We start from the raw sequence: 57671 nt of genomic DNA, 5'->3' as shown, positions 1-57671 counted from the left end.
GGTTCCCCCTGCACTTTACGTACAACATGAGGTACGTAGTAATAGCCACGATTGGCAATGGTAGCACCAAGATTGGCTATCTGAAGCGGGGTGGCATTCACCTCACCCTGTCCGATGGCGATAGAGATGACGGTCAAGCCATTCCAAGAACCCTTATAAGCTTTATCATAGAACTGGGCGTTGGGAATCAGTCCTCGTTTCTCACCAGGCAGGTCGATACCCAGACGATAGCCAAAGCCCATCGACACCATATAGTCACGCCATGTGTTCATGGCGTTCTGTACAGAGCCGTACTTAGATATGTTCGTATTAATCATGTGGTATAGTCCCCAGCAGAAGTAACCATTGCACGAGGTGCTCAAGGCGGGCACCAATGCCAGCGGAGCTGCATGGCTATGACAACCTACGTGCAAGCCTTTAAAGTTGAAGCCATGACCACAGGGATACATTGTCGACGCAGTGATGATACCTTCAGTCATAAAGGTCAGTCCCTGCGTGGTCTTGAAGGTAGAACCCGGGGGATACTGTCCCATGATACTACGATTGAGCAGAGGTTTCCACACATCCTGAGTAAGCAAGCGATGGTTCTTAGAACGCAGGCGTCCTACCATCATACGCGGATCATAGGAGGGCGACGACACCATACAGAGCACTTCGCCCGTAGAGGGATCGATAGCCACGATACTACCTATCTTGCCCTCCATGAGACGCTCGCCCAGCTTCTGCAACTCAAGGTCGATACCTAACGTGAGGTTCTTACCGGGATGAGCACGCTGATCGAATTCGCCATTCATATAACGGCCTTGGATACGACCATGGGCATCGCGTAGGAGTATCTGCACGCCTTTCTCGCCACGAAGCTGTTTCTCATAATAGCGCTCTATTCCTAACTTACCGATATAGTCACCAGGCTGATAGTATTCATCCTCCTCGATATCGGCGGGCGACACTTCTGCCACATCGCCCAGCACATGAGCGGCTACAGGATACTGGTACTGGCGCACACTGCGTTTCTGCACATAAAAGCCGGGGAAACGGTACATTTTCTCCTGAAAGACGCTGAAGTCCTTATCACTCAGCTGACTCATGAAGAGCTGCTGCGTAAAACGCGAGTAGCCAGGATTCTTATTACGGTCCTTCATGGTAGTCATTCGGCGGTCGAACTCTTCTTTCGTAATGCCCAGCGACTGGCAGAAGTCAAGGGTATCAAGACGCCCCTTGGCCTCGTTCATCACCACCATGATATCATAAGAAGGCTGATTGTAGACCATCAGTTTGCCGTTTCTGTCAAGGATGGCTCCACGCGAGGGATACTCTATCTTTTTCAGAAAGGCGTTAGAGTCGGCACTCTTCTTATAGTCATCGCTCGTTATCTGGAGCATGAACAGACGTATGATATAGATGACCACTATCAGGATAGCCACCCCACCAATCACATAGCGCCGGTACTCAAGATCGTAGTCTTTCACTTCGAACGAACAGTTTCAATAGCCATCAACAGAATCCAAGTCAGGACGATACTGGCCAGAATACGCTCCATCCATACGAGCCAGTCGAAAAAGGAGAAGGCCTCGAGTGTGAAGAACACCAGACAGTATATAGCCGTAATCACGCCACTCAGAAATGAGAACTTGCCATAAGAGAGTGTCTTGGCGGAAGTCTTCAGGTCGTCAGCGGAATCACGCGGCATCAGACGTTCCAGGATGTAGGGCTGGAGAAGTGCCACCAACGTCATACTACCTGCGGCCAGTCCAGGCGTGCTGGAGAATACATCAACAATCAAGCCCAGAACGAAACTCGACACCAGCATAATCCACTTGGGAAAACCACGGCGGAATGTGATGACGTAATAAACATAAAGCAGAGGCGTGGCTACGTCAAACAGGTGTACATGGTTCAGGATGAGCACCTGAGCCAGGAACAAAGCCCCGAACATGACCAAACGGTTGAGTAATTCTATTGCCATCTGCTGATTCTGTTTTTATCGCTGTTTCATATTAATCGAGTCGCGGGCTGCCTGCATCAAAGCGGCACGCTCGGCAATGCTCTTGTCACTAATCACACACACATCACGCACACAACTGAAGTCGGTACTCAGGCGTACTTTCAGCTTGTACGACAAGCCGTCGCTCGAGTTATAGGCTTGCTCTATCTGCCCTACCAGGACACCTGAAGGGAATATGGATGAGAAGCCACTGGTTTCTATCCACTCGCCCAACTTGAACTTGGCATGACGAGGCACATCCTCTACATAAGCCACTGAAGGGTCGCCACCATACCAATGCAGATAGCCGAAATAACCTCGGCCACGGATGGCACAGCTGATACGTGAAGAAGAGGCGTTAAGCGCAGGAATCACCACAGAGTAATGATCGGAGACGAGGTAGACCACGCCAACGATGCCACTACCACAGGCCACACCCATATCAACCTCTACCCCGTCGGCACTTCCCTTATCGATGGTCATCAGGTTCTCAGCCTTATGAACGGTATTATCAACAACCTTGGCAGGAATGAGCTGATACTGACTGAGGAACTGGAGTTCCTGACGCTCCATCACCGTGGTGTCTTTTGTGAGGTCGGTATACAGGCGGCGCAACTGGCTCACCTGGCGTTCCAGATAGAAATTGCGCGTGGCAAGCTCTTCGTTTACTCTTGAAAGCGAGAAATGATGAAGCACTCCACTCTCCCACTGGTTCACCTTGCCTACCACTACATTGGCCGACGAAAGCCACACACTGCCCTGATAGCTGTTGTACTGAAACAACAGAACACCACTGGCCACTTCCAACAAAATGAAAACGAACCAGTGATGATAGTTTCTCAGGAAATCCAGCAGGTTGCGCATTTCCTCTTTCTATTATCTCATCAAGAACGAGAAGCGGTCTACATTCTTCAGAGCGATACCCGCACCCTTAGCAACACTGTGGAGGGGATCCTCAGGCACATGGAACTCAATGTGCATCTTGTCGGTAAGACGCTTGTCGAGGCCACGCAGCAGAGCGCCGCCACCAGTCAGGTAGATACCATTCTGAACGATATCGGCATACAGCTCAGGAGGAGTGCTCTCAAGGGCCGACAATACAGCAGTCTCGATGCGCGAGATGGTCTTGTCGAGACAGTGTGCAATCTCCTGATAGCATACAGGCACCTCCATAGGCAGGGCCGTGATGCGGTTAGGTCCGTGTACGACGAAGTCCTCAGGTGCATCCTCGCCGAGGTCGGTAAGTGCCGAACCTACGGCAATCTTGATACGCTCGGCCATACGCTCGCTGACCTTGACGTTATGCTGGCGATACATATACTCCTGGATATCAGCAGTCAGATCGTCGCCAGCAGTACGGATAGAGTTATTCGAAACGATACCTCCCAGAGAAATCACGGCAATCTCGGTAGAACCGCCACCGATATCCACAATCATGTTTCCTTCAGGAGCCTCGACGTCGATACCAATACCAATAGCTGCGGCCATCGGCTCGAAAATCAGATATACGTCACGACCATCGGCATGCTCTGCAGAGTCACGAACGGCACGCAGTTCCACCTCAGTAGATCCTGAGGGCACACCAATCACCATGCGCAGCGAGGGCGAGAACAGGCGACTGCCTGTATGCACCATCTTAATGAGTCCGCGCATCATCTGCTCACAGGCAGAGAAGTCGGCAATCACGCCATCGCGCAACGGACGGATGGTACGGATGTTCTCGTGTGTCTTCTCATACATCATCTTCGCCTCGTTACCGACAGCAATCATCTTGTCGGTTCGGCGATCCAGTGCAACGACAGAGGGCTCATCTACCACAATCTTATCATCACTGATAATGATTGTATTGGCAGTACCCAAGTCCATTGCAATCTCTTGCACAAAACTAAAAAATCCCATTATATTCTTTCTTTATTATTTCACAAACCAGCTGTGGATAGCAGTATCGTAGTGAGAGCTTACGCCGAAGGCACGGGCAGCGAACATACGGCGGTCTTCAATATCAGTCTGAGCGCCCTTCTTGTTCAGGATGTCGAGCAGCACGCCATATTCAGCCTTGCTAGGCACGATGACTACATCCTTGAAGTTCTTGGCACCGGCACGAATCAGAGAGATACCGCCGATATCGATCTTCTCGATGATGTCAGCCTCAGAAGCGCCGCTGGCCACCGTCTGCTCGAAAGGATAGAGGTCAACGATCACCAGGTCAATCTCAGGAATCTCATACTGCTTCATCTGAGCGATATCGCCCTCGTTCTCACGACGAGCCAGGATACCGCCGAACACCTTTGGATGGAGCGTCTTCACGCGTCCGCCGAGGATTGAGGGATATGTGGTCACGTCCTCTACCTTCTGGCACTCATAGCCCAGTGATTCGATAAACTGCTGGGTACCGCCAGTAGAGAGGAATTTCACACCTTCATCATTCAACTTCTTGAGGAGTTCGTCGAGCCCGTCTTTGTGGAATACAGACACCAAAGCGGTCTTAATTTTCTTAGTTTCAGCCATTTCTATTATTTATAACGTTATAAAATTCTAATTCGGGCACAAAGGTACAAAAAGAAAACGGATTAATCTCTTTTTTCCCAAAGAAAATGCGATTAATCCGTGTTAAAAGTAAGAAATGTCAATCCCTAGTCCAGATGGAACACCTCTTGTATGGGTACTGTGACGGGCGAATTATCGGGATTCACCTCCATGATGTCGGCCATCATGTCCCACCATTTCTGGGTGATGGGGTCCACGTTCTCCGTGTCCTGCGAGTTTCCCTCGCCTTCGCACTCCTGATAGCCGAACAGGATGTTCGTATCCTTATCCCAATAAATGCTGTAGTTACTTACGCCTCCGTCCTTGATCATCTTCACCAACTCGGGCCATATAGCGGCATGGCGCTTCTCGTACTCTTTCTCACAACCTGGTTTCAGGTACATCTTAAATGCAAATCTTTTCATAAGTTTTCTATTATTGATAATATCTTTCCTAATTTCCGTCTGGTTTCGTCAGGCTGCTGCCTGTAGACATGTGCCACACAAAGGCGTCAGCATCGTCGGGCTGCTGAGGATCGAAGTCCTGCCAGTCGCTACGCAGGCACGCCGCCAAGGGGCAACCTATCTGTTTCAGCCCCATCACCACCATCTTGGCCACCTCCCAGGCACCGAAGGGGTTGAAGTGGGTATTATCGGCCAAAGGCTGGTTCTGGTCTGGGAACGTGTTGGCAGGATAGTGTACCAGCGAGCGTTTCGAGCCCTCCTCGCCCAGCGCCTCATAGAAGGCCGTCGACATACGGGTCAGGTCTATCACAGGCACAGCCTCGCGCCCAGCCACCGTCTTCATGGCCTCCGGATAGTCGCCGTGGGTATTCTGTATCGTCTTGTGGTCAGGATTGAAGAATCTTCGCGCCGTTGGCGTACAGAAGATGATATGTCCGCCAGCAGCCCTCACGCGATCGGCGAATATCTTCAGGTTACGGGAATAGGAATACCAGGCGCCGTCGCCGGGCTTCTTCTCCTTCTCGTCGTTATGGCCGAACTCCACGATAACGTAGTCGCCCTGCTTCAGCTGCGACAGAATCTTATCGAGGCGCAACTGAGCCAGGAAGGTGGTACACGACAGTCCGCTCTCGGCATAGTTGGCCACGGCCACCTCGGGGGTAAACCAGCGGGTAATCATCTGTCCCCACGAAGCCCAAGGCTCGTTCACCTGATCCACCACCGTCGAGTTGCCACAGAGAAACACCGTGGTCACATCGTTGGCAGGCTCTATCCTGATGCGCTGCACAGCAGGAGCAGGACCGCAGAACGACAGGCTGAGCGAGTCGTCCCAATTCTTATATGTCAGTTCGCGAGGCTTCAGCTTCACCACCCTGTCGCCCTCGATGAGCGGCTGGTGCTTGTTCACCACGAAGGTCACCTCCTGAAAACTGCCTTTCCTCGTTGTAACCACATCCGTATAGTGGCGTCGCGACTCAGCACGCACCACCGTCTGGGCAGCCCTTTTCTTCGAACCCAGCGTCACGGTGACGCGATAGTTACCGTCTGGCACAGCCACAGCATAGCTGAAGGGGGCGCTGCCCGCCCTGTTGAGCACCGTGTCAACCACCGTCTGTGCCTGAACACATGTGGCAGCCAACAGCGCCACACTCACTAACATCTTCCTCATTTGTTTTTTGATCTGTTTGTTTCGATTTGCTTGCAAAGGTAGTGCAAATCAACGAGAATACCAAATAATTAGGATACTTTTAGAAATGTCGGCTTCTGCTTTGGTAAAACAATAAGACAAACAACCTCGTGAGAATCGTGTCTTTACGAGCAAGCCGCCCTTCGACCGCAAATACGCGAGTTTTGAGCCGTTTCCGTAAGTCATTGAGAACATGAACGTTACAAACAAGCCTTATTTCCAGCCCTCGTTCAGACGTCATCTTTCGGAACAAAACAACTTGTTTTGTTCCCGAAGAGACTATCTTCATCCCCCGTGGAGACTACTTGAGCGCGCATAAAACAACTTGTTTTACACAAAAAAGGGTAGACTTTTCGCCGAATAAACCCTAAGTTTGCTACCGACAAACCCCAAGTTTCATTACGACAAACCCATCGTTAGTCGTAATGAAACCCCAAAAGCGCCTCCCGCCGCCCTAGATTGAGCCAGCCAAGAAGCGCTTTTTTATGTATGTTTTATTGACAATCCACAAAAAGAAAACGAACAGCCACACAGTCTTACCATGCAAAGCCTGCTCTAACATAGCGGGTGTACGTTTTATTGTAATTGTAGAAATATCCACCATGGAAGAGATAATACCAAGCGATACCACTATTGGTAGTGAGTTCTGAACTCGACCAATAATCATCCTGGTGCAATTCTGAATTGAGACAAGCCTTATTGATGGCTGCGTATAACTCATCTTTATTGCCATAGGGGTAAGTGTTACCAGATCCAACACCCACAGGACTTGTAGCACTAGGACCACCTAAACCTTGGAAGATGTATCGCCAGTCTGTTACACTAGGAATACGCCACCCCTTTAAAGCAGCACTAGTTCGTGTCTTTGAGTTTGTACCTGTACCATTTGCCACACGGTCATAATAAGTACTGCCTACGGCATTTGTTTTATATTGCGTACTACCCACCGTAACGATATTGCTAGCAGCAAAGGTATTAACCGCCGTATTTGCATCAGCCCAAGAGCGTCTATCTGCATATGCATCATGCAGGGCGAGAGCGAAGAACTTACTAAAGTAGTTACTTACAGCGCCGGTATAACATATAAAGCCCACAGCACCACCAGCACGGTCATTGGCCAGACCTGAAGTACTGTATGCCTTACCATTCTTCGTTATGTACCATTTCAGATGCGAACTGGTGACATTATCGAAAGCCACACCAGGATCAGTACGCGCCTCTCCCACACCTTCGTTACGGAACAGGCGGATAGAGAATCCCCACTTCATATTGTTAGTGCTGATACCCACATAGCCACCGTTGAAGAAAAAAAGCCGAGCATCCTCATCTGATGCCTTCGTAGCCAACCAATAATAGCCGCTAATACCATTCTCTACGCGATCGGCAACGCCAGTTCCTCCATTGTCTGAATTAAACCTATAACCAATACTATAGAACTGGCGTTGCATGCCCCCTTCGTCTTCATTAACTGACGTCCAGAAAGAAGCATCGTTCATATAGGCTGCAAGTTTAGTACCCAGTGTTGCATCGCTCTTGTCCAAATAATCGATTAGTTTGGCTGTAATCGTCAGTATTCTATTACTCCACTGATATTTCCATACACTACAATAAGGCGTACCAAGGAAACGAATAGCATAGCGGACATTAATAGTGGTATAAGTGCTCCAATACGACCAATCTTCTATGCCAGCCTTTGTCACATCGTTATAGCCAAAGATACATGTCGGAGCTGAATCAACGAGACCACCAGAAGGCAAAAAGTCGGTAGTATTGAATATATTCACACTAGAGGGTATCACACTGTACAACTCTTTCTCCACTGGTAAATGATACTTAAAACCAGTTGTACCGTCGGTAATATCGCCAGCCCAATAGGTATTATAAGAGGTGCCTGTTTTCGAGAAGTAGCCCATAGCGTCGTACCAGTTATAGCACTGAGCAGAGCCTGCTGCGGTTGGATCGCTTTCTAAAGTGACGACCTTTGTAGTACGATTATAGCTCTTCACATTGTTCTCGGCCACATACCAAAGCGGATTCAGGCGCTTGTCTTTGTTATCACACTTTACGTTGTATATATACTTGGCGTTCTCGGCAAACGTGGTCACCGTGTTGGGAACGGTGACCGTGACATTGCCCATGGTGATTGTAAGCACGCCCGACGGCGCCGCCTGTGGAGGGATGACTGCCTCGAAGACACCATTGCCAGTATGGCGGGCGGTGATGGTGGTGGCCGTGCCGCTGGCTGAGCCAAGGGCACCAGTAGAGGGATTGATCGTGATGGAGGGCTTCACGTTCCTTACCTTCACCGTGACATTGGTCACGTTGCTGCTGGTAAGGCCGATGCCCGCCGTGAGGTTCACCTCGATCTTCGACAGCTTATGCGTGAAGTTCAGGGGCGCGCTGCCTACGGTCTCATAGCTGCCTGAGCCCTCAGCATAGTGAAGGTCGGACTTCTCGTAGTTGCCCGTGGCGCTCTGGTCGGCCAGAACGGTATGCGTCAGCGTGCCGATGGCTGTGCCCTCAATAGGAGCAGTAGAGAAATTGCCATGAACGGCACGGAAGGTGAGGCCATCGCCGTCGCTGGGGTAATACTTCGTTGAGCCCGTCAGACCGCCGCTGCCGTCAGAGGTCAGCGTCCACGCTTTCAGAAAGGCGTATGTGCCAGCGCTGCCCTTATCGGCCCATACATATACTTTCTCGCCGTTGGCAATGGCCGTCTCGTAAAGGCCTCGGGTGGCGCGGCGGCTCGTCAGCTCCTTCCACGCCTCGCGGCTCCAGGCCGTAGCATTGCCTGGCGACAGCGTCTCTGCGGCTACAGAGGCCGTCAGCTGTATGGACATGGGGGACACTGCCCGCCTTTCCTCGTAGGAAGTGCAAGCGCCAAACAACAGCAATGCCACTATAATCGTTATATTAGTTTTCATGTTCATAACTGATAGATTTACCTTACTTGGGGGCAAATATACGAAGAAATATGTGAATCAAAAAAAAAAAAACGCAAAAGAAAGTTAAAGAGCGGCAGCTTTATATTGATTAAGGTCAATTAAGGGGCATAAAAAAATCCCTCACCGAAGGGAGTGAGGGACTATTTGTTTTATAGAAAATCTATTATTCTGCGAGGATGATGCCGCCCATGGGCTGAATAGTTACCTTGGCCTCGCCGTTGGCATTAACCTTCAGGGTCTTGAGCTCTGAAGCAGGAAGAATCTCGCCCTTCTTCTGCGGCTTGTCAGTATAGTAGCGGACGGTCTTGCCTGCCAGCATGGGGAGCTGTAGGGTAAGCGTCTTCTTCTCCTGAGTACCATTCAGGCCTGCCACATACCAGCGGTCGCCTGTACGACGGGCCATCACAACATACTTAGTAGGATAACCGTCGATGAACTGGCTCTCCTCCCAGGTGGTAGGAATCTCACGCAAGAAGTCAAGTTCGAACTGAGGCAGCTCCTCAAGGTTGTTAGGATAGATAGCCACGCAGTTCACGCTGGTCTGGATGACGATGGCCGATGCCATCTCGAACACATCGCTGGTATAGCGCTGGTGGCGGCTCTTGTTGTCGCGGCTCAGGTGGTGGTTCATCATCACACCGCCCCAGTCGGCAGCAGCCACGGCATTACGGCTGAAGGGGTACATGGTGAGTTCGAAGCCCTCTTTCTTGGCGTGATACTCTGTGAAGAACACGTTCTCTGAAGCCAGGAAGGCCTCGCTGGCCACGAAGTTAGGATACATACGCTCCCAACCGCGAGGCAGGGTACATCCGTGGAAGATGACCTGCAGCTGATGACGGTTGGCGTCAGCCAGAATATCCTCGTAGAGCTGCATCATGGGCTGCTTGTCGCTACCGAAGAAGTCGACCTTGATACCAGCCACGCCAATCTTCTCCATCCACGACATCTCGCGTTCACGAGCAATGGCGCTGTTCATACCATCGTGAGGTCCCTGAGGCGCATCGTTCCATGTGCCGTTGGAGTTGTACCACAGCAACAGACGGACGCCCTTGCTCTGAGCATACTTTGAAAGCTCCTCTACACGGTCGCGACCAATCTGCGTGTCCCAAAGGGCATCGACCAGACAGTACTCATAGCCCATCTGGGCAGCCACGTCGATCATCTTCACCTGATCCTCATAGATGGTAGAGTTATCCTGCCAGATGAGCCAGCCCCATGTGTAACGGCCAGGGCGGTAGTCGGTCTTGGCTTCATAGAGAGGCTCTACGACATCATAAGAGATGGTGGTCTCGACGATAGGCTCGAGCGTAGAAGCCACGGTGAGGGTGCGCCAAGGGGTAGAGCCAGGCAGAGAGATGGCAGCACCATCGCCACCCATGCCCTTCATCTCCTTCGGATTGGGGAAGGCGATCGTGTAACCCCTACCCTGCTCATAGTCGCTCAGGTGGCAACCTACGTATTTTCCGTTAGTACCCGTCTCGCTGACCTGTACCCAGCCGTCGTTGCCAATATGGAACAGACAGGGGAAGGTATATCCTTCGCCAAAGGCAGAAGGAGTGTTGAGGGCTGCGTCGGGAGTATATTCCTCTTCGTATGAAGGCTTGGTCTGGGCAAAGCCGACCATGGGTTTGCTCTGGGGACAGATAAAGCTGGTGGCTGTCTCAGGGAAATTGAAGCCTGTGGTCTCGCCCTGGACCACAGCCGTGCGTACATCCCTGCGCTTAGCCTGCTTCAGCGTATAACGGAAGGCGATATCATTGTTTGAAACGAGGAAAGTAACCTCGAGTGGCAGACCGTCGGCATTCTCGAGCTGAACGTCGAGCTGGTTGGCCACAAAGTGCGATGTTGCTGTTTTGGTACGTGTCATGGTGTAGGTCTTGTCTACACTGCCCTGCTTGCTGTCTTTCAGTTTCAGGCCCTGCGAGAAATCACCGATATCGGCTTTCAGTCCAAGGGCAGAAGGCGTCAGCATGGCCTTACCGTCATAACTGACCGTATAGAAGGCCTGTCCGTCCTTACAGTCGATGCTGACCTGCAGTTTCCCGTCGGGAGATGACACACTTGTCGTCTGCGCCATAGCGGTGAGGGCAGACACGAATAATAATCCTAGTGATAATAACTTTTTATTCATAATTTAGCATTAAATAATAAATCCTGATAGCTGTTTTCGATTTTCGCCTGCAAATTTATATAAAATTCCTCAGATTCTCTAACGTTTCTTCATTTTTATACCTTACTTTTTCCTATTGTACTTGCAAATATCGATATTTTCCACTATATTTGCAGCAATTTAGCAATACCAGACAAAGACAATGAAAGAAATGTATTTGGCGGACAAGAACCGCTACGACAACGGAATGGAGTATAAGCGCTGCGGGCGCTCAGGTGTTTTACTGCCTAAGGTGAGCCTCGGCTTCTGGCATAACTTCGGAAGCGTAGACCCCTACGAACGCAGCCGTGAGATAACCCACTATGCCTTCGACCATGGCATCACGCACTTCGACCTGGCCAACAACTACGGCCCAGTATACGGCTCGGCAGAGGAGACCATGGGACGACTGATGGACGAGGACTTCCGCCCCTATCGCGACGAGCTCTTCATCTCGTCGAAGGCAGGCTACGACATGTGGCCCGGTCCTTATGGCAACTGGGGCAGCAGAAAGTATCTCATGGCGTCGCTCGACCAGAGTCTGAAGCGCATGAAGATAGACTATGTAGACCTGTTCTACAGCCATCGCTACGACCCAGAGACCCCATTGGAAGAGACGCTGCAGGCGCTCGTCGATATCGTGCGCCAGGGCAAGGCGCTCTATATCGGCATCTCACGCTGGCCACTGGAGGCCACACGCTTTGCTGCCAAATATCTTCGTGAGCGCGACGTTCCCCTGCTGATTTATCAGGGCCGTCTTAATCTGCTCGATCGTGAGCCTCAGGAAGAGGGCATCCTTGACCTCTGCGCTGAAGAGGGCATTGGCTTCATCTCGTTCTCGCCCCTGGCACAAGGACTGCTGACAGACCGCTACCTAAATGGTATTCCCAAGGATAGCCGCATGTCGAAAGGACAGTTCCTGACAGAAGACATGCTGACACCAGAGCTGCTGGAAAAGCTGCGCCAGTATAACGATGTGGCAGAGAGTCGCGGCGAGACGCTGGCAGAGATGGCCCTGGCCTGGATTCTGAACCAGAAAGCCGTCACCTCTGTGCTCGTGGGTGCCAGCAGCACCGCCCAGCTCGAAAAGAACCTGCGCTGCGTCAGTGCCGCTCCCTTCGACGAAGAGCTGTAAGAAAGAATAAAAAGGTCATAAAACGAAAAGCCCTGCTATCTCATCACGAGACGCAGGGCTTTGCTAATTAATTCCAATTATGTATGAATCTAAATCAATAGCCGGGATTCTGCCATGCCTTCTTGGCGGCATCGCTCAGGTTGGTACCATCCTCGTTCTGGAGGGTATCGATGAACTTCTGAGGAACAGGACGATACATGTGACGATCCTGAACATTGGGAGCAGCCTCGGGGTTGAAGGCCTTGGCACGCTTAACCAGCAAGCCTGTACGAGCCAGCTCATCCCAACGGTTCCACTCACCCAGGAGCTCACGAGTGCGCTCGTTGAACACGAAGTTCAGCATGCGGTCGTAGTCGCTGGTAGCACCAATCTCCTTCAGGATAGCCTCATCCTCAGCAGGAAGCTGCGTGTAGCTCTTGATCTGGAGGTCAGAAGCCTCAGTGGTCTCAGCAATACCTGTAGAGAGGTAATAAGAGTTCTTATGAGTCATTGAAGCATAGTAAGCCTCAGTGTTGGTAAGAACCTTACCTGTGAAGTCCTTGTTCTTCTTCACAGCCTGAGCAGCAGCGGTAGAGTTGTCCTTGTCGCCACCGTCAGACTTCAGGAATGCCATTGAGCCATCAGTGTAGTAAGAGCGATCCTCGCCATTCTTCCACTGACCACGGGCACGGAGGATATTGATGGTGTTGATGGCACCAGCATAGTCGCCCTGACGAACCTGGCACTCAGCCTTTACGAGATAAGTCTCACCCGAACGAGCCATGATAACGTCGCGGTGTGCGTCGCCCTTCTCACCAGTACGTGAGCCGTCAGCAGTCTTGTTGATACCGCAGAACACGTTAGAGGTAGCAGTGTTGCCGCTTACGCCATAGTTAAAGAGCACATACTTGCCGCCCATGAAGGTGGGGAATGCATTGGGCACCCACTTGCCAGTCAGAGGATTCACGAAGCTGTGTGGCACGCCACCACGTCCGAATGTGCCGTAAGGCTCACCGTCGAAGCGGTGATCGTCCTTCTTGTTGAGGATGAAGATGATACCCTCGTCACCGATACCAGGCATCTGTTCAGCCTTGATACCATTCTCAGCAACAACGGCCTCAGTGGTCTTGTTAGCATGGTTCAGACCATAAACGGTCTTGAAGGTCTTCCACATACGAGCATCGTTCACGTTGTCGAATACAGAATAAGCATACTCTGTAGGACGGCAGCGCTGGAAGTCCATACCACCGATATACTGACCACGCTGTACCCAACCTCCTGAGAAGTTAGAGAACTGAGGATCGAAGTAGTTATAGGTACGGTTTCCGAAACGTCCCTGAGTAGAGCTGTCCTCGTTGTGCTCAGCAGCCATCAGGATCTCAGAGAGTCCCTCGTTCTTACAGTCTACACCAGTCCACTTAGCATACAGATCCCAGTAGTCGGGAGCCAGAGGACATGCAGCGATCACCTCGTCGCAAAGAGCGATGGCACGAGTCAGGTCGGCATTCTTATCATACTTGCCAGCCCAAGAAGCGCAGCGCTCCGACTGACGATACAAGAGTGCCTTAGCCAGGAAGTGTGCAGCAGTATACTTAGTCCAAGTACCGTTTCCACGCCACTTATCCTTAGGCAGCATCTGATAAGCATTCTCGAGGTCTGAGATAATCTGCGCGAGCGTCTCGTCTTCAGTAGCACGATCATAGAATTTTCTTACGACGCCGTTGGCAGGCTCAGTCTGAAGCACAACGCCACCATACTGACAGAACAGACGGTAGTAGTTGTAGCCACGCAGGAAGTAAGCCTCACCAAGAGCCTTGTTGCGGCTATCCTCGTTCTGCACGTTCACAGCCTTGTCGATAACGAGGTTGGCGGTAGAGATACCATAGTACATCTCATCCCAAAGGGCCGACACGGCAGGACAGTTCTTATTGGCAGCACCCAGAGCAGGTGTACAGTCGAGTGCGTTCAGACGGTTATCGTAAGTATTCCAAGGCTCAGCGGTAAGGTCGGCACCATTGGTGAACTCATCACAACCATAAAGGGTGATACCGTAAGCCCACTCATAACCGAAGTGCCAGCGGATGTTTCCGTAGAGACCAGCAGCCATCTTCAAGGCGCCTGTCTCGTCTTCAAGCAGTGCATCAGTAACCTTATGACCCGCATCTTCCTTCAGGAAGTCGTCGCCACAGGAGGTTGTACCCATCAGGGCCAGCATCGAGAGAGCACCGCAAACTAATGTTTTATTGATATATCTCATAATATATTTTCTTTTTTCATTATTCATTATTCACTATTCACTCCTAGAATTCTACCTGCAGACCTACAGTGAAGCCACGGTTGAAGAAGGTGGCACCAGTGTCGAGGTCCATGAAGTCGACTGAAGAGTAGAGCATACCGAGGTTCTTACCCTGAACGTAGAGCTTAGCACCGTTGATACCGACGGTCTGGCACAGGCTCTTGTCGAAGTTGTAGCCCAGAGAGAGGTTGCGGATCTTGATGAACGAAGCATCCTTGAAACCAAGCAGACCAGAATAGGGGTCACCACCAGCCTGGCTGTAGACAGGCTTCTGCCAGTCTGCGCCAGTGTTGTCTGGACGCCAGTAGCTGATTTCGCGCTGCTGGTACATACCGAGCTGACCCTCACCACCAGTGCTGATGGTATAGCCGAAGCGACCCTGCAGCTCGAGAGCGAGCTCAAGACCCTTCCAAGAGATGCTGTTGGTCCATCCTGCGGTGAAACGAGGATTCTTGTTACCGATAATCACACGGTCGTCAGCGTCGATCTTATAGTCGCCGTTCTGATCGACGGGCTTCACCATACCTGCAGAGAACTTAGCGCCGTTCTCGTTGAACTTAGCCATCTCAGCAGCGTCGCTCTCCTGCCAGAGGCCGTCAGCCTCGTAGCCGTAGTGAACAGCGATCGACTCACCGATGAACCATGCGTTGTTGATATCGTCTTCCTTACCGTTAGCCAGTTCAACGATCTCATCCTTCTGCCAAGCGAAGTTCAGGTTTGAGTTCCATACGAAGTCCTTTGTCATTACGGGGATAGCGTTGATCGTCACCTCGACACCCTTGTTCTTGGTCTGTCCGATGTTGGCCATCATTGAAGGATAACCAGAGAGTGAAGGCACGCTCATTGAGAGCAGCAGATCCTTGGTCTTAGAAGTATAGAGGTCGATGGTACCACCGATGCGGCCCTTCAGGAAGCTGAAGTCAACACCGAAGTTCCACTGAGTGGTCTTCTCCCAACCCAGCTTCTTGTTAGGCATAGCGTTAGAGCCGTTGGTATAGTAAGGCTCATTGGTTACGAAGATCTGAGAGTTACCAGTGCTGAACGGCATCCAGAACGAGCTGATCACACCGAGTGTTCCGTAAGGAGCAACAGCAGAGTTACCAGTCACACCGACACCAAGACGGAGCTTCAACTGGTCGAGCCATGTAACGTCCTTCAGCCAGCTTTCCTGTTCCATACGCCAACCCAGAGCCATTGATGGGAAGAAATCCCACTTGTTGCCCTCAGCGAGAACAGAAGAACCATCCCAACGTGCAGAAGCAGTGAGGAGGTAGCGATCCATGAACGAGTAGTTGATACGGGCCATATAAGAGCTCAGAGCATTCTCTGAGAGACCAGTACCCATAGAAGCCTGATACTGTGTATCTGTGATATCGATAGCACCCATGTTGTTCCAGAGGAATGAAGGGATTGTCACCTTCTGCTCGCTCATCGAGCTGCTCTCGTTGTTCACCTTAGAGGCACTCTGCAACAGCGTCAGTCCGAAGGTGTGCTCCTTGATACTCTTGTTGTAGAGCAGCATGTTGTCGAGTGTCCATGCGAAGTGGCGCTCGTCTGAACGGCTGGCTGAGTTGTTACCGCCAGCGCGGCTGATAGAGCTGCTGTCGAGGAAGTTACCACGACGATAGTAACGGAAGTCGGGACCGAACTGAGTCTTCCACTGCAGACCCTGCAGAGGCTCGTAGATCTGTCCGAAGTCGATCTGAGCATAGAAGCTACCCAGAGCGCGGAAGGTCTCACGGTTATCCTTTGACTTCTTCCACTCATCGATTACAGAATAAGTATTGGTTGTAGAACCACCAGGCTGGGTGATAATCTCACCATTCTCATCATAAGGAAGTGTATAGCGCAGAATGCTCTTGGCAGCGCTGTAGAGTTCCTTGGCGCCAGTAGATGTGCCGTAAGGAACAGAGTAGCCATACTTCTGAACGCCATAAGAAGCGTTGAACGAGCCACCAACCTTGAACCACTTAGTACCATTGATGTCAGCAGAAGCAGAGAGGTTGTAGCGCTCGTAGCTCTGTCCCTTCTGGGTACCCTTGTTGTTCAGATAGCCGAAAGATACATAACCAGACATATTCTTAGAACCGCCGCGTGCGCTGAGTGTGTGCTCCTGAGTAACACCAGTCCGAGTCACGAAGTCTGTCCAGTCGGTATCAGTCACCTTAGAGCCGTCCCATGAGCCGCTGGCCCAACCCTTCATCACGTTGTTCAGAGCGGTCTCATCGCCAGCAAAGAAAGCCTTATCCTGCTCCATTGTAGGCTGGTCGCCAGGAGTATACTTATCAGGAGCAGAGTTGTAGTAAGCCCAACGACGCCATGTGATATAGTCGCTGGCACTCATAGCAGGGCTCTTGTCTACAATCTTCTCGAAAGTCATAGAGCCGTTATATGTAAGCTGAACCTTTCCTTCCTGACCACGCTTGGTAGTAATAAGTACAACACCGTTGGCACCACGGCTACCAAAGATAGCGGTAGAAGAGGCGTCCTTCAAGATGTCGATAGCCTCAATATCGCGAGGGTTGATAGACTCGATACCGCCAGCCTGAAGGGGCACACCGTCGACTACATAAAGAGGATCAGTACTTGCACCAAGATTTTTACCCATAGAACGCTGACCACGAATCATAATGCCACCCATTGTGCCAGGACGCTCGCTTGTAGTGATGTCCACACCAGCAGCCTTACCCTGCAAGGCCTCAAAAGCATTGCCAACAGGCTTGGCGTTCAGTTCCTTCTCACCAACGCGAGTCAGAGCACCCGTTACATCACTCTTGCGCTGTACACCATAACCTACCACAACCACCTCGTCGAGCAACTGCTTGTCTTCCTCAAGCGTGATATTGAACTGGTTCTTACCAGCAGTGGCCACAGTCTGAGTGCGGTAACCTACGTAAGAAATCACGAGGCTTGCATTGTCGGAAACATTCTGAAGGGCAAACTTACCATCGAAATCGGTAATAGTTCCTGTAGAGGTTCCCTTTACCATGACACTGGCGCCGATCACGGCCTCGCCAGCAGCATCAACTACAGTTCCCGACACTTGTTTCTGGGCCCAAGCACCACTGGTGCAGAGCGCCATCAGAGCCAAGAACATCAGTCGTCGGAGTACGTTCATACTCGACAACATACTGTCTGTAACTTGATCTTTTCTCATAAAGATTTAATTAGTTAGTAAAATGATTATTTGTTTATTGATTATAGTTTGTGGTGCAAAGTTAAGTTAAATAAGTGAAACATATACACCCAAAAATCAACTATTTTCTGAAAATATCAAAAATCTAAGACGAATATCAAAAATTAGGGGTCGACTCCTAAGAATCGGCCCCTAAATACCTTATTAATATATAAAATAGATGATTTAAATCAAGTTCATGCCCAGCGCCTTACACTGTTTTCTCATATCGTCGGGCCAGATAGAAGCCTGAATCTCACCGATGTGTCCCTTGTGCAGAAGCACCATGCAGAGACGGCTCTGTCCGATACCGCCACCGATTGAGAGAGGCAGTTTGTCGTTCAGCAGCTGCTGGTGGAAGTAGAGCTGTTCCCTCTCCTCCTTGCCCTCCAGCTTCAGCTGGCGCAACAGGCTCTCCTTGTCGACACGGATACCCATCGACGACAGCTCGAACGAACGGCCCAGCACAGGATACCAGATCAGGATATCGCCGTTCAGACCCTCACGCCCGTTCTCAGCCACCGTGCTCCAGTCGTCATAGTCAGGAGCACGTCCGTCGTGCTTCTCCCCATTCGACAGCTTACCACCGATACCAATCACGAATACGGCACCGTAAGCCTCACAGATAGCATCCTCGCGCTCCTTAGGCGTCTTGTCGGGATACATCTTCAGCAGCTCCTCAGCATGTATGAAGTGAATCTTCTCAGGCAGGAACGGCTTTATCTGCGGGTAAGTCTCACACGTCAGATACTCCGTACGACGGATAGCGGCATAGATGCGCTCCACGATATTCTTCAGGAAAGCCAGCGAACGGTCCTCGCGGCGAATCACGGCCTCCCAGTCCCACTGGTCCACATACAGCGAGTGCAGGTTGTCCAGCTCCTCGTCCGCACGAATCGCGTTCATATCTGTATAGATGCCATAGCCAGGCTCTATCTTATACTCAGCCAGCGAGAGTCTCTTCCACTTAGCCAACGAGTGTACCACCTCAGCGCGGGCGTCGCCCAGGTCCTTGATGGGGAAAGTCACAGCGCGCTCCACCCCGTTCAGGTCGTCGTTGATACCCAGACCCTTCAACACGAAAAGCGGTGCTGTCACTCGGCGCAGACGCAACTCCGTAGAGAGGTTCTGCTGAAAGAACTCCTTAATCAGTTTGATACCCTGTTCCGTCTGCTTCATATCAAGCAGCGGCTCATACATCACGGGTTTAATTACTTGTCCCATTTCTTCGTTTATGATCTTACAATTTTCATTTGCCGCCGCAAAGGTACATATAAAATATCAAATTGCAAGCAAAAACTCGATAATTTTTGCAAATTAGACATAATTCGCATATTTTTACTATCATTTTGCACCGCGCCCATATTCCTTAAAAGATTATAATTCTCCACGCCCTATTCTGTTTTCTCATCTAAAAGCCTTACCTTTGCATTCGCATTTAAAATCACTGGTCCCGTAGCTTAGCTGAATAGAGCGTCAGATTCCGGTTCTGAAGGTCTTGGGTTTGAATCCCAACGGGATCACAAAGGAAAAAGGAGAATTAAATATGAAAGCCGTAGAGGACATGCTGCCCCAAGACCGTTTCCTGCGCATTCATCGCTCCTACATCAGTAAAGAAATCATCCACATCCCCGACGGCTACCTACCCACTTTCCGTCAATTCCTTGAAACCCGCTCAATGGAAAAAAGATAGTTTGCGTATCGAAGTAGCTATAAAACCGTTCATAGAAGCCAGCTTAGATCACATACATCTGGCAAATCCTATTGCTAATGAACACATATTGAGTTCCCTTTCGGGTCTCCATCTATCAAATGTCTTGCCCATAATTCCCACAACATTTATGAAGTTCACATTTCTATTTCATCTCTAATGTTATAGTTTGCAATTGCCTTACTATCGAACTTTTTAGATTGAGCATTTTAATAATTGAATCTCTATTTGTATTTCTATCTTCAATTATACAATGATATAATTCTTTTGTCTTTTGATGATACTCTTTGATATTCTGTGCTACATCTGATTCTTCATTCAAATTGAAAAGAGACAATTTTGTTGTAGCAAAAGTTTCCAAATAGTTCATTGCATACATAACGGGCTCCGATAGTTCGTATACATCAGTTTTCTTTTTAATAACAAGAGCATCGTTCATTATTTTCAAAAAAGAATCTATTTCATCTTTTCTAAACTGCATCAAAACGAGTTGTTTCTGATAACTCATTTCTCTTTCCGAACGCACAGAGTCTCTTTCTGATATAGCATTCGTTAATCTAACAAAAACATATATGTTTATAATCGTAAGTATAGGAGTTAACACTCCATTTATATAATCGCCAAATTCACTCCATGAACTAGAATTGGCACTTAAGCCATTATGGAACATATAAAAGTAAAGCGATAACACTATCGCAATAGACGATATAATAATAACGGAAAACTTTTTGTTCATATTAACAAAACAACTGTTTTTTAAATATTATGGCATTGGCATTTCTTCAAGAAGTCTTTTTGTTTCAACCTCTGATTCAATCCATCGGATAGTTAAATCTATCATTCCTATCAAATCTTTAATATCTTTGTCTTCCCACTTACGAACGTAATGAGTTTCATCGTTTCCAATCCATGTTGCTCTTGCTGCGACAGCTTTGATATTTGGACTTGAAATATCCTCTTTTATACATTTTGCAAGATTCTTCTGTTTAATCCCATCTTTCTTGTCATCATCAATTCCTGACATAATGTAATCTTTTATCAAGAACTCCAATGCTTTCCTATAACCAACACCACATATTTGTGATAGGTTCATTTGTTGGGCAGCATAAGCTTGATTATATATATCACAGAAAATTGGTGATATCTCACTGATGATTTCTCCAAACTCCTTCTTATCAAGGCTTAAGTTTGGCAAAACCCTTGAATACATATACATATTGTTTTTCAAGATATACTCAGATAAAAAGGGCTTTTCACAGCTAGGATTTGTGCATTGACAAAAAACGCCCACACCTATATCTTTGTTTCCACACGAATAAAGATATTTTGGAATCATCTGAATTTTACAAAACGGGCATCTTACTGAAGCCCTTTGGATATCTCGACTACTTTCACTTCCGTTTACACCCTTGTAACGTACATTCGTATATTCCATAATCTTCTTGGTTTTTAGTTTATTTTATTTCTTATATAACATATTCTTCTTGTGTGATTGGAGGCTCTGGGTCTACAATGAGGACTTCATCGTAGGTCAGACCATAGAGGTGATAGAAATTCTCTTTGGTAGAAATCAATATAATATGATTTATTTTTCAAACAGCTTTCTACAGTCTGTTTATCTGGGTTTATCGTTTGCTGCATAGTAAGTACCTTTTTATTTTATCTGAATTCTATATCTTTAACTATCTCATCGTAGTTCTGACCCTTTACGTATCCACGCTTTACTTTATTGAATGCAATCTCGTCGAGCAAGCCACGTTTCAACAGGCCAACTATATCACTCTTCGCTGTAGTTGCGGTCACCATAAACTTGTTTTGGAGATCCTTTACAGTTAACACCTCCTTGGGATTCTCCATATACATCCGGATAATCTGAGCCTGACGCTCGTTGATATCGCCTAACCGTAGGAAAGTGTTGGCCAGCATTCTCTCATCCTGCTTTTTCTTGATGTAGTTTTGTAGTTGCTTAAATGACTGGTCAAGAACTTTCAGATTGTAAGCGATGAAATAGCCCAAATCATTGCCATCGGCTTCTACATACTGATATGCTTTTTCATACGATTTCTTCGTCATTGCAATAACACGGGATATAGAAAGATATTCCGTCAACCAATAACCCTGCTTCAACATATACCAATAGAACAATGCACGAGCCGTTCTGCCATTTCCGTCAACAAATGGATGCATATAGGCCACCATGAAATGGATGATGATGCCACGAATAATGGGATGGACAAATACTCTTGCGTTTGTCTCATTGAAGTATTTACACAATTCTTTTAGGAATGTTGGCAATTCTTCGAAAGATGGTGGTGTATGAACCACCTCATGCGTAATACCATCTTCTACCACAACCTCGTTATTAGTACGGAGCCTACCAGCATCATTAGGATCATTCAATGTCTTATCTGTCATTAAATGATGGATATGTAGTACTAATTCTGGTGTGAGTGGCGTTTGTTTGTTCTCTACTATAAAGCGGATGGTTTGATAGTTGTTGACTATCATCTGCTGAGACTTATCTTTAGGAGACATCTGCCTCCTTAGCATATCTTTTGCCACTTTTCGAGTAGTAGCAGCCCCCTCCATCTGACTGGAATAAATGGCTTCTTCCATCAGTGAACTGACTAAATACCGTTCCCTGTTGTCGTTAGGAATGACAGACCCCGTTTCCCATGAGCCACCAAAGTTCATATCGAACTCATGACATAGCCTCTGCATTCTGTTGGTTAGGCCGAAATTCACGTTATATTTATCCCATGTATATACTGTACTTGAAATACGAGAAGCCCTTACTCTTATCCATAATTCCCGTGCAGAGCCACAAGTTTCTGGGCGCTTTTTATATTTTACAGTATCCCAATACTCATAGTCATCGTTGATTTTATCAATCAACGCACTCAACTTTTCATCAGGTCTTTTGGATTTGTCAAGCATCACTACCGCCAAATCCTGGTCTGTTATAATAGGAGGTTTTTCTATCATACACCTTAAACATAAATTTCCTGGTGCAAATATATATAATTCTTTCCAATTTTGCAAGGATTGGAAAGAATTTGTTCAAATATCTAGAGTTATTTAAGCATTTATAACATTATGATTCTTTCCAATCTTTTAAAAACTGGAAAGAATCATAATCATTCTCACGGTTGCGGTATTTGCCTTAGTGGGATTCTTAAGCTCGATAATGCAGACTGGGATACCATTCACAAATTACAGAACATCAGGACGGCGATTCTCCTGACCTTGCTCCATTACGAACTGGTTTACGCAATGGAATAAATTACGATTAGGATGTTCAAAGTCTATATATTCCATACGGAATGATGTACCACGATTATCACTATAGGTGCCATCACGATACAGCAGGAAAGCATTCTTTGCTGCATAGTAGTCGTTCTAACCACCCACGTTTCTCAGGTTGGCCACCACATTGTCCATTTCTGCATCAAACCTTTGTCGGCATATTGCGCATTCATCGCTCCTACATCATTGCCGTCGACAAGATTCAGAAGGTCGATCGCAACGATTGCGTCTACATCGGTAAAGAAATCATCCACATCCCCGACGGCTACCTACCCACTTTCCGTCAATTCCTTGAAATCCGCTCAATGGAAAAAAGATAGTCTGCTATTTCCCAATAAAATATAAAATCCCAAGGCAACCTTAACAATGCCGAATCGACGCAAAATCGCCGCATCATATTATATGCAATAATCTTATAACGCATTACAGGAATAACGTTCTTTACTCTCCTTCCGAGCGACATCTCAGAAGCAGTCAAATCTAAACAAGCCTAATAGACTGGTAGTAGTCTTGTCACTTTTTATTGTGTTGCCAACAGTAAATACTTCCTGCCACCGCTTTACGACTACAACGTGTTCCTTTCTTTGTCCTTGCGGCACATTGCCCACCACCTGAAGTCTTATTTGAGTTTACTGTCTTCCCATTAACCATTTTCGAAGCCGTACTAGAAACCTTCCCTAATTGAGTTAATTTTAGTGTATCAACGGGGTTCCCTTCTCCATCAAGAAGTATAAAAATACAGCTCCTACTGTTTTTGGTTGTGTTAACCGGTGTACTAAAAAAAACAAAATTGTCACTAATTTCGTATTTTGCCCATGTTACTTTACTATCATTTTTGATTGAAAAAGTATTTCGAGGCGTTATTTTTACGGTTGCCGTCAAAATGCCCTTATCTGGTAAACATACTTCATGCTTTCCAAATCTTTGGGAAAATACTGTTACGCAATTGAAATTTACGATTATTATTACTACAAGTCTAATGAATTTTGAATTAAAGATTTGTTTCATATTTGATTGATTTAACAAGTATTATTCAGCAGTTCTTCCTTTTTTTCTGCTTTTCAGTTCATCCAAATAACCAGCCGTTACAATTCCTGATGGTAGGGCAATAATAGCTATACCCACCATCGATGATATGATACTGATAAAACGTCCAACATCTGAAATAGGGTACAAATCTCCATAACCAACAGTAGTAAGTGTACAAGCTGCCCAATAGAAAGCATCAAAGAAATTGTCGAAAAGATAACGGCCAGTATCTGGGTTGATATCTTCCTCTGCATTAAACATGATAAGGGCGGTGATGAAGATATAGAATACAGCCAATGAAAATACTGTCCAAAGGATCTTACTCTGTCGTCGTATAACGGCTAAAATTATCTCCAATGGCTCATAGTATCGAACAACTTTTATCACTCGAAGTATTTTAAGCAAACGCGATACACGAACAACTTTGAAGGTGGGACTAAGTATATTAAAGGTTGGCAAGATAGACAACAAATCTATAATCGCCATTGGTGTAAATGGATAAATCAAAAACGCCACTATTCGATTATGTTTAGATGACAAGTCTGCTGTTATCCATCTAAGAAGATAGTCCACAACAAAGCAAAGACCTGAGATCAAGTCAAAATACCAGAAGATAGTTGGCTGTTCCCTAAACATCAAAGGTAATATGCCAATCACTATCGCCACAAGCATCACCCAATCATAAACTCGAGAAAATGAACTTTCATTCCTCGGCTCTATCAATTCTCTTATACACTCCCTAATAGTCATATGCAACTGGTAAATCTTCTGCTTTCAACATGGATAGGACTTCCTCTGTTATGTTTTGTTCTGACGATAGACGTGTGGCTTGGTTTTGAATGGATTTCTCAAATAGATTTCTCACAAAGCGAGCATTCCCAAAATTCTTATCTTTATGATCAATAGCAGAGGACATTATCTCTCCAAGCACGCTTGATGCTTCTTCATCTATGGTGTACTGATTCTTATTCGCATTTAAAAGAAATATTTGCTTTAATTCCTCTGCTGTATAATCAGGAAAATGAATATATCGATTAAAACGAGACTGTAAACCAGGATTCGAATCTATAAATCCTTTCATCTCAGAACTATAGCCTGCTAGTATTACGACAAGTCGATTCCTATCGTCTTCCATACGTTTAAGTAAAGTAGAGATTGCTTCTTGTCCGAAATCCTCCTTAGCCCCTTGAACTAGAGAATAAGCCTCATCAATAAAAAGTACACCATCCAAAGCAAAATCAATGATCTTGTTAGTCTTAACGGCTGTTTGACCTACGTATTCTGCTACTAATCCAGATCTGTCTGTTTCAACTAAATGGCCTTTCTTTAAAATCCCCAAATCCTTATAAATACTAGCCATAATACGGGCTACAGTGGTTTTCCCCGTTCCAGGATTGCCCGTAAAAACACAATGGAATGAGATGTCTGGAGTTCTCAATCCTTTACTTTCCCTTACCTGCTGAATCTTTATGAAATTGGCGAGTTTTGTGATTTCTTCTTTGACAGAAGATAGACCTATTAAATCCTTAAGCATGTCATAAGGAGATTCCACCGTTTCCTGTTCTCGATTCGTTGTTGTTCTTACATTTGAACCATTTCCAATGTTTAAGTCCTTAGACTTCATAATATCCGCCAGCCACTTTTCCTCTGTTTCATTAACTTGCCCATCAGCTTTTGCAACTGCCGAAGCAAATCGATACAACAAAGTCATGTATTGAGTTTGGAGTTCTCCATCACATTCGCCTAATGCCTTTTGTAGGAAAAACTCATTTGGCGACATCTGGGCATTCTGATTGACCATATCTGACGTTTTAAGTACATCTACAAAGGAATCTTTAATCTTTAATCTGAAGTCAGAAATATTGTTATAACTAATATCAAAATCAGGTTTCAAGTATTTACTCATAAAGAGATAAATACCAATATTCTCATTGTCATCATCCATAAAGAAGTCATGACCTAACCCTTTGTAACATCGATAGACATCTGTAAGAATAACGAGCCTTACTTTTTTGGAAATCTCCCATGGCGTTCCATCAGAGTTTTCAAGTTGCATCATTTCATCCAATTTGGCTCTCACATTTCTTTTTCTACCAACTTTAGTCATAAAAGCGCAAAGATTATCACTTGCAGATTTTATGAGATTAAATTGATCCTCAGTAAGTTGATGAGGCGATGATGTCTCTAAAACATCATCGTTTCCATCTTTATTTGCCAATTCCGACAGCAAATGATTTTTCAAAATGAGCCACTCATCTTCATTATGAATCAATACTTCACGAGGCTTGTAACCATCAGCAGCACCAACGACACCTGCTTTTTCCAATTGTTCCATAATAATACTAGCTCTATTGTAGCCGATTGCGAATTTACGCTGGATAAGACTAGTAGAAGCGCTTTGATTGATTATAATTAAATAAGCTGCATTTTCAAATAACGGGTCAAAGACACCCAAGAAGTTTTCTCCTTCTTCACTTCTAGAATCAATCGAGGAGTCTTCTGAGATAAACTCTTGAGTGATACCTGTCTCTTTATTCGGAGAAATCTGGTTATCGATTAGGTTGTTTACCTCTAATGAATCATTTTTATTATCAGCAAAGATGTACTTAAAGAATACGAAACCGCCAGTAATTATAAAGAGCAAACCTAGTATTATTGAAGTTGGAGTTTTACCCATTAAAAGGCATAAACCAACCACTATTAATACCATACTAAAAGAAGTTTTTAAGCATCCTAAGCATCCGTTGTTATTTGAACTATTGGTGCTGTTAATGGTTGACAATGTACCTATACCACTACCAATCTTTTGACGACTATATAATCCTATCCCAGGAATACTTGTACTCATATACGTGCCCCTTTTTCCAAATGTAACTTTGGCACCTTTGGGGCCTATAGAGCTGCTTATTCCATTTTTACTGAAGTTAATATGAACTCCAGGGGCAATCTTTACTCGTTTGCGATAGTTCCATGCCATATCCTTTTAGTTATTTGTTAAAGACCAAGTACATCCAATAATCTATCAGATAAAGGTCACATAGTGTCAGGTTCGTTGTTATGAGATTCTATTACCTATGTTTAATATAAACGTAGCCAACAAAGAATTTATGCCCATCAAATTCATCCTCAACCTTATCTATAAAGCACGTGCAACGCATTGGAAATTCTTCTCCAGCCATAGATCGCACTAAGTCCGTCATATCTGATGGAATATAACCAAGATGATGACGATCCGAAGCAACGACCTTAATCGCATTAGAATCATACTCATTTTGCGGTTCTGGCACCAATGCACATTCTACACGGCCAAGGTATCTGTTAATTCCTTGTCGATAATTAATACCTGCTATCTTCAGAATGCGGAGATTTTCATAAATACTCAGGAAGCCACCATCATCTCTTTTTTCTGGCAGCGGTCCATTATAGGAATTATCATTGATTGCATCAATCGTTTTTATATCTCCCACAATCTCTGCCTGAATCAATGTCTGACATTTACGAGTCATCAACTCCACTTCCTCTATAAGGTCTGGTATGGCTTCACCAGCTAATTTTGCGTCGAGTTCACGCTGGGTTTCTTCATTAGTATTGTTTTTCACATTCATCACCATGAATACCATGAAGACAACAACTATTCCAAAAAATATCAGCAATACCATAATGTTTTATTTTTTAAGCTATTTTTTCTTTTACATCTATTCCTATAACAAGAACATGCGCAGACTATCTCTACGCATCGCCAAGGTTCACCACAAGCCTCAAAAGCTTCATAGAAACGTCTGCGCACATGGCGCAACGCTCTAATAGTTTTTGTCACATAGCTCATTTTATCTTCGAGGTGGTGATTCGGTGATGTTAGAGCCAATAAGTCCTGCATTCCTTTCGGATTGCAGTTGCAAAGATAGGAAAAAAATTTCAAAATAATCTCTATTTGCCGAGATTTTAACGAATATGAGATAAAAAATGGAGTTTACTCCAAGAACATACAAGAATTGTCACATATCTCGTTCATAAACATCAATAGTCAAATTGCGTGTTCTAGAAGAAAGAGTTTCATGCTTCTGATAATAGCGTGAAGAACGAAACAGATATATCCCCCTTGAGTTTTGCTCAAAGGTACTCTCGCTCAAAAAGTCCAATATACTTTTGGCTCGCTTTTTCGCGGGTTTGAATCCCAATGGAATCACTTATGGAGACTTGAGATATTAATTTTGGAAGCCGCTAATCCTTGCAAATTCTTGCAAGTTTTTGCAGAATTAGCAAGAATTTGCTAGTTTTCATTTCATTAATTCAGCTTTCAGTGACGGATAGAAATCCTTATTTGTCCTGTCCTCAGTGATCTTGTACACCTTGATTGTCGGGTCTATACTGGTTATTATCTTTTTATAGAACTGGCTTTTCTCTGAGGTTATTCTATCTCCAAGATACACAGCTTTCACCTTTACATGATAATGTGGCGAATAAGAACTGAAATTTTTCTCATCATATATTTTCACCGCCCTCACCTCGTGCTCACTTTTCCAAACAGGAGTCTTTACAGACAATATATCCTTAACCCCCTTATCCAGATTCTTCGCGTCAATCAAGGGAAGCGTATTCTTGTATTTCACCTCCAGAAGTTCCCATCCCGTATTATATTGCCCTGTGGGCTCCACCTCAATACAACAGCCCTTATGGCTATCTGCATAATGAGACCACATCAGATAATCGTCGGGGAAATCCTGATTGTCTTGTTTTGTCAGAAGTGAGCAGATTCTCGTACATCCCAGCTTTTTTCTGATATTATCGAAGTCGTCTGAATCCAGTCCTGTTTTATTATACCTACCCTCCATCGGGTCGTTCAGTTCTTTATTCACAGCGCCATAGAAACGCTTGTTGACTATAATATCAAGAAAACGTTCAAAATCTGTCAGACTACGATATTTGTAGTAGGTTCTTTTCATCAAATCTGCTTCCATATTTTAAGTTTAGCGTAATTGTTAGGTTTCATATAACGGGTTTATGATTTGCCTACAAAGGTAAGCAAAAAAAACGATTTAACCAAATAATTCCGCGATAAATATCAACGTTCATAGGAAAAGGGGCTACCTTATTCAGGAAAAGGCAAAGAAGCGCACCGCGCACCGTGCTGCAAAGTTGCAAATGCATTTTTCATATTTTCGTTCGAGGCGAGGGGGGGGGGATGATTGTTATATTATATATTATATTATATAATATTATAATATTATATAATATAATATATAATATATAGTTTTTCTCCTTTTCCTCGCAGCATTTTATCGATTTTCGATTTTGCAGCACGGTGCTTTGCAACAATGCAGCGCTTACAGTAGTTTTTTCCTGATTTGGCTGACAGTTTTTGCTGCAGTGTTGCAGTGTTGCAGTTCGAATCATGGTGTGGAAAAGGTGAAAAAGTAAATCTATATATTTATATATATATAATATATATAATATATAGACCTTTTTTAGGGATGCGCTAAGCTCTCAAACAACTGCAACACTGCAACAACTGCAGCAGATCGACGGGATCCTTGGTCAGGAGCCCCTACTCTGCTCGGAGGAAGGGCGGGGTTTCGATAAACGAAAGTAGCTCTTTGCCCGGAGGGAAATACGAAACAGAAAGATACGTATTGATGGCGTATTTGCTTGCATATTCCAAAAATTTTTCGTATCTTTGCATCGTTATTAGAAGCAGTTAAAATATGGATATCACAGAAAGGTTTTTAAACTATACACAGTTCGACACGCAGTCGTCGGAAGAGAGCGACAGCGTGCCCAGTACCGCCAAACAGCTTGTTTTCGCAGAATACCTGAAGAAGGAGCTGGAGCGCGAGGGACTGAGCAACGTGGAGATGGACGAGAAGGGCTATATCTACGCCACGCTGAAGGCTAACACGAAGGGCGACATTCCTACCATCGGATTCATCTCGCACTACGACACAAGCCCTGACTGCTCGGGGGCTGACATCAAGCCGCATATCGTGCGACAGTATGACGGCAGCGACATCCTGCTGTCGGAGGGCATCGTCAGCAGTCCGAAGAAATTTCCCGAGCTACTGAGTCATGTGGGCGAGGACCTGATTGTGACTGACGGACACACGCTGCTGGGGGCTGACGACAAGGCGGGCATAGCGGAGATCGTGCAGGCGATGTGCTGGCTGAGGGATCACCAGGAGGTGAAGCACGGCGACATACGCATAGCCTTCAACCCCGACGAGGAGATCGGAATGGGCGCCCACTACTTCGACGTGGAGAAGTTCGGATGTGAATGGGCCTACACCATGGACGGCGGCGACGTGGGCGAACTGGAGTTCGAGAACTTCAACGCTGCCTCGGCCAAGATACGCATCAAGGGCGTGAGCGTGCATCCGGGCTATGCAAAGGGCAAGATGGTGAATGCCAATCTGCTGGCGATGGAGCTGGCGGCAATGCTGCCCGAGGAGGAGCGTCCTGAGACGACGGAGGGCTACCAGGGGTTCTACCATCTGCTGGGCGTTCAGGGCAACATAGAGCTGGCCAGTATGAGCTACATCATCCGCGACCACGACCGCGAGACGTTTGAGGAGCGTAAGCGCAAGATGGAGAGCATCGTGGCAGCCATGAATGAGAAATACGGCGAGGGCACGGTGACGCTGGAGCTGAAGGACCAGTACTATAACATGAAGGAGAAGATTGACTCGAAGATGCACGTGATAGACATCGTGTTGCGCGCCATGCAGGACTGCGGAGTGGCTCCGAAGGTAAAACCCATCAGAGGCGGCACAGACGGCGCTCAGCTGTCGTTCAAAGGGCTGCCCTGCCCCAACATCTTCGCTGGAGGCGTGAACTTCCACGGACCGTATGAGTTTGTGAGCATACAGTCGATGGAGAAAGCCATGCGCGTGATTATCCGTATCTGCGAGCTGGCAGCGGGATTTAATGATTGAACAGGGCGTTGATTGACTCTTTCTCGCCAACGACCCAGATGATGTCGCCTGCCTGGAACTTGCGTGTGGGCTTGTAGGGAGACAGCTTTTCCTTTCCCTCTTCAAGACCTACCACCATACAGCTATAGATGTCGCGGATGCCGCTCTCGATGAGCGTCTTGCCAACGAAAGGACTGTCGGCACCGATGACCAGCTGGCGGAGCTTCATCTCGCGGTTCTCCCACTCGTAATCCTGTCCGAGGACTTCTTTCTCAAGGGCTTCGCGGAAGACGGTGAACTGCTCGTCGCTACCAATCACCTGAAGCACATCGTAGGGGAAGATGATATAGTCGCCATCGGGGATGTTGATGCGCATGCCGCCACGCAGGATGCTGCTGACATGGACGCCGTACTTGCGGCCCAGATCAAGATCCTTGAGGGTTGAGCCCATCCACATGGAGTTATAGGGCACCTGGAAGTCGGCGATGTGGATATCGCGGTCGAGCAGACGGCCTTCATAGAGCGGGCGCTTCTTGCCGTGTACCTGAGCCTCGATGTCGCGCGAACGGAGGTTCTGGATAAAGAGGCGCTCAAGGGTGATGGAACGGTGCTTGATCCAACGCGAGAGAATAATCAGAATGACGACTACCAGACCAATGGTGAACATAATGGCATTGGTGAAGCGGCTCAGATAGTTGCAGATATAGAAAATGAAACTAATGGCGATGAAGCCGCGCACCAGGATGGTGAAGATGAGTGGCGGACGGTTGCGGTTAGACTCGGCCCAGAGGGCACGGAACTCGTCGCTATGGTTCTTCTTCATGACCATCGCACGCAGGAAGGGGGCGATGAGCAGCACGGTGAGCACGCCTGTGATGGCGTTGGCATACCAATGGAGCTCCCAGCCAGGCAACAGCTTGCGCGTGAAGGGCAGCACGAAGGTGAACATCACCACGATGCCTGCAACGGAAAGGATGGAATAGATGATGGTGTTGACGGCCATCTGCCTGAGCAGCTTATTCCACAGGCTCTGATGGGTATGGGTGTTGCCAACAGCCATCTGGTTCATCGACTTGATGAGCTTGTTGGGCAGATGACTCTCCAGTTTGTTATAGGCTGGCGTGGCCAGACGGATCATGTAGGGCGTGAGGAAGGTGGTGATGACGGATACGGCCACAACCACAGGATAGAGGAAATGGCCGATGACGCCCAGCGACAGGCCCAGCGAGGCGATGATGAACGAGAACTCACCAATCTGAGCCATCGAGAAGCCGCAACGCATGGCTGACTTCAGCGACTCGCCGCCCAGCATGAACGAGAAGGTGCCAAACACGCTCTGACCCACCAGAATGGTGAGCACGAGGCACATGATGGGCACGGCATAGTCGACCAGGATCTTGGGGTCGACCAGCATACCTACCGACACGAAGAACACGGCACCAAAGAGATTCTTGACGGGCTCGACGAGCTTCTCAATATGTTCGGCCTCGACGGTCTCGGCCAGAATGCTACCCATGATAAAGGCACCAAAGGCTGACGAGAAGCCCACCTTGGTAGAGAACACGGCCATGGCGCAACACAGGCCAAGGGCGACGATGAGCAGCACCTCGTTGTTAATCAGGCGGCGAACGGCCTTCAGAATGAGGGGTACGGCAAAGATACCAACCACCAGCCAAAGCACCAGGAAGAAACCTATCCTCAATACTGACTCCAGCATCTGTCCGCCATCGGGGTTGTTACCACTGGCGATGGCACTCAGCATCACCATCATGACGATGGCCAGGATATCTTCAAGTATGAGCACACTCATCACCATGCCTGCAAACTGCTGTTGGCGAAGGCCCAGATCGTCGAAAGCCTTATAGATGATGGTGGTCGACGACATGGCCAGCATACCTCCAAGGAAGATGCAGTCCATCCTGCCCCACCCGAAGAGATAGCCTATTCCTGCACCCAGCAGCGACATGAAGAAGATGATGGTACAGGTGGATATGATGGGCGAGGCGCCCATCTTGAGGATTTTCTTGAAGGAGAAGTCGAGACCCAGAGAGAACAAGAGGAACATGACACCGATGTCGGCCCAGAGATGGACGTTGTCCATATCAGCCACCGAAGCGGTATAAGGCATACTGGGACTTACCAGGAAACCTGCCACGATATAGCCCAAAACCAGGGGCTGCTTCAGTTTCTTGAAGATAATGGTCACTATGCCTGCCACCGTCAGAATGAGGGCCAGGTCTTGAATCAAAGTAGGTAGTTCTGCCATCTTGTTTTAGTTTTAGTACCACTGCACTGCGTTCGAAGAACTTGAGCGCTTGTCATACTTTAAAGCATCGGTGAGCGTTGCCGCATTACACCTGAATGAGAAGTTATAACTTGTATAAGGGGCCAGCACCACTGAGCACGACATGCTGAAGCAATGCAGATCGCGCGAGAGTGAGGCCGTGGTCATAGATATCTTCTTGTTTTCAAAGTCGTAGCCCGACGAGAAATTGATGTTCCAGCCGTCGCTGATGGCGAAGTTTCCGCTGAGGTTCAGGCCCTGAGTGAAATGATAGGGATAGCGCATGGTTTTGTAGTTGAACTTGCTCTTATCCCTGTTCTCCGTCATATTGATATTATAGCCTATGCTCAGGCTCCATGGGAACTGGAAGGTCATATAGCCGTCTTCGTCGGTCTCGGCCTTGTCGCCGCCCTTGCGCTGGGCGCCATGCTTGCCTTTCTCCATGTCTCTGTCGACATTGGTTTCAAGATCGTTCTCCCAGTCGTCGTCATCGTCGCGCTGGGCGTTCTTGTTCTTCTTATCCACCTTCTCGCCCTTGAGCCACTTGATGAGGTTCATCACCTTCTCGTTGTTCAGGGTATACGACAGGTTCTGGGAGATGCCCTGGAAGCGGCCTATCTTGCCCTTCTGCCAATAGGTGGTGTGTTCGCTCTCCACGATATTGCCCAGACTGTCTTCTTCGTAGACATAAGAGGCAAACGTGCCTGAGAGGTTCAGCGTATAGCTCTTCGAGAGCTTCAGTCGCAGGTTGGCCTCTACGGGGCCCATAGGCTGACGCTTGGCCGCGAAGTTATAGAATGAGGAGAGTCTGAACTCGTCGATGAGCGAGATCTTCTTGTAGCCTGTCGAGTCGTCCTCGCTCTTCACCTTCATCTCCAGATTGTTGCTCAGCTCGAAGTTCATCGTTTGTGACTTTCCCGCTGAGGGAGCGGTATAGGCTCCGATGGAGTAAGGCGTATAGGACACCATGGTCACGTTACCATTGGCATCGGTCTTCTGATACTTCTTCCAGTAGCCATAGCGTTCTGCGCTGAAGTCGGGGGCGTAGCTGAAGCTGACACTTGGCGAGATGACGTGGCGGATGGCCTGGATCTTATCGCCAAAGAGCTTGCGGCTGGGCACCCAGAAGCCGTAGAGCTTAGTAGATGCGGAAACATTCATGCTCCAGTTGTAGACATTATAGAAGCCTGAGATTGTATCGACCACCTCACGCTGATTGACGGCATCCCACGACTTGTTGACCTTGCTGAACAGGGTCCTGTCAGTAAAGTTGATGCTTGGCGAAAGGGTGATATAGCCCAGAGCCGTGAAATTGGCCTTGATGGGTATCACGTGCTGCATGCCGTTCTTCCAGTCCTTATTGAACTTGGAGTGGAGCAGCAGGTTTTCCTTGGTGTTGATCTCGTTGTTCAGCGTTCCCGTATAGCTCATCGAGATCTTCTCATACCAGCGTTCCGTGCCTACCCTCTTCTTGCGCTTGAAAGGATAGAACTGGGAGACAGAGATGTTGAGTTCGGGAAACGACATACCGATGGTTGAGTCGCGCATATTCTGGTTCAGACGCATACCTGCGCTGATGTTCATTCCGATGCTGGAGAAATTGGTGCTCCACGCTACAGAAGATGTACGCGTAGACTGTGTTCGAGTCTGGGGGTTGTACATCGAGGTGAGGTTGTTCTGCTCATAGCTGGTAGAAGCGAAGTTCACGCTGGCTCTCAGCGTTGAGAAGGGGTTGGCCTTCGCGTCCTGAGAGTGGTTCCACTGGAGCTTGAAGCTGGTTTGCTTGGCATAGTCGGGCATGTTCTTCTCGCCCGTCACCGTGTTCTGGTAACTGAAAAAGAACGAGCCGTTGTAACGATAGCGCTTTCTGTAGTTTGAGGCAGCAGAGAGGCCCCACGAGCCTTTGGTGTAGATCTCGCCCAGCAGCTTGAGGTCCATCTTGTCGCTGAGGGCGAAATAGTAACCGCCATCGCGGAGATAGAATCCGCGCGCCATCTCGTCGCCATAGGTTGGCATGATGAGACCGCTGGAATAGCTCTTCGTAAAGGGGAAGAAACCATAGGGGATAGCGAGAGGCAGAGGTACGTCAGCCACAACGAGATAGGCGGGGCCGAACACGACATCCTTGCCAGGGCGCACCTTGGCTCTCGACAAGGCGAGATAGAAATCGGGGTGAGGATCGTCGCAAGTGGTATAGCGACCATGCTGCAGGAACATCTCACCATTAGCGCCGCGCTTGGAGACCTCTGAGGTCAGGAAGCCGTCTTCCTGCTGGGTATAGACATCGCTGATGAGACCTTTCTTCGTCTTGAAGTTGAAAGCCATCGGGCCCGACTGGTATTCATCGCTGCCCATCTTGAACACGGGCGAGCCCTTGGGCTCGTTGGTCGTCGTGTCGATACGTGAGTCGGCATGAACCAGACTGCTGTCGAGACTCATATAGATATGGTCTGCAGAGAGCTCCATGTTCTGATATTTCACGTCTGACTCTCCATAAAGATGTGCCAGACCTGAGGTGGCTTCATAGGTCAGCGAGTCGTTGGCTACATAGTCCACAGGGGAGTCTATACCGTTCTTACGACTACGGTTGATGCTGTCGAGCTCGAGGGAGTCGTCAACAGCCTTATTATGCTTATAGACAGCCAGTTCGATGGAGTCCATCGTGGTGGTGTCGCGCTTGATCTTTGCCGCAGCAGCACCCTTTACAAGCGTGGTATCGACGAGGACGGTATCGGTATCGACACTATCGTCTGCCTCTGACGCCCTCATGGCTTCAGACACAAACGACATCGGCGCTTCTGCCATCACAAAAAGGATGACGAAAAGCAGCATAAAAATAGCCGATTTCCTTTTCACGGTGCAAAAGTACAATAAAATAGGGGAATTACAAAATTCCCCTTTTACTTTTTTATTTTATTTACCTTTATTATTGATACTTCGTATCGAGGCTGCTCACGTTCGGCATCGCTGATGCAGGCATCGCTCTGCTCTCGCTTAATCGCAGTTTTTACTCAAAAAGATCCACCCATTTCTGGAAACGTCTCACGCCATCCCAGCCAAACTTCTCGAGGCTGTGCATGGCTTCTACGACTGTGCGTTCGCTGCCCGGATGGGTCTTGGAGTAGAACTTGTCAGCATAGCAGATCAGCTGTTCCTCGAGTTCCACAGGCAGGTAATCCTGATGGGGCAAAGGCAGATTCTGGTGTTCTATCTCCGACTTTGAAAGGCCTGTACCAGTATGGCGTTCGCACACACGGGCATGGCGCTCCCATCCCAGTTCCCGCAAGATCTCTGCACCAATGATGCCGTGACGGATATATGGTTCTGTACCGAAGCACTGTATACCAGGGGCATCGCATCGGAAGATACCTATGTCGTGAAGCATAGCGGCTTCTTCGAGAAACTCTTTATCAAGGCGCAGTTCGGGGTGGGCCTTGGCTATCTTCAAGCACTTATCTGCCACCTGACGACTATGAACCATCAGAATCTTCTTCAGTTCATTATCCTCAGGGTAATAGCGATCAATTATCGATTGGTAATCCATATAATAAAAATTTGGCACGGATTACACGGCTCTTTATAAGAGACACTGCTTTTTTGCTACAGCCGTGTCTTTAATAAAATTAAAGCCGTGTAAATCCGTGCCTAATATCTTAAAGTTTAAGCTTCGCGCTCGATCCAGGCGATGGTGTCGCCCTGACGGATGTTCTGTCCAGGCTTAACGCTGATGTCTACCAGCTTACCGCCCATAGCAGCAGGGATAGCAACAATCTCGCCCCACTTGGTCTGCAGATAACAGAAGGTGTCGCCTTCCTCGTACTTCTGACCAATGAATGGCTCTACGCATGGAGCCAGAACACCTTCGCCACCAAAGCCCCACAACAGCTGACCTGCGAGAGGAGCCTTTACGGCATCAGCCTTAGCGTGCTTGATAGCGTCGATCTCTTCCTGCGAAATCTTCTGACCACCACCCAGCTTGGCATCCTTTGCCTTCTGGATATCAGCCAGCAGCTGCTTCTTAGCCTGACCGCTCTTGAAGGGACGATACTGCTCTGGGTGCATAGCCAGTTCGAAGAGCTCTTCGTCGTCCTGTCCGTAGTCCCAGCCGTTCTCGTCCATCTCCTTACGGAAGGTGTCGAGTGAGTTCTCCAACAGAGTGTGAGGATCGGCATCGGTGAACTTAAGACCTTTCTTCTCAGCCAGCTCAACGAGCTCAGGAGCGATAGTGCCAGGCACCTTACCGCTCTTACCAAGGATCATACCCCAGATAGCGTCGTCCATCATCACGTAACGACCCTTACCCTGCTCCATCGTGAGGAGGTTCATCAGGGCGATGTTCTTAGTGTACTGAGAGAACGGGGTTACCAATGGGGGATAACCAACCTTTGGCCATACGTACTCTACCTCGTTGAACAGCTTAACCAGCATATCGTCCATAGTGAGTGTATTCTCGCCCTTCTTCTCACGCTCCTTGTTGATCATCTTCTGGATAGGACCGAGGTCGGCCATCATACTACCCATCATGCCACCAGGCAGACCGCAACCAAGCAACAGTGAAGACATGTGCTTGTTAGCAGGATTGATGAAGCAACCCAACCAGTCGTCGATGAACTCCTGTGTGAGCGTACGAGCCTGCATATAGGCGTTCATATCAAGATCGGCAACCTCGAAGCCCTCGTTCTTCAGCATTGAACGAACAGAGATGATATCGGGGTGAACCTTACCCCATGACAGAGGCTCGATAGCTGTGTCAATCACATCAGCACCGTTGTTACAAACCTCGAGGATTGAAGCCATAGACAGACCAGGACCAGAGTGGCCGTGGTACTGGATGATGATATCGGGGTGCTTGGTCTTGATAGCCTTAGTGAGCTGTCCCAGCATAGCAGGCTGACCAATACCAGCCATATCTTTCAGACAGATTTCCTCAGCGCCAGCTGCAATCACCTCGTCAGCAATAGCTGCATAATAGTCGACAGTGTGAACTGGAGAAGTGGTGATACAGAGTGTTGCCTGAGGGGTCATACCGCCCTCCTTGGCCCACTTGATACTGGGGATGATGTTACGCGTGTCGTTCAAACCGCAGAAAATACGGGTAATATCGACACCCTGTGCGTGCTTTACCTTATACATCAGGGCTCGAACATCGTCGGGCACGGGATACATACGTAATGCGTTCAGACCACGGTCGAGCATGTGGGTCTTAATGCCTACCTCGTTGAAGGGCTTACAGAAAGCGCGAACTGCCAGGTTGGGGTTCTCACCTGCCATCAGGTTTACCTGCTCAAAAGCGCCACCATTGGTCTCAACACGGGCAAAACAGCCCATATCGATGATTGCCGGGGCAATGCGCTCCAACTGGTCCTTACGGGGCTGGAACTTACCCGAGGACTGCCACATGTCTCTGTACACGAGACTGAATTGAATCTTCTTCTTTGCCATATTTTTTTAGCTATTTTTCAAAATTTGAATGCAAATATAGCACTTTTTCTGCACATAGCGGTATTATTACCAATATTTTTATGTTTTTTAGTAGTGGTATAGGCTTTTCGCGAGTATCTATACAGAAGATTTTCATTTCTTTCGTCACCGAAAGAAACGAAACAAAGAAAGGTGCGAAAACGTCCTGAGCTCAGAGCCCAGGACGTTTTGGGGATTACTTTCTTTTTCGGTCAGTCAAGCGAACTAACAAATCATTTGAAAGTATGATTCATGAGGCGCTGCTCGGCGAGGGTTTCGTATTTGGTGCCGGGGCGACCGTAATTGGCGTAAGGATAGATACTGATGCCACCACGAGGGGTGAACAAACCTATGACCTCGATATACTTGGGGTCCATCAGTTTCACCAGGTCTTTCATAATCACATTCACGCAGTCCTCATGGAAATCACCATGATTGCGGAAGCTGAACAGATAGAGTTTCAGACTCTTGCTCTCAACCATCCGCTCGCCAGGGATATACATGATCTTGATCTCCGCGAAGTCCGGCTGCCCTGTGATAGGACAAAGCGACGTAAACTCAGGACAGTTGAACTGCACCCAGTAGTCGTTCTCGGGATGCTTGTTCTGGAAAGTCTCAAGCACCTCTGGAGCATAGTCCATCCTGTACTCGGTCTTCTTGCCGAGTTGCTGTAATCCTTCTTGTTCTCTGCTCATAGCTCTTTTACCTTAAATATATTATACGCAATATCGTTGTCAAACACATCTTCGTGGTCGTGTTTCTTGGTGAAATTGACCACACGGATGGTGACAGGCAATACAATAATCTCATAGAGGGTCTTCAGGGTCACCTGAGTGATGACAAGCGAGGGCATCTCTTCCCAGGGGATGACACCGCCCAGAGCGAGGGGGAAGAAGATAACCGAGTCTGTCAGCTCACCGAAGACGGTACTCATCACGGCACGATATGAGAAGTTCTTACCGTCTGACGACAGTTTCATCTTACTCATGACGTAGGCATTGATGAACGATCCTGCCAGGAAGGCCAGGAACGAAGCGCCAGCAATACGGGGAGCGAGTCCGAAAATCTGATGGAACCCCTCTTCTCCGTCCCAATAGGGAGCACCAGGGATCCAGTCGGCCACAGCACCGAAGAGTACGAACATGAAGTTCATGGCGAAGCCGAGCCAGATGAGCAGGCGTGTACGGCTATAGCCCCACACCTCGCACACCACGTCGTTGATGATGTAGCTAACGGGGAACACAATCAGACCTGCCGTCATGTTAGCTGGTCCCAAAGAGATCTGTTTAGTCTCGAGTACGTTTGCCGTAATCAGGCAAACGCAGAACAGTACGCTGTAGAACATGAACAGCACACTGATTTTCTGTTCTTTCTTTTTTTCCATTTTTTCTTGTTTTGATAAAGGGGGTTGAGCAAGGTCCTACCTCGCCGGCTTATGCCTCAAGTACCCCTGTGTTTATACTTAAAGAAGATATAATAGCCATGCCATATAGCAGGCGAAGAAGAGGATAAGGATGAAACCTTCACGACGCGACACGTAATACTTGGTGAAGGCGAAGAGCCATAAGATACCTACGCTGACAAGCATCATCATCAGATCGACAATCGTAATACCCATGATACGGAGGGGATGGATAAAGGCAGTCATACCCAGCACCAGGAGGATGTTCATGACGTTCGAGCCAATCACGTTTCCGATGGCGATGGCCGAACGGCCTTTATGGGCTGCCACCACACTCGTAGCCAACTCTGGCAGCGAGGTTCCGCCAGCCACGATGGTAAGGCCTATCACACTCTGACGCACACCATAGCGATGGGCCACATAGGTGGCGGCATCGACAAAGAGATCGCTACCGAAGATCAGGCACGCCAACCCTAAAGCCATGAAGCCCAGATTGCGCCACAGTTTACTGTAATCTCGGGGCTCTTTCTCACGCACCACGCCCAGCTCCTCTTCATTATTGGGCAGAAGTCCGTCTTTGCTGGCCATCTGGAAGGTGTAGATCATAAAGGCCATGAAGCCTATGAGAAGAATGATACCGTCGGAACGGCTTATATCATTACCCCAGAGGTGTGGCGAGTCCATGTCGTCGAAACAGAGCATGAAGAGCAGCAGGGAAGCGCCTACTGCGAAAGGAATATCCTTCTTCACCGTCGAAGCCGTAACCACCATCGGGGCAATCACGGCAGAACAGCCTACTATCAGCAACGTGTTGAAGATGTTCGAGCCAATCACATTACCCACAGCCATATCAGGTGTGCCTTTGATGGCTGACACCAGACTGACGAACATCTCTGGGGCCGACGTTCCAGCTGCCACGATGGTGAGACCAATCACGATTTCGGGAACACGCATGCCACGAGCCAGCGAAGAGGCTCCATCGGTAAGGCGATCGGCTCCCCACAGCACAAGGGCGACACCCACGATGATGTAAACGATGTTGAGTAGTAGCATCATAGGATTAATCCATTTCGTTGATAAACGCATCCAACGAGCGACGGTCTTTCTTCGTAGGGCGGCCCGTACCTCTTGCACGATCCACAAAGCCGCTGATACGCGTCATCTCCAGGAGTTCATACTGCTCCGGAGCCGTCACATTCTCATAAATCTCAGGCAGGAGCTTAGCCCCTACTCGCTGTTCGATAGTCTTCAGAATACGGAAGGAATAAGTGATGGGTGGCTTGCGCACGCTCACCGTCTCGCCTGTCTTCACCATATGCGAAGGCTTCACGTTGACGCCACCGATGGTGACGCGACCGTTCTTACAGGCGTCGGCCGCAATGGAGCGAGTCTTGAAGATTCTCGCTGCCCACAGCCACTTGTCTATCCTTGCCTCATCCATATTATTTCTTACCAAGCTTGTTAAACTGATTCATGGTGATATCGATGCCAGCCAGTACAAACGACTTGATGATATCGACACCCAGATCGATGCTGGGCTGCAGCTCTTTCAGTTCCTCGTCGCTATACTTTCCAAGCACCCAGTCGACCTGCATTCCTTTCGGAAAGTCATTACCGATACCCATTCGCAGACGGGCATAGTTCTGACCTATCAACTGCTGGATATGTCCAAGGCCGTTGTGACCGCCATTAGAACCTCCAGCCTTCAGTCGGAAAGCGCCTAAAGGAAGGGCCACATCATCACTGATAACCAGCAGACGAGACTGTTCGATATTTTCCTTATTCAGCCAATAACGTACAGCGTTACCACTGAGATTCATAAACGTGGAGGGTTTGAGCAAGAACACCTTGCGCCCCTTCAGCGAAGTCTCGGCAACAAAACCATAACGCTTATCATCAAAATGAATATTGGATGCCTTTGCAAAAGCATCCAATACCATAAAGCCTGTGTTATGACGGGTCATATCGTACTCATCGCCGACATTACCCAGTCCCACGATCAGAAATTTGTCCATGGTGTTGGCTTACTGCTTACTCTGCAGCCTGGGCAGCAGCAGAACGAGAAGCACGTGTAGCCTTAACTGAACATACAACAACCTGGGCAGGAGTAGCGATCTCGAGACCCTCGAAGCTCAGTTCAGCAACCTTGATAGCCTTACCAAGCTTCAGCTCGGTAACGTCGATCTCCAGCTCCTCAGGAATCTGCTTGTAAGGAGCGGTAACGTTCAGCTTGCGCTCTGCCTGATTCAGACGACCACCATCGCGAACACCCTGAGCATGACCAACGAGCTTAACGGGAATACCAATAGTAATGGGCTTGTTCTCGCTTACCTCGTAGAAGTCTACGTGTATCAGTGCGTCTGTTGTGGGGTGGAACTGAAGCTCCTTGATGACAGCCTTGTGAGCCTCACCGTCGATAGTCAGATTAACTACGTATACATAAGGAGTGTAGACAACCTTACGCAGCTGGGCTGCGGGAATAGCGAATGACAATGCCTCGGGCATACCATTCTCGGCCTTCTTCTCACCATACAGATTACAGGGAACGAGTCCCTCCTTGCGCAACTCTTTGGTTGCCTTCTTACCAGTTGTGGCACGCTTCTGGCCACTTACGCTGATTTCTTTCATTGTGTTACTCTAAATTAAGTTTAAATAATACGTTTTTGCTTAATTCGCCATCACACGAATCTCGGCCTACTTGCCGAAAAAGCGGTGCAAAGGTACACATTTATTCTGAAATGAAAAAAAGAAAGAATGAAAAAATGATAAAATAATGCATTTTTCTTTCTTTTTCTTGCAGAATTAAGGAAAAATAGCTACCTTTGCACTTACCAAATTATGGTTTAACATTAAAAAATAGGTATAAAGTAAAACAACAAAAGCATCAAGTGAGATGATTAACAGAGAAATTATTAGAATCAAAATTGTTCAGTTAACCTATGCTTACTATCAAAACGGTAACAAGAACATCGACACGGCTGAGAAAGAGCTTTTCTTCAGTCTCTCAAAATCTTATGACCTCTACAATTACTTATTAGGCCTGATCGTTGCCATCAGCAAAGAGGCAGGACGCCGCATGGAACTCCTGCAGGCCAGAGCTAAGCGTGAAGGAACGGAAGAGCCTTCCCGCAAATTCGTGTTCAACCGCTTCGCCTTGCAGTTGAGCGAGAACAAACAGCTGAACGAATTCCTGAGCACACAGAAAATCAGCTGGGACGACTCGGCAGCCTTTGTCGGTTCGCTGCTCGAGAAGATTGAACAGAGCGAGATTTATAAAGAATATATGGCCAGCAGCGAAGACAGCTACGAGGCTGACCGCGAATTGTGGCGCAAGCTTTACAAGAACTTCATTCAGGAGAACGAAGAGCTCGACGCCATTCTCGAAGACCAGAGCCTTTACTGGAACGACGACAAGGAGATTGTCGATACATTCGTCATTAAGACCATCAAGCGCTTCAACGAGCAGGAGGGTGTAAAGCAGGAACTGCTGCCCGAGTGGGACAGCGACGAGGAGAAGGACTTTGCCCGCAAGTTGTTCCGTGCAGCCATCCTCAATGCCGACGAGTATCAGCGCTATATGACCGAAGCTTCACGCAACTGGGATTTCTCACGCCTGGCCTTCATGGACATCATCATCATGCAGATTGCCATCGCAGAGATGATGACCCTGCCCAACGTGCCCATCAGCGTGAGCATCAACGAGTTCGTCGAGATTGCCAAGTTCTACTCTACCCATAAGAGTGGCGGCTATATCAACGGCATGCTCGACGCCATTGCTCGCAATCTCGTGAAGACTGGTCGCCTGATGAAGCACATCGACCCTGCTAAGCCAAAGTTCCAGCAGATGGACGAGAAGAAAGTTAAGATGAGACCAAGAATCAAGAAATAATTAAAAAGTAAAAACGAAAAATGATGAATTTAGTATTAGTTGCGCAGTCAGCGCAAGGAGGCGGTATGAGTATGATTATCATGATGGTAGCTATCTTTGCCATCATGTGGTTCTTCATGATCAGACCCCAGCAGAAGAAGCAGAAGGAAATCCAGAAGTTCCAGAACGAACTTTCGGAGGGTACTGAAGTTGTTACCGGTGGCGGCATTCACGGAACCGTCAAGAGCATCGACCTTGCTAAGAACACCGTTGATGTGAAGATTGCCCGCGACGTGGTCATCACTGTCGAGAAGACTTCTGTATTCGCTTCTGCCATTCAGCAGCAGACGAAATAAGCGATGAAAGAGATATGGCAACTGGTCAGGAACTTCTTGTTCAGCAAGGCTAACAAGGAGTTGCTGATTTTCCTGTTCTTCCTGGGTCTCTCAGGTATCTTCTGGCTAAACATGGCCCTGAACGAAACCTATGAGAAAGAGTTTGCCATACCCGTATCCGTAGTCGGCATCCCTAAGAACGCCGTGCTCACCTCCGATGAGGTCGACACTGTCAGAATGACCATCCGCGACAAGGGTTTCACACTGCTCACCTATATGTATGGTGACGTTCTGAAGAAGATCAGCATCAGTTTCAAGACCTACTCTAAGAACAACGGCACAGGTTCGGTGTCAGCTCAGGACCTGCAGAAAATGGTGTACCAGCAGTTGGCCAGCGGCTCCAGAATCACCAGCGTCAAGCCTGAGAAACTGGAGTTCTACTACAACTATGGTGCCAAGAAGATGGTGCCCGTGCGCTGGAGCGGCCGCGTGATTCCTGAAGAACTCTACTTCATCTCAAGCGTACATTATTCTCCTGACAGCGTCACCATCTATGCCTCGGAAGAGAAGCTCGACAGTATCAACATGGTTTATACCGAGCAGCTGAACTACGCAAACTTCCGCGACACGCTGATTGCCAACTGCGAGTTGAGCAAGATAAAGGGCGTGAAGATGGTGCCCGACCACGTGAAGGTGGCCTTCTTTACCGACGTGCTCACCGAAGAGCGCATCGAGGGTATCCCCGTCGAGGGCATCAACATGCCTCCAGGCATGCTACTCCGCACCTTCCCGGCCAAAGTCACGGTAAGCTTCGTCACTGGCGTCAGCACGTTCCGCAACCTGAAGTCCGACGACTTCAGCGTCATTGCCGACTATAACGAAATCAAGAAAGATCCGTCAGAGAAGTGTCACATCTACCTGAAGAAGGTGCCGGGCGGCATCTCCAGAGCCCGCCTCGAGACCACGCTCGTAGATTACCTGATAGAGTCTGAGACAGAATGAAGATAGGTATTGCAGGAGGAATCGGTAGCGGAAAGAGTTTCGTCTGCCAGAGAATCGAGTCGCTGGGCTTCAAGGTCTACGACTGCGACCAGGCTGCCAAGCGCCTCATTCAGACATCAGCCGACATCAGGACACGACTCACCAGTCTGATAGGTCCCGCGACCTATTTTGATGACGGCACGCTCAACAAACCCGAGGTGGCGAGGTTTCTGCTGGCTTCAGCCCAGAACGCCCACGCCGTCGACGCAATAGTCCACCCCGCCGTGTTCCGAGACTTCCTGGAGAGCGGACTTCAGTGGATGGAGAGCGCACTCATGTTCGAGTCGGGCATCTACAGATACGTCGACAAGGTGATAGCCGTTGTCGCTCCCAAGGAGGTGCGCATCCAGCGCGTCATGCAGCGCGACAACATCTCCCGTGAGAAGGTGCTCGAATGGATGGACCGCCAGATGGATCAGGAGGAGATCATCCGAAGGGCCGACTACATCATCGTTAACGACGGAGAAAAAGATATAGATAAACAATTAAATAAAATCATCAAACAATGCAACAAGTCATTTTAGCTATCGCCGGCAAGCCCGGCCTTTACAAGCTTGTATCAAGAGGTAAGAACAACCTCATAGTCGAGGCTCTCGATGGCACACATAAGCGCTTACCCGCCTTCGCCACCGACCGCATCACCTCGCTCAACGACATCGCCATGTTCACAGAGACCGACGACGTACCCCTGATGGACGTGCTCGACAATCTGAAGAAACTCGAAGACGGCAAGAAAGCCAGCATCAACGAGAAGAAGGCTTCTGGCAAGGAACTGCAGGACTACTTCACCAAGGTACTTCCCGAGTGGGACCGCGACCGCGTGCAGAACAGCCACATCAAGAAGCTCATCACCTGGTACAACATCCTCGTAGAAGCCGGACTCACCGACTTCAAGGAGCCCGAAGAGCCCGAGACAACCGAAGAGAAGTAAACACTTCCTCGTCATAAAAGAAGCCCCGCTCACCGAGTGGGGCTTCTTTTTTTGCCAAGTCAAATAAGGGAAAAAGAAATCCCTACTCGAGTGAGCAGGGATTGTATATTTATTGGGGGTTAGAATCCGCGTGGGCCACCGAAGCCGCCACCACCGCCAGGACGTCCGCCACCGAAGCCACCGCCAGGACGGCCACCGGGACGACCACCGCCAAAGCCAGGACCACCGACAGGACCACCAGGACCTCTACGACCACCACCGAAAAGACCGCCGCCTCCAAAGAGGTTCAGACGATAGATGACGTGGAGCATGCCATAGCTTGTGATAGCATTATACTCTGTATCGCTTCGCATCATGGCCGAGATGGTACGGCTCACCGTTGACTGCTGCTTCAGGATGTCATAGAGCTGAAGCGATACCGTCAGCGCATTGCCGCGGAGGAAGCTCTGCGAAATCTGGGCGTTCCAGATGAGCTCGTTGGTATTCATCGACTTGTCGCTGTAACCACGGCGACTCTGCATGTTCATGTTGGTGGTAAGCGATGTGCCCCAAGGTGCTGTTACACCAACCATACCTCCATAGGTAAACTGCCAGGTATCAAGGTTATTGTTCTTCTGGAGTTCACTGCGGTTGTGGTTATAGTTAAGCGATCCGTTAAGTTCAATCTCAAACCAGTCATTGCGGTAACTGGCTGCCAAACGCTCCATGATTGTGGTCGATGTAGTAACAGACTTGGCGTCGCTCTTACCGTCGTTCACGAAACCTACGTTGTGAACATATCCCAGATTGGTAAAGGTGTTCACATTGAAGTAACCCGCAGAGTCGAGGGCGGTGTTGAACATAAAGCCTACATTACCATTCCAATTACCATTGATATTCTCAGGACGCGTCATGCGAGCACCGCCGTCCAAGAGCGTAACCTTGTTGGCTATCGAGTTAGCTGTCGTCGAGAAGTTCACGAAAGTCATCACGGCGCGCTGGTGCTTCTGGAAATAGTCGTTATAGAACAGCTGGAAATTCTGAGTGAACGAGGGCTTCAGACCCGGGTTACCCTTCTGGATGTTCAGCTGGTCGCTGTCGTCGGTGATATCAAGCAGGTCGCTCATTGAGGGCTGGCTGGTATTGGCACGATAGGTGAAGCGCAACTGTCCTGTGGCAGACTTCTTCCAACGGAAGTCCATCGTAGGTGCGAAGTTGGTCACCGTACGTGTGGTATCAGAGTGGATGCCCTTATAGTCCTGCATAAAGTGCGACTTCTGAGGCACCATCTGCACACCGACGTTGAAGGTATAGGCATTGCGAACGATACGCAACATCACCTCGGCAGTGTGGATGTAGTTATGATATTCAGAGAATCGGCTCTGATCGTTGTCGCGATAAGGATCCAACGATGTGATGTTGCCAAACTGACGGAGGTAAGCGTCCCAAGTGCGATAGCCGCCATTCCACAGACCGTTTGAAACCAGATCACTGAAATCATAGGTACCACGGTCGCTCTTCTGATAGCGATACTGGTACTGATAGCTGAACTGCAGATATGTGCGGGGGAAGATAGGCTCGCTGTAGGTCAGACGTGCGCTATAGTTCCAGTTCTTGGTGGGAGTGATTGAATAACGGCGGGTAATATTGGTAGAATCAGTCAGTCCCAAGGCGTTAACCAGCTGGTAGTAGTTGGTGTAGCTGTCGCTGGCCGACTTGCTGTCGCCGTCGCTCCATCCAGCATTCAAACGCAAGGTAATGTTTCTGCCCGAGTTGTTCAGTCGGCGGTTCACCTGCAGCATACCGTTCACGTTCTTGGAGTCACTATACGAAATGCTCTTCTGGATACGGTTGTTGACGGCAATGCCCTTACCAATCAGTGTCTGGAGTTCATCCAGCGGATTGACAACGTAGTTGTAGGGATCTTGACTAAATGTGGCCTCATCACCCGAGTTATTGCCATCGTTCGTGTTATAGCGGAATGTGGGACGGAACAAGATGTTGGTCATCGAGTCGGGAGTCCACTCCAGTCGCATCTGGGCATTCCAGTTGTTAGAACGTGAGAAATTCTGGCTGATGCTGTTGCTGAACTGGGATTTGGTCTCGCTATAGAATGTCTCTGATGACTTCTTAGAGAACGCATCGCCATCGCTGTGGTTCCAGCGCACACTTCCATCGAATATCAGCTTACCAGTATTCTCATAGTTAAAGTTCACACCGGCCATCTTGTTGGCGGTGAGGCCTTGGCGTCCCCCACCAAATCGGCCTCCACCGCCACCACCGGGGAATCCCATATCATTTGTATTGTTTGCATTGGTCATCAGGAACACCTTCATATCGTTTCTCATCACACCTCCGAAGATACGACCGGAATAGCGATGCTCAGTACCGGCAGCAACGTCTAAGTTCATCATCGTGCCTCTGTTCATACCCGCTTTGATACCAAAGTCGAGCACCGTCTCCTCTTCGCCGTCCTCAATGCCTGAGACACGAGCCAGGTCGCTCTGCTTGTCGTAGGCCTTGATGCGATCGATAATATTGGTAGGAAGGTTCTTCATGGCGGTCTTCGTGTCGCCCGTCATAAACTCCTTTCCGTCTACAAGGATTTTCTTAACCTCCTTACCATTAATCTTAATGCTTCCATCATCGTTAACCTCAGCACCGGGCAGTCGCTTTACCAATTCCTCGACTACCGAGCCCTCTGGCGTACGGAAAGCTGCGGCATTATATACAAAGGTATCAGCCTTCAGGGTCACCTTCGAAGCACGTGCTGTAACTGTGGCGCCCTTCAACATGATGGCATCAGGAGACAGTGTGATGGTTCCTGCATGATAGTCCTTATCATTCTTCAGGGTGAATTTCTTGGTATAAGGCTTAAATCCAACGTAGGTTACTTTGAGTGTGTAGCTTCCTTCCTTCGGGGCTTTGATTGTAAAAGCACCTGATGCGTTTGTCACGGCATTAGCCACGACCTTCTCACCTTGGAGAATAGCGGCCGTGGCTTGAATCACTGCTTCCTGCGTATCCTGTTCAACAACCTTACCTGTCACTGTGCGCTGTGCACTAACTAATTGAGCCACCATTAATACGGCCATTAAGAGTAATAATCTTCTCATTGCATTTTTATCAGTTTGTGCCTCTTTGACGCAGAAAAACAAGAAAAGTTTAATAAGATTCCAAAAATTTTTGCCTTTTCATGATAGTTTTTAATTTTTTTGTGTACCTTTGCACCATAATCATATATAAAAAAGGCTGCCTGCAACCATTAAAATGAACCAGCAAAAGGTTATCATATCAGAACAGATAGGCCTCACACTTCAAGAGGCAATCTCGGAATGTGAACACGACCTGACGTTCATTCTTGCAGACGAGACAACAATGCGATGCTGTCTGCCTATCGTCGAGTCCCTGCCCTGCCTTCAGGGTGCTCAGCTCATCACCATCGGTGCTACCGACACCCACAAGACACTCGAATCAGTAGTCCATGTGTGGGAAGAACTGGGCAAGAACGGCGCCACCCGACACACCTTATTAATAAATATAGGGGGCGGCATGGTGACAGACTTGGGAGGCTTCGCCGCCTCTACCTTCAAGCGAGGCATCAACTACATCAACATTCCGACGACCTTACTATCAATGGTCGATGCAAGTGTTGGCGGAAAGACGGGCTTTAACTTCCGGGGACTGAAAAACGAAATTGGCGTGTTCCGCAATGCCAACTGCGTAATTCTCGACACTGAATTTCTGAAAACCCTCGACACCGAAAACATTCTCTCCGGCTATGCAGAGATGCTGAAGCACGGACTGATTGCCAACGAACCGATGTGGGCCGAACTGCTCAACTTCGACGTGGAGCATCCCGACCTTAAGCAGCTGAATCGCATGGTAGCCGACAGTGTAGCCGTGAAACAGCGCATCGTCACTGAAGACCCCACTGAGCGCGGCATCCGCAAGGCACTGAACCTCGGACATACTGCAGGTCACGCCTTCGAATCGCTGGCACTACAAAGAAAACCCGTACTGCATGGCTATGCTGTGGCTTGGGGCCTCATCTGCGAACTTTATCTCAGCGCTATCAAAACAGGCTTCCCCACCGACAAGATGCATCAGACGGTACGTTTCATACAGGAACACTATGGTAAAATGCCTATCACTTGTGATGACTATCCTACCTTGTTGGAACTCATGACACATGACAAGAAGAATGTGGCTGGCGTGATTAACTTCACCCTACTTGGCGGTATCGGAGACATCCGCATCGACCAGACAGCCACGAAAGAAGAGATATACGAGGCGCTCGACTTTTATCGCGAGGGCTGACCACGTAAAAAGAGTAACCAATCAACTTAATAGACCTAATCATATTACTAACTAATCGCAGATAGGGCCGCCCGCGAGGGTAGCCCTATCTCACTTTTACCAAGTCTGGATGCTTTTCTTATTCTGTCGGTCTCATTTATCTTTCTGCTTCAAAGGTTCCAGATGAGACAAGGGGGCTTCCATGATATTCCAAGAGAGCACTGCCCCATCGAAGCCGTGGCTCAGCACTGCCTTCAAGGACTCGGAGATGTATTCGGGCGAAGTCGGAGCGACAACGGGGCGGTAATTGATTTCAATGCCAGGGTACTTAGCGCAGGAATAAGGCTCCATGGCCTCGAGCTGAGTATGCAGGAAATCAACATCCATCTTAAAATCAGGGTATCCTGTGGCGGCGGGAAGGGCTTTGCGAAGCAGATCGTACTCAAAACCCATTCCTGCAGGAGCAAAGGTCTGGCGATACAGCATCGGCTTGATGAAATCCGCATGACCAGCAAGGATGGTATAATCCTGTCCAACGAAGGGTGCCATGAAAGGAGCATAAAGATCCATACCCACTTCGAGACCACGGCTACGGAGAGAGTCGGCAATAGCCGCTACAGAAGAGCTGACCACTTGACCTTTAGCCTTGAAGAAGGCTGCAGCCACAGGATTCTTAAAGCTGAAGCCTTCGACCGGTGTATAGCCACTGACAGAGAAGAAAGCATCGCCCTGAGTTTCAAATTCAGCTTTCACCGCTTGAATGTCGACCCCTTCAGCAGCAAAGCGCTCGACGCATAGCGGACAACCGCAACCAAGCACACCACTAACCCCACTGACAAACGACTGAGTGCGGATGCGATCGATGAACACGCCGTCGAAACCGCAATCACTGAACAGACTGTCATAGACGGCCACCACATTAGCAGCATTCTGAGGGTCAGACGGGCAGTTGAAACGGAATCCCTCGCCCGCAGCCAGGTCATAATTAGTAGGCACCTGTCCCCACAGGTCAACAGCTGGTGTGTTTTCGCACACCTCCTCCGTCTCAGCAAACACAGGTAACCACAGCAGCATACGGATACCTCTGTCGTGCAGATAGTCACCCACCTGACGGTAGATTTCTTTGTCCTGACTCCAACCGATGATAACCTTCTTTACAGGTATCAGCTGACTCACTGTGTCGATGCGGCCGATCACCTGTTCTGCCGTATAATCTGGCGAATGCCACCCGCCCAGCGATACCTGGACGACATACTCGGCCTCATGACTCTGCTGTTTCTGACAAGCCAGCAAGGCCATCACGCCAACAATCATGTATACAATCTTTTTCATCCTTTTATATTTTGTTTTAGGTTTATATTCTTAGTTACAAAACAGTTTCGGCAAGACGTATAGCTTCTTGACGGGCAGGTTTACCTGTCTCTGTGAGAGGAATGCGAGCCACATGGAGATAATAGCGAGGCTGGTGGTATTTGGACAGCATGCGCTGACAGACCTCACGAGCCTCTTCTACAGATCCCTCGGTGAGTAACACCGCGACCTCACCAAACTTTGGGTCGTGACGCTTCGTTAATAAATAAGGTACATGCAAATGCGGACGCAAATGGCGCTCAACTTCCTCTATCTGTATCTTTATACCACCAGAACAGATAACGTTGTCTCTTCTCCCGATAATCCGGAATTTTGAATGATCAGACGAGAACTCAACAATATCATTGGTAACAAGTGGTTCTTCACAAACCTCAGGAGCATTGATAACAAGACAGCCTTCATCGTTATGAGTCACCCGTACAGAGGGGAACGGCGTGTACCACTCGGAAGCGTCCGGACCACTAATCCGACGAAGAGCTATATGCGAAAGAGTCTCGGTCATGCCATACGTACTCCACACCGCATTGGGGAAAGTGCGCAACTCAGCTGCCATCTGATCGTCGATGGCGCCACCACCGATAATGAGGTGACGGATCCGCATGAGACGTTCACGTTCCTCAGGAACCTGTAGGGAGTTGTAGACCTGCATAGGTACCATTGCGGCAAAATCGACATATTCCACATTACTAAGCGGATGACCTGAGGGTTCGACGGAAATAAGTTTCAGACCACGTTCTATGGAACGGACGACCATCATCTTGCCTGCGATATAATCGAGCGACATGCACAATAAAGCCGTATCGCCAGACCGAAGACCAAGGAAATCGCACGTGATACGGGCAGAGGCCAACATGCGGCGCTTCTCAACCGACATAGGCTTGGGAGCACCTGTACTACCACTGGTCTGCACATGGACAAACTCAGAGGCATCATTCCATTCAGACAGAAATGCTTCTAATGTCATCGCCATAATTGATCACCACGTATTTCGAGGGGCATAGGGATGTTGTCGGTGAAAAGCTGACCTGTACCGAGGCCCTGAGGCATGAGCATAGGAACTGAACGATAGACGTCGGAAGTGAACTGGGCAATGGCATTAAGCCCGACATTGCTCTCAAGGGCAGAGGTAATCCAATGGCCAATGCCCAGATCGTCGGCTGCGGCAATCCACTCCCGACAACCTTGCATACCTCCATGAAGTGAGGGCTTAAGCACGATATAAGCGGGTTTAATGGTGCTGAGCATGTGATGCTTCATCTCAGGATCGTTGACACCGATGAGTTCTTCATCAAGGGCGATGGGCAGAGGCGATTCACGACAGAGCTGCGCCATGAAGCCCCATTGCTGAGCCTTGATAGGCTGCTCAATACTATGGATGGCATACTGCGAGAGCAGTTCAAGCTTATAGAGGGCATCTTCAAAAGGAAAGGCGCCATTGGCATCGAGGCGTAACTGAACCTCGTGGAAGGAGAATCGCTCACGGATACGCTTGACGAGGTCGAGTTCCTGATCGAAATCGATGGCACCGATTTTAAGTTTCACACATCTGAATCCCTTGGCCAGCTTCTCTTCCATGCGCTGGAGCATCTCATCATAGTTTCCCATCCACACAAGGCCATTGATAGGGATGCCTACCTCACCACGACTGAAAGGGGTATCGAAAAGCAAGTCACCATGCTGGAGGTTAAGCCAAGCAGTCTCCAGTCCAAAGAGCATAGAGGGATAGGGGCGCATAGCCTCATAGTCGATGGTGCCAGACTGACAGAGAGCCTCACAAAACTGATGTAGTTTAGCCGTATAAGCCTCATCGGCCATCGCATCACAACTCAAGTCAGGCAATGGCGCACACTCTCCCACCCCGACATGATTGTCATCCGACAGATGGACGAACCAGCTCTTCCGAGTCAGATAAACGCCACGCGACGTTCCTGCAGGCTGTTTGAAATGGAGCAGTCGCTCCTCTATCTCATAGGTCATGGCATCTTTGGGTATTTCTTGAAATCTGGTTTACGCTTTTCAAGGAAAGCTTTTCCACCCTCCTGGGCTTCGTCAAGGAAATAATAGAGCATGGTGGCATCGCCAGCCAACTCCTGAATACCTGCCTGACCGTCGAGTTCTGCATTGAGACCTGCCTTGATCATACGCAGAGCCAAAGGCGAGCGTTCCATCATGATCTCTGCCCACTCTACACACTCATCTTCAAGTCGCTCGATGGGCACCACCTTATTGACCATGCCCATTTCCTCGGCCTCCTTTGCACTATACTGACGGCAGAGGAACCAGATTTCACGCGCTTTCTTCTGACCAACGATACGAGCCAGATAGGAAGAGCCGAAGCCGGCATCGAAGGAGCCCACCTTAGGACCTGTCTGTCCGAAGATGGCATTCTCAGAGGCGATGGTGAGATCACATACCAAATGAAGCACATGACCTCCACCAATGGCATAACCATTCACCATAGCGATGACAGGTTTGGGCAGGCGACGAATCTGCATCTGCACATCGAGCACAGAGAGACGGGGCACACCTTGTTCGTCGACATAGCCACCACGTCCCTTTACATGCATATCACCTCCGCTACAGAAAGCATGCTTCACATCGCCAAGCGTTTTACCTTCTGGCACATCAGACATCGCACCAGTAAGCAACACCACAGATATGTCCTGCATCTCACGACATAGAGCGAAAGCCTGCGACAACTCCCAGGTGGTCTTAGGCGTAAAGGCATTACGATACTGCGGACGATTAATGGTAATCTTAGCAATACCGTTATATTCTTCGAACAGAATCTCTTCGAACTTCTTGATTTCTTTCCAGTTTCTCATTATCTTAATGTTTTATAATAATCCTTGAATACCCGCTCATCCTCACTAGCGTCAGTAAACACCTCGAGGAGCACGGGACGACTGCTTTCCATATTCAATAAGGTGTCGACACCCTTCAACATCTCTCCCATATTCTCCGCCTTCAGATACCGCACATTGTTCTGTAGACAGATACCCTCCGCGGAGGTATGGTGTTCTGCGGCGACAAACCTGTCACGAGCCCCACTCTGCTCCAAACCTTTCAGCATGTTAAAGATACCTCCTTTACCATTGTTGAGCAGCAGAATACGCAGGTTGCCTTGCAGATTCTGATTCCAAAGGGCGTTCTGGTCATAGAAGAAACTCAGATCACCAATGATACAGAACACCTGTTCATCAGTAACACAAGAGAAACCTGCTGCTGTAGAAAGTGAACCCTCAATGCCATTTACGCCACGATTACACCACACAGGATGCCGGGCATAGATATTAGCCAGACGGATGGCAGTGGAGTTGGCATAGTGTACCTCAGCACCACTTATACGTGACTCGAAGGTTTTCACAACAGCCATCTGGGAATAGGCGGGCTCGTAGCTTTCTGCATGAGCGCGCACACGTCTGAGCAGTTCATCCCACATCATGACAAACGGATGAGGGCGGGCTTCGAGCAGATGCTGCACATGGTCGGCTACCAGTTTGCCATCACCCTGAATCACCTGCGTAAGATTCATAAACGTATCGGTCACCTCACCTGTTTCGTTCACCATCCACACCTCACGAGCCTTGCGCAGGAAACGCTTCAGGCGTTTGCTCACGATGGAGCCACCGGTGCATAGCACGAAATCGGGCACGTAACTATCATCACTTCCCACGAGTGCCACAGCTTCGTCGAAACCAGGATTCATCGGCTGACCGCAGATGAGCATAGGACGCTTAGCCGACATGAACATGCGTTCCACATGACTGAGCGTAGGTGCGGTGATGTCGGCAGCCGTCATTCTGATACAACGTTCTTGAGGTAAAGCCGAGACAGTATAGTCGAACAGGGGTTCGCTGATAGGCACATTGATATGCACAGGTCCACAGCCCTGATTAGCACAAGCCAACAAGGCTTCGTTAACTAAGCGATTACAATACCAGTGCTGTTCATCGTCTGTTGGTTCTGGCAGCGAGACGGCTTTCTTCACGAAATGTCCTAAGGCATCGGGCTGAGGAAGCGTCTGACCATCAAGCTGATCAATCCACTGCTGAGGACGGTCAGCTGAGATGGCTACAAGGGGCACATGCTGGTAATAAGCCTCAGCCACCGCAGGAGTGAGATTGAGCAAGGCCGTACCGCTGGTGACACACACCACGACAGGCTGTCGCAATGCCTGTGCCATACCCAAGGCATAAAAACCTGCAGAGCGCTCATCGGTGACGGGATAACACACGATGTCGGGACATTCGTTGAGATTATGCACGATGGGCGAGTTACGGCTTCCCGGACAGACCACCGCATGTCGTATGCCATGAGCCACTAACAAGGTTGTGAGTATATTGACGTTATCCTTATTACTATACATAGAATATATTCATTTTTCTAAAATCTTACGCATGGTCTGGAGCTTGGCCTCAGTCTCTTGCCATTCCATTTCCTCGCTACTGTCTTTCAGCAAACCGCCTCCTGCATAGAGATGGTAAAGACCACCTTCTATATTCATACAGCGCAGAGACACATAAAGATGGGTTTCCTCTGTCCCCAGCATTCCCATGAAACCACTATAGTATCGGCGCGAGGCATACTCGTTATGGATGATAAAGTGGTGGGCCGCGCGCTTAGGCAGTCCACAGACAGCAGGCGTAGGATGCAAAGCATGTAAGAGATCGCCTATATGTCCGTTATCGGATAACGAGAACGTGAAGTCGCTACGAAGATGGACCAGATTAGCGGCACGAACTGTACAGGGTCCTTCCTCATGAAAGTCACTGGTAAACTGTTCGAGACACTCTGTGATATATGTAGCCACAATCCGCTGTTCCTGAATATTCTTCGTGCTCCACGTAATCGTCTCACCTTCACCCGAAAGTTGCTCGCCTTCGAGCTGCATGGTACCGGCAAGGGCGATGGTACGCCAATGGTTGCCCACACCTTCGAGCAATATCTCTGGTGTAGCCGTAAGCCAACAGCCACTCTTCTCAGTCCATACGAGCGCAATGAACATGCGAGGGTATCGCATGCAGGCACGACGGAAGAGTTCCAGAGGCGGAAGAGGCCTGTCAACCTCGACATCAGTACAACGGGCCAAGACGATCTTCTGGAAAAAGCCAAGGCTCAGTTGGGAATGGAAGTTGGCAAAATCGATGGCATAGGTGCCGCGCGAACCAGAGACATTGGTACAGACAGATGAGCCCTCAAAAGAGGGCATATCAGGAATATGCATCACGTCATCCACAGCCATGGTCTCTGTATAATCAGGATGAATAAGGAGAATGGGCTGCGAGGGGGTCACCTCAAAAGGAGCCACGACAAAACCTGAACGTCCATTGAGTTCCTGGCACGATCTGAGTTCTTCAGGCGTGCCTTTCACCTGACGGACACATGTCACCTCAGAAGCATGAGGCAGACGGAATATAGCCAGTCCTGTCATTCTTTCTTCTGTTTAATGATATAGTTGGTGACGCGTACATTCGAGATCAGGTCACCAGCGGTATCTTTGATATCTACATTCCACACATGCAGTGTTTTTCCTTTATGAAGCATACGTGCGAAAGCCGTAACAGTATCTCCTTCGGCCACAGCCTTGACATGACTTCCACTGACCTCGATACCCACACAGGCACAACCTGGACAAAGGGCTGATGAACCGACACCTGCCACATTCTCAGCCAGGGCCAGCGAGGCTCCTCCACTAAGAAAGCCGAAGGGCTGACGATTTCGCTCATCAACCCTCATGCGTGCCATACAAGTATCTTTCTCTGGCGTGGAGATGAACTCCATCCCGAGCGCAGTACTCAAATTCGGCTTCTCTTTAATAATAAAGTTTATTCTTTCTACGTCCACTAATTCTCAATATTACTGATTCCTAACTACTTAAAAAGCGAGTATTCCGGTACGCTCCAAGCAA

General features: G+C 48.5%; 50 protein-coding genes and 1 tRNA gene (2 of these 51 only partly in view). 11 read left to right on the top strand and 40 right to left on the bottom strand.

Features of this window, described 5'->3' with window-relative positions:
• The 9 genes from mrdA to BMX82_RS08485 form a co-directional block, all read right to left on the bottom strand.
• Positions 1-1469 carry the 5' portion of a penicillin-binding protein 2 gene (gene mrdA, locus BMX82_RS08525; protein WP_036911446.1) on the bottom strand. The gene continues 385 nt to the left of window position 1, outside the view, so the window shows 1469 of its 1854 coding nt (coding positions 1-1469); its start codon is at positions 1467-1469; its stop codon lies beyond the left edge, outside the window.
• Positions 1466-1966, bottom strand: coding sequence for a rod shape-determining protein MreD (gene mreD / locus BMX82_RS08520; RefSeq protein WP_091767885.1), 501 nt, complete (start codon positions 1964-1966; stop codon positions 1466-1468). Before mreD ends, mrdA begins: the two co-directional genes overlap by 4 nt.
• 15 nt (positions 1967-1981) lie before the next feature.
• Entirely contained in the window at positions 1982-2848 is an 867-nt protein-coding gene (gene mreC, locus BMX82_RS08515; RefSeq protein WP_036911451.1) for a rod shape-determining protein MreC, read from the bottom strand.
• Positions 2849-2860: 12 nt separating this feature from the next.
• Positions 2861-3883 (bottom strand): rod shape-determining protein, encoded by a 1023-nt coding sequence (locus BMX82_RS08510; protein WP_036911452.1) that lies wholly within the window; start codon positions 3881-3883, stop codon positions 2861-2863.
• 15 nt (positions 3884-3898) lie between these two features.
• Positions 3899-4492 carry an IMP cyclohydrolase gene (locus BMX82_RS08505; protein ID WP_036911453.1) on the bottom strand — a complete coding sequence of 198 codons (594 nt, stop codon included), beginning with the start codon at positions 4490-4492 and terminating at the stop codon, positions 3899-3901.
• Positions 4493-4617: 125 nt separating this feature from the next.
• A complete protein-coding gene (gene rhaM / locus BMX82_RS08500; protein ID WP_036911455.1) occupies positions 4618-4935 on the bottom strand; it encodes an L-rhamnose mutarotase in 318 nt (105 codons plus the stop codon).
• A 28-nt stretch (positions 4936-4963) separates the two neighbouring features.
• Complete coding sequence (locus BMX82_RS08495) at positions 4964-6142, bottom strand: rhamnogalacturonan acetylesterase (RefSeq protein WP_091767882.1); 1179 nt, start codon at positions 6140-6142, stop codon at positions 4964-4966.
• Between the two features lie 554 nt (positions 6143-6696).
• Positions 6697-9084 carry a fimbrillin family protein gene (locus BMX82_RS08490; protein WP_177172058.1) on the bottom strand — a complete coding sequence of 796 codons (2388 nt, stop codon included), beginning with the start codon at positions 9082-9084 and terminating at the stop codon, positions 6697-6699.
• Between the two features lie 184 nt (positions 9085-9268).
• Complete coding sequence (locus BMX82_RS08485) at positions 9269-11236, bottom strand: glycoside hydrolase family 97 protein (RefSeq protein ID WP_036911458.1); 1968 nt, start codon at positions 11234-11236, stop codon at positions 9269-9271.
• Between the two features lie 181 nt (positions 11237-11417).
• Here BMX82_RS08485 and BMX82_RS08480 point away from each other — a divergent pair, with 181 nt between their 5' ends.
• A complete protein-coding gene (locus BMX82_RS08480) occupies positions 11418-12389 on the top strand; it encodes an aldo/keto reductase (RefSeq protein WP_091767876.1) in 972 nt (323 codons plus the stop codon).
• Positions 12390-12483: 94 nt separating this feature from the next.
• Here BMX82_RS08480 and BMX82_RS08475 read toward each other — a convergent pair whose 3' ends face one another.
• The 3 genes from BMX82_RS08475 to asnA form a co-directional block, all read right to left on the bottom strand.
• Positions 12484-14625, bottom strand: coding sequence for a RagB/SusD family nutrient uptake outer membrane protein (locus tag BMX82_RS08475; protein WP_036911562.1), 2142 nt, complete (start codon positions 14623-14625; stop codon positions 12484-12486).
• Between the two features lie 43 nt (positions 14626-14668).
• The gene (locus BMX82_RS08470) at positions 14669-17821 is read right to left on the bottom strand and encodes a SusC/RagA family TonB-linked outer membrane protein (RefSeq protein WP_091767873.1); all 3153 of its coding nucleotides are present in this window, start codon (positions 17819-17821) and stop codon (positions 14669-14671) included.
• A gap of 204 nt (positions 17822-18025) precedes the next feature.
• Positions 18026-19063 carry an aspartate--ammonia ligase gene (gene asnA / locus BMX82_RS08465; RefSeq protein ID WP_091767870.1) on the bottom strand — a complete coding sequence of 346 codons (1038 nt, stop codon included), beginning with the start codon at positions 19061-19063 and terminating at the stop codon, positions 18026-18028.
• Positions 19064-19288: 225 nt separating this feature from the next.
• Here asnA and BMX82_RS08460 point away from each other — a divergent pair.
• Together BMX82_RS08460 and BMX82_RS08455 are read left to right on the top strand one after the other, a co-directional pair.
• Positions 19289-19362: transfer RNA gene (locus tag BMX82_RS08460), tRNA-Arg, on the top strand.
• A 23-nt stretch (positions 19363-19385) separates the two neighbouring features.
• Positions 19386-19532: a LytTR family transcriptional regulator gene (locus tag BMX82_RS08455; protein ID WP_143058350.1), complete on the top strand. Its 147-nt coding sequence runs from the start codon at positions 19386-19388 to the stop codon at positions 19530-19532.
• Positions 19533-19695: 163 nt separating this feature from the next.
• On the opposite strand, the gene BMX82_RS08450 is transcribed toward BMX82_RS08455, so the two are convergent.
• From BMX82_RS08450 to BMX82_RS13230, 4 genes are all read right to left on the bottom strand, one after another.
• A complete protein-coding gene (locus BMX82_RS08450) occupies positions 19696-20286 on the bottom strand; it encodes a hypothetical protein (protein ID WP_091767864.1) in 591 nt (196 codons plus the stop codon).
• A gap of 27 nt (positions 20287-20313) precedes the next feature.
• Positions 20314-20985, bottom strand: coding sequence for a DUF4145 domain-containing protein (locus tag BMX82_RS08445; RefSeq protein WP_091767861.1), 672 nt, complete (start codon positions 20983-20985; stop codon positions 20314-20316).
• 224 nt (positions 20986-21209) lie between these two features.
• Complete coding sequence (locus BMX82_RS08440) at positions 21210-22535, bottom strand: Fic family protein (protein ID WP_091767859.1); 1326 nt, start codon at positions 22533-22535, stop codon at positions 21210-21212.
• A 228-nt stretch (positions 22536-22763) separates the two neighbouring features.
• Positions 22764-22868, bottom strand: coding sequence for a type I restriction endonuclease (locus tag BMX82_RS13230; protein ID WP_255396581.1), 105 nt, complete (start codon positions 22866-22868; stop codon positions 22764-22766).
• Between the two features lie 5 nt (positions 22869-22873).
• Between BMX82_RS13230 and BMX82_RS13325 the strand changes: the two genes are divergently transcribed.
• Positions 22874-23176 (top strand): hypothetical protein, encoded by a 303-nt coding sequence (locus BMX82_RS13325; protein ID WP_143058348.1) that lies wholly within the window; start codon positions 22874-22876, stop codon positions 23174-23176.
• Positions 23177-23369: 193 nt separating this feature from the next.
• Here BMX82_RS13325 and BMX82_RS08425 read toward each other — a convergent pair whose 3' ends face one another.
• From BMX82_RS08425 to BMX82_RS08405, 5 genes are all read right to left on the bottom strand, one after another.
• Positions 23370-23864 carry a hypothetical protein gene (locus BMX82_RS08425; RefSeq protein WP_091767856.1) on the bottom strand — a complete coding sequence of 165 codons (495 nt, stop codon included), beginning with the start codon at positions 23862-23864 and terminating at the stop codon, positions 23370-23372.
• 21 nt (positions 23865-23885) lie between these two features.
• Positions 23886-24635 carry an ion transporter gene (locus BMX82_RS08420; RefSeq protein WP_091767853.1) on the bottom strand — a complete coding sequence of 250 codons (750 nt, stop codon included), beginning with the start codon at positions 24633-24635 and terminating at the stop codon, positions 23886-23888.
• Complete coding sequence (locus tag BMX82_RS13290) at positions 24625-26862, bottom strand: DUF4236 domain-containing protein (protein ID WP_091767850.1); 2238 nt, start codon at positions 26860-26862, stop codon at positions 24625-24627. The genes BMX82_RS08420 and BMX82_RS13290 overlap by 11 nt, the downstream gene beginning before the upstream one ends.
• Positions 26863-26953: 91 nt before the next feature.
• Positions 26954-27544 (bottom strand): HIRAN domain-containing protein, encoded by a 591-nt coding sequence (locus BMX82_RS08410; RefSeq protein WP_091767847.1) that lies wholly within the window; start codon positions 27542-27544, stop codon positions 26954-26956.
• Positions 27545-28162: 618 nt separating this feature from the next.
• On the bottom strand, positions 28163-28843 hold the full coding sequence (locus BMX82_RS08405; RefSeq protein ID WP_091767844.1) for a DUF2971 domain-containing protein: 681 nt from the start codon (positions 28841-28843) through the stop codon (positions 28163-28165).
• A 744-nt stretch (positions 28844-29587) separates the two neighbouring features.
• Here BMX82_RS08405 and pepT point away from each other — a divergent pair.
• The gene (gene pepT, locus BMX82_RS08400) at positions 29588-30811 is read left to right on the top strand and encodes a peptidase T (RefSeq protein WP_091767841.1); all 1224 of its coding nucleotides are present in this window, start codon (positions 29588-29590) and stop codon (positions 30809-30811) included.
• Here the strand turns inward: pepT and BMX82_RS08395 are convergent.
• The 10 genes from BMX82_RS08395 to BMX82_RS08350 form a co-directional block, all read right to left on the bottom strand.
• On the bottom strand, positions 30801-33056 hold the full coding sequence (locus BMX82_RS08395; protein WP_036911480.1) for a monovalent cation:proton antiporter family protein: 2256 nt from the start codon (positions 33054-33056) through the stop codon (positions 30801-30803). The genes pepT and BMX82_RS08395 overlap by 11 nt on opposite strands.
• A gap of 12 nt (positions 33057-33068) precedes the next feature.
• On the bottom strand, positions 33069-35906 hold the full coding sequence (locus BMX82_RS08390; RefSeq protein ID WP_255396580.1) for a putative LPS assembly protein LptD: 2838 nt from the start codon (positions 35904-35906) through the stop codon (positions 33069-33071).
• Between the two features lie 175 nt (positions 35907-36081).
• Entirely contained in the window at positions 36082-36618 is a 537-nt protein-coding gene (locus tag BMX82_RS08385) for an HD domain-containing protein (RefSeq protein ID WP_036911484.1), read from the bottom strand.
• Positions 36619-36734: 116 nt separating this feature from the next.
• Positions 36735-38516 carry an oxaloacetate decarboxylase gene (locus tag BMX82_RS08380; RefSeq protein WP_091767835.1) on the bottom strand — a complete coding sequence of 594 codons (1782 nt, stop codon included), beginning with the start codon at positions 38514-38516 and terminating at the stop codon, positions 36735-36737.
• A gap of 251 nt (positions 38517-38767) precedes the next feature.
• Positions 38768-39229, bottom strand: a complete 462-nt coding sequence (queF, locus tag BMX82_RS08375; protein ID WP_091767832.1) for a preQ(1) synthase — start codon at positions 39227-39229, stop codon at positions 38768-38770.
• On the bottom strand, positions 39226-39918 hold the full coding sequence (locus tag BMX82_RS08370) for a queuosine precursor transporter (protein ID WP_036911491.1): 693 nt from the start codon (positions 39916-39918) through the stop codon (positions 39226-39228). Before BMX82_RS08370 ends, queF begins: the two co-directional genes overlap by 4 nt.
• A gap of 78 nt (positions 39919-39996) precedes the next feature.
• Positions 39997-40989: a calcium/sodium antiporter gene (locus tag BMX82_RS08365; protein ID WP_036911564.1), complete on the bottom strand. Its 993-nt coding sequence runs from the start codon at positions 40987-40989 to the stop codon at positions 39997-39999.
• Positions 40990-40996: 7 nt separating this feature from the next.
• Positions 40997-41377 (bottom strand): RNA-binding S4 domain-containing protein, encoded by a 381-nt coding sequence (locus tag BMX82_RS08360; protein WP_036911493.1) that lies wholly within the window; start codon positions 41375-41377, stop codon positions 40997-40999.
• Position 41378: 1 nt separating this feature from the next.
• Positions 41379-41951: an aminoacyl-tRNA hydrolase gene (gene pth, locus BMX82_RS08355; RefSeq protein WP_036911495.1), complete on the bottom strand. Its 573-nt coding sequence runs from the start codon at positions 41949-41951 to the stop codon at positions 41379-41381.
• 16 nt (positions 41952-41967) lie between these two features.
• Positions 41968-42564 carry a 50S ribosomal protein L25/general stress protein Ctc gene (locus tag BMX82_RS08350; RefSeq protein WP_091767829.1) on the bottom strand — a complete coding sequence of 199 codons (597 nt, stop codon included), beginning with the start codon at positions 42562-42564 and terminating at the stop codon, positions 41968-41970.
• A gap of 265 nt (positions 42565-42829) precedes the next feature.
• Between BMX82_RS08350 and nusB the strand changes: the two genes are divergently transcribed.
• Genes nusB through BMX82_RS13000 form a run of 5 tightly spaced genes read left to right on the top strand, consistent with a single transcriptional unit; the run spans position 42830 to position 46111 of the window.
• Positions 42830-43825, top strand: coding sequence for a transcription antitermination factor NusB (nusB, locus tag BMX82_RS08345; protein ID WP_091767827.1), 996 nt, complete (start codon positions 42830-42832; stop codon positions 43823-43825).
• Positions 43826-43845: 20 nt separating this feature from the next.
• Positions 43846-44160, top strand: coding sequence for a preprotein translocase subunit YajC (gene yajC, locus BMX82_RS08340; RefSeq protein ID WP_036911499.1), 315 nt, complete (start codon positions 43846-43848; stop codon positions 44158-44160).
• A 3-nt stretch (positions 44161-44163) separates the two neighbouring features.
• Positions 44164-45141, top strand: a complete 978-nt coding sequence (locus BMX82_RS08335) for a CdaR family protein (RefSeq protein ID WP_036911500.1) — start codon at positions 44164-44166, stop codon at positions 45139-45141.
• Positions 45138-45704 carry a dephospho-CoA kinase gene (gene coaE / locus BMX82_RS13005; RefSeq protein WP_036911502.1) on the top strand — a complete coding sequence of 189 codons (567 nt, stop codon included), beginning with the start codon at positions 45138-45140 and terminating at the stop codon, positions 45702-45704. Before BMX82_RS08335 ends, coaE begins: the two co-directional genes overlap by 4 nt.
• Positions 45686-46111 (top strand): DUF5606 family protein, encoded by a 426-nt coding sequence (locus BMX82_RS13000; protein ID WP_036911504.1) that lies wholly within the window; start codon positions 45686-45688, stop codon positions 46109-46111. The genes coaE and BMX82_RS13000 overlap by 19 nt, the downstream gene beginning before the upstream one ends.
• Positions 46112-46230: 119 nt before the next feature.
• Here the strand turns inward: BMX82_RS13000 and BMX82_RS08325 are convergent, their stop codons facing one another.
• A complete protein-coding gene (locus BMX82_RS08325) occupies positions 46231-49206 on the bottom strand; it encodes a TonB-dependent receptor (protein WP_091767824.1) in 2976 nt (991 codons plus the stop codon).
• Between the two features lie 154 nt (positions 49207-49360).
• Here BMX82_RS08325 and aroB point away from each other — a divergent pair, with 154 nt between their 5' ends.
• Complete coding sequence (aroB, locus tag BMX82_RS08320; protein WP_036910440.1) at positions 49361-50410, top strand: 3-dehydroquinate synthase; 1050 nt, start codon at positions 49361-49363, stop codon at positions 50408-50410.
• A 132-nt stretch (positions 50411-50542) separates the two neighbouring features.
• Here the strand turns inward: aroB and BMX82_RS08315 are convergent, their stop codons facing one another.
• The 8 genes in view from BMX82_RS08315 to BMX82_RS08280 are tightly spaced (at most 34 nt apart) and all read right to left on the bottom strand, a layout consistent with a single transcriptional unit that may run on beyond the window.
• Entirely contained in the window at positions 50543-51721 is a 1179-nt protein-coding gene (locus BMX82_RS08315; protein WP_091767818.1) for a hypothetical protein, read from the bottom strand.
• A gap of 34 nt (positions 51722-51755) precedes the next feature.
• On the bottom strand, positions 51756-52724 hold the full coding sequence (locus BMX82_RS08310; RefSeq protein WP_091767815.1) for an AMP-binding protein: 969 nt from the start codon (positions 52722-52724) through the stop codon (positions 51756-51758).
• Positions 52721-53737, bottom strand: a complete 1017-nt coding sequence (gene menC, locus BMX82_RS08305) for an o-succinylbenzoate synthase (protein ID WP_091767812.1) — start codon at positions 53735-53737, stop codon at positions 52721-52723. Before menC ends, BMX82_RS08310 begins: the two co-directional genes overlap by 4 nt.
• A complete protein-coding gene (gene menB / locus BMX82_RS08300) occupies positions 53734-54585 on the bottom strand; it encodes a 1,4-dihydroxy-2-naphthoyl-CoA synthase (RefSeq protein WP_036910435.1) in 852 nt (283 codons plus the stop codon). The genes menC and menB overlap by 4 nt, the downstream gene beginning before the upstream one ends.
• Positions 54585-56129, bottom strand: coding sequence for a 2-succinyl-5-enolpyruvyl-6-hydroxy-3-cyclohexene-1-carboxylate synthase (gene menD / locus BMX82_RS08295; RefSeq protein WP_091767809.1), 1545 nt, complete (start codon positions 56127-56129; stop codon positions 54585-54587). The genes menB and menD overlap by 1 nt, the downstream gene beginning before the upstream one ends.
• A 9-nt stretch (positions 56130-56138) precedes the next feature.
• Entirely contained in the window at positions 56139-57194 is a 1056-nt protein-coding gene (locus BMX82_RS08290) for an isochorismate synthase (RefSeq protein ID WP_091767787.1), read from the bottom strand.
• Positions 57191-57607, bottom strand: a complete 417-nt coding sequence (locus BMX82_RS08285; protein WP_036910430.1) for a PaaI family thioesterase — start codon at positions 57605-57607, stop codon at positions 57191-57193. The genes BMX82_RS08290 and BMX82_RS08285 overlap by 4 nt, the downstream gene beginning before the upstream one ends.
• Positions 57608-57633: 26 nt before the next feature.
• Positions 57634-57671, bottom strand: the end of a protein-coding gene (locus BMX82_RS08280; protein WP_036910429.1) for an ROK family protein. Its footprint extends 943 nt past the window's final position; only the last 38 of its 981 coding nucleotides appear in the window; the start codon falls outside the window, past its right edge — the gene reads right to left on this strand; the stop codon is at positions 57634-57636.

Origin of the sequence: Prevotella sp. khp7 (assembly GCF_900109055.1) — a bacterium.
Taxonomy (GTDB): Bacteria; Bacteroidota; Bacteroidia; order Bacteroidales; family Bacteroidaceae; genus Prevotella.
Note: the sequence above shows the minus strand (reverse complement) of the source record. Positions and strands in the feature narration are given on the sequence as shown.

Excerpts from the sequence above, each read along its gene's own strand:
- asnA (WP_091767870.1), bottom strand. The coding sequence starts at position 19,063 with ATGGGACAAGTAATTAAACCCGTGATGTATGAGCCGCTGCTTGATATG.
- pepT (WP_091767841.1), top strand. The coding sequence starts at position 29,588 with ATGGATATCACAGAAAGGTTTTTAAACTATACACAGTTCGACACGCAG.
- BMX82_RS08385 (WP_036911484.1), bottom strand. The coding sequence starts at position 36,618 with ATGGATTACCAATCGATAATTGATCGCTATTACCCTGAGGATAATGAA.
- BMX82_RS08365 (WP_036911564.1), bottom strand. The coding sequence starts at position 40,989 with ATGCTACTACTCAACATCGTTTACATCATCGTGGGTGTCGCCCTTGTG.
- BMX82_RS13290 (WP_091767850.1), bottom strand. The coding sequence starts at position 26,862 with ATGGCATGGAACTATCGCAAACGAGTAAAGATTGCCCCTGGAGTTCAT.
- BMX82_RS08380 (WP_091767835.1), bottom strand. The coding sequence starts at position 38,516 with ATGGCAAAGAAGAAGATTCAATTCAGTCTCGTGTACAGAGACATGTGG.
- BMX82_RS08495 (WP_091767882.1), bottom strand. The coding sequence starts at position 6,142 with ATGAGGAAGATGTTAGTGAGTGTGGCGCTGTTGGCTGCCACATGTGTT.
- BMX82_RS08325 (WP_091767824.1), bottom strand. The coding sequence starts at position 49,206 with ATGAGAAGATTATTACTCTTAATGGCCGTATTAATGGTGGCTCAATTA.
- mreD (WP_091767885.1), bottom strand. The coding sequence starts at position 1,966 with ATGGCAATAGAATTACTCAACCGTTTGGTCATGTTCGGGGCTTTGTTC.
- queF (WP_091767832.1), bottom strand. The coding sequence starts at position 39,229 with ATGAGCAGAGAACAAGAAGGATTACAGCAACTCGGCAAGAAGACCGAG.
- pth (WP_036911495.1), bottom strand. The coding sequence starts at position 41,951 with ATGGACAAATTTCTGATCGTGGGACTGGGTAATGTCGGCGATGAGTAC.
- BMX82_RS08370 (WP_036911491.1), bottom strand. The coding sequence starts at position 39,918 with ATGGAAAAAAAGAAAGAACAGAAAATCAGTGTGCTGTTCATGTTCTAC.
- menB (WP_036910435.1), bottom strand. The coding sequence starts at position 54,585 with ATGAGAAACTGGAAAGAAATCAAGAAGTTCGAAGAGATTCTGTTCGAA.
- BMX82_RS08480 (WP_091767876.1), top strand. The coding sequence starts at position 11,418 with ATGAAAGAAATGTATTTGGCGGACAAGAACCGCTACGACAACGGAATG.
- yajC (WP_036911499.1), top strand. The coding sequence starts at position 43,846 with ATGATGAATTTAGTATTAGTTGCGCAGTCAGCGCAAGGAGGCGGTATG.
- BMX82_RS08455 (WP_143058350.1), top strand. The coding sequence starts at position 19,386 with ATGAAAGCCGTAGAGGACATGCTGCCCCAAGACCGTTTCCTGCGCATT.
- rhaM (WP_036911455.1), bottom strand. The coding sequence starts at position 4,935 with ATGAAAAGATTTGCATTTAAGATGTACCTGAAACCAGGTTGTGAGAAA.
- menC (WP_091767812.1), bottom strand. The coding sequence starts at position 53,737 with ATGACCTATGAGATAGAGGAGCGACTGCTCCATTTCAAACAGCCTGCA.
- BMX82_RS08290 (WP_091767787.1), bottom strand. The coding sequence starts at position 57,194 with ATGACAGGACTGGCTATATTCCGTCTGCCTCATGCTTCTGAGGTGACA.
- BMX82_RS08440 (WP_091767859.1), bottom strand. The coding sequence starts at position 22,535 with ATGATAGAAAAACCTCCTATTATAACAGACCAGGATTTGGCGGTAGTG.
- aroB (WP_036910440.1), top strand. The coding sequence starts at position 49,361 with ATGAACCAGCAAAAGGTTATCATATCAGAACAGATAGGCCTCACACTT.
- BMX82_RS08510 (WP_036911452.1), bottom strand. The coding sequence starts at position 3,883 with ATGGGATTTTTTAGTTTTGTGCAAGAGATTGCAATGGACTTGGGTACT.
- BMX82_RS08315 (WP_091767818.1), bottom strand. The coding sequence starts at position 51,721 with ATGAAAAAGATTGTATACATGATTGTTGGCGTGATGGCCTTGCTGGCT.
- BMX82_RS13325 (WP_143058348.1), top strand. The coding sequence starts at position 22,874 with ATGATGTACCACGATTATCACTATAGGTGCCATCACGATACAGCAGGA.
- BMX82_RS13230 (WP_255396581.1), bottom strand. The coding sequence starts at position 22,868 with ATGGAATATATAGACTTTGAACATCCTAATCGTAATTTATTCCATTGC.
- BMX82_RS08390 (WP_255396580.1), bottom strand. The coding sequence starts at position 35,906 with ATGCTGCTTTTCGTCATCCTTTTTGTGATGGCAGAAGCGCCGATGTCG.
- BMX82_RS08485 (WP_036911458.1), bottom strand. The coding sequence starts at position 11,236 with ATGAATAAAAAGTTATTATCACTAGGATTATTATTCGTGTCTGCCCTC.
- menD (WP_091767809.1), bottom strand. The coding sequence starts at position 56,129 with ATGTATAGTAATAAGGATAACGTCAATATACTCACAACCTTGTTAGTG.
- BMX82_RS13000 (WP_036911504.1), top strand. The coding sequence starts at position 45,686 with ATGCAACAAGTCATTTTAGCTATCGCCGGCAAGCCCGGCCTTTACAAG.
- BMX82_RS08490 (WP_177172058.1), bottom strand. The coding sequence starts at position 9,084 with ATGAAAACTAATATAACGATTATAGTGGCATTGCTGTTGTTTGGCGCT.
- BMX82_RS08360 (WP_036911493.1), bottom strand. The coding sequence starts at position 41,377 with ATGGATGAGGCAAGGATAGACAAGTGGCTGTGGGCAGCGAGAATCTTC.
- BMX82_RS08410 (WP_091767847.1), bottom strand. The coding sequence starts at position 27,544 with ATGGTATTGCTGATATTTTTTGGAATAGTTGTTGTCTTCATGGTATTC.
- mreC (WP_036911451.1), bottom strand. The coding sequence starts at position 2,848 with ATGCGCAACCTGCTGGATTTCCTGAGAAACTATCATCACTGGTTCGTT.
- BMX82_RS08420 (WP_091767853.1), bottom strand. The coding sequence starts at position 24,635 with ATGACTATTAGGGAGTGTATAAGAGAATTGATAGAGCCGAGGAATGAA.
- BMX82_RS08310 (WP_091767815.1), bottom strand. The coding sequence starts at position 52,724 with ATGACATTAGAAGCATTTCTGTCTGAATGGAATGATGCCTCTGAGTTT.
- BMX82_RS08470 (WP_091767873.1), bottom strand. The coding sequence starts at position 17,821 with ATGAGAAAAGATCAAGTTACAGACAGTATGTTGTCGAGTATGAACGTA.
- BMX82_RS08425 (WP_091767856.1), bottom strand. The coding sequence starts at position 23,864 with ATGAAACAAATCTTTAATTCAAAATTCATTAGACTTGTAGTAATAATA.
- BMX82_RS08405 (WP_091767844.1), bottom strand. The coding sequence starts at position 28,843 with ATGGAAGCAGATTTGATGAAAAGAACCTACTACAAATATCGTAGTCTG.
- nusB (WP_091767827.1), top strand. The coding sequence starts at position 42,830 with ATGATTAACAGAGAAATTATTAGAATCAAAATTGTTCAGTTAACCTAT.
- BMX82_RS08450 (WP_091767864.1), bottom strand. The coding sequence starts at position 20,286 with ATGAACAAAAAGTTTTCCGTTATTATTATATCGTCTATTGCGATAGTG.
- BMX82_RS08350 (WP_091767829.1), bottom strand. The coding sequence starts at position 42,564 with ATGAAAGAAATCAGCGTAAGTGGCCAGAAGCGTGCCACAACTGGTAAG.
- BMX82_RS08505 (WP_036911453.1), bottom strand. The coding sequence starts at position 4,492 with ATGGCTGAAACTAAGAAAATTAAGACCGCTTTGGTGTCTGTATTCCAC.
- BMX82_RS08445 (WP_091767861.1), bottom strand. The coding sequence starts at position 20,985 with ATGGAATATACGAATGTACGTTACAAGGGTGTAAACGGAAGTGAAAGT.
- BMX82_RS08475 (WP_036911562.1), bottom strand. The coding sequence starts at position 14,625 with ATGAGATATATCAATAAAACATTAGTTTGCGGTGCTCTCTCGATGCTG.
- coaE (WP_036911502.1), top strand. The coding sequence starts at position 45,138 with ATGAAGATAGGTATTGCAGGAGGAATCGGTAGCGGAAAGAGTTTCGTC.
- BMX82_RS08335 (WP_036911500.1), top strand. The coding sequence starts at position 44,164 with ATGAAAGAGATATGGCAACTGGTCAGGAACTTCTTGTTCAGCAAGGCT.
- BMX82_RS08395 (WP_036911480.1), bottom strand. The coding sequence starts at position 33,056 with ATGGCAGAACTACCTACTTTGATTCAAGACCTGGCCCTCATTCTGACG.